Source organism: Bacillus sp. BS3(2021) (genome assembly GCF_021043345.1).
Taxonomy (GTDB): domain Bacteria; phylum Bacillota; class Bacilli; order Bacillales; family Bacillaceae; genus Bacillus; species Bacillus paralicheniformis.
Window position 1 is genome coordinate 57,672 of record NZ_JAJNDM010000002.1, and the last position, 57,018, is coordinate 114,689.

At 46.7% G+C, this 57,018-nt stretch carries 59 protein-coding genes, 2 pseudogenes and 1 riboswitch (2 of these 62 running past the window's edge); of the genes and pseudogenes, 18 read left to right on the top strand and 43 right to left on the bottom strand.

The window, feature by feature from the left end; translation table 11 throughout:
- A protein-coding gene (locus tag LQ247_RS05635) for an MMPL family transporter (RefSeq protein ID WP_231005696.1) crosses the window boundary here: on the bottom strand, positions 1-1,071 show its 5' portion. It extends 2,049 nt beyond the left edge of the window; the window shows 1,071 of its 3,120 coding nt (coding positions 1-1,071); its start codon is at positions 1,069-1,071; its stop codon lies beyond the left edge, outside the window.
- Positions 1,072-1,211: 140 nt separating this feature from the next.
- Entirely contained in the window at positions 1,212-1,835 is a 624-nt protein-coding gene (locus tag LQ247_RS05640) for a GNAT family N-acetyltransferase (RefSeq protein WP_035337151.1), read from the bottom strand.
- 153 nt (positions 1,836-1,988) lie between these two features.
- Here LQ247_RS05640 and LQ247_RS05645 point away from each other — a divergent pair, with 153 nt between their 5' ends.
- Positions 1,989-2,546 (top strand): TetR/AcrR family transcriptional regulator, encoded by a 558-nt coding sequence (locus LQ247_RS05645; protein WP_020450267.1) that lies wholly within the window; start codon positions 1,989-1,991, stop codon positions 2,544-2,546.
- A gap of 41 nt (positions 2,547-2,587) precedes the next feature.
- On the opposite strand, the gene LQ247_RS05650 is transcribed toward LQ247_RS05645, so the two are convergent.
- From LQ247_RS05650 to LQ247_RS05710, 13 genes are all read right to left on the bottom strand, one after another.
- Positions 2,588-4,750, bottom strand: coding sequence for a Tex family protein (locus LQ247_RS05650; protein WP_231005697.1), 2,163 nt, complete (start codon positions 4,748-4,750; stop codon positions 2,588-2,590).
- A 77-nt stretch (positions 4,751-4,827) separates the two neighbouring features.
- Positions 4,828-5,427: a PP2C family serine/threonine-protein phosphatase gene (locus LQ247_RS05655; RefSeq protein WP_035337155.1), complete on the bottom strand. Its 600-nt coding sequence runs from the start codon at positions 5,425-5,427 to the stop codon at positions 4,828-4,830.
- Positions 5,424-6,215: an RNA polymerase sigma factor SigB gene (gene sigB / locus LQ247_RS05660; RefSeq protein WP_023857858.1), complete on the bottom strand. Its 792-nt coding sequence runs from the start codon at positions 6,213-6,215 to the stop codon at positions 5,424-5,426. Before sigB ends, LQ247_RS05655 begins: the two co-directional genes overlap by 4 nt.
- Positions 6,181-6,663 (bottom strand): anti-sigma B factor RsbW, encoded by a 483-nt coding sequence (gene rsbW / locus LQ247_RS05665; RefSeq protein ID WP_020450263.1) that lies wholly within the window; start codon positions 6,661-6,663, stop codon positions 6,181-6,183. Before rsbW ends, sigB begins: the two co-directional genes overlap by 35 nt.
- Entirely contained in the window at positions 6,663-6,989 is a 327-nt protein-coding gene (locus LQ247_RS05670) for an anti-sigma factor antagonist (protein ID WP_020450262.1), read from the bottom strand. Before LQ247_RS05670 ends, rsbW begins: the two co-directional genes overlap by 1 nt.
- A gap of 58 nt (positions 6,990-7,047) precedes the next feature.
- Complete coding sequence (locus tag LQ247_RS05675; RefSeq protein ID WP_020450261.1) at positions 7,048-8,055, bottom strand: PP2C family protein-serine/threonine phosphatase; 1,008 nt, start codon at positions 8,053-8,055, stop codon at positions 7,048-7,050.
- Positions 8,056-8,065: 10 nt separating this feature from the next.
- A complete protein-coding gene (locus LQ247_RS05680) occupies positions 8,066-8,467 on the bottom strand; it encodes an anti-sigma regulatory factor (protein ID WP_023857861.1) in 402 nt (133 codons plus the stop codon).
- Positions 8,468-8,469: 2 nt separating this feature from the next.
- Positions 8,470-8,835, bottom strand: coding sequence for an STAS domain-containing protein (locus LQ247_RS05685; RefSeq protein WP_031305225.1), 366 nt, complete (start codon positions 8,833-8,835; stop codon positions 8,470-8,472).
- Between the two features lie 3 nt (positions 8,836-8,838).
- Positions 8,839-9,666 (bottom strand): RsbT co-antagonist protein RsbRA, encoded by an 828-nt coding sequence (locus tag LQ247_RS05690; protein ID WP_231005698.1) that lies wholly within the window; start codon positions 9,664-9,666, stop codon positions 8,839-8,841.
- Positions 9,667-9,783: 117 nt separating this feature from the next.
- Positions 9,784-10,134: a type II toxin-antitoxin system endoribonuclease NdoA gene (gene ndoA / locus LQ247_RS05695; RefSeq protein ID WP_003179128.1), complete on the bottom strand. Its 351-nt coding sequence runs from the start codon at positions 10,132-10,134 to the stop codon at positions 9,784-9,786.
- Between the two features lie 4 nt (positions 10,135-10,138).
- Entirely contained in the window at positions 10,139-10,420 is a 282-nt protein-coding gene (locus tag LQ247_RS05700; protein WP_006638778.1) for a CopG family ribbon-helix-helix protein, read from the bottom strand.
- A 111-nt stretch (positions 10,421-10,531) separates the two neighbouring features.
- On the bottom strand, positions 10,532-11,701 hold the full coding sequence (gene alr / locus LQ247_RS05705) for an alanine racemase (protein WP_023857864.1): 1,170 nt from the start codon (positions 11,699-11,701) through the stop codon (positions 10,532-10,534).
- 224 nt (positions 11,702-11,925) lie between these two features.
- Positions 11,926-12,885 (bottom strand): LolA family protein, encoded by a 960-nt coding sequence (locus tag LQ247_RS05710; protein WP_165973180.1) that lies wholly within the window; start codon positions 12,883-12,885, stop codon positions 11,926-11,928.
- Between the two features lie 343 nt (positions 12,886-13,228).
- Here LQ247_RS05710 and LQ247_RS05715 point away from each other — a divergent pair, with 343 nt between their 5' ends.
- Entirely contained in the window at positions 13,229-13,828 is a 600-nt protein-coding gene (locus tag LQ247_RS05715; RefSeq protein WP_023857867.1) for a rhomboid family intramembrane serine protease, read from the top strand.
- Here the strand turns inward: LQ247_RS05715 and LQ247_RS05720 are convergent.
- The 6 genes from LQ247_RS05720 to LQ247_RS05745 all read right to left on the bottom strand — a co-directional run bounded on the left by LQ247_RS05720 (position 13,825) and on the right by LQ247_RS05745 (position 21,038).
- On the bottom strand, positions 13,825-15,309 hold the full coding sequence (locus LQ247_RS05720) for a PH domain-containing protein (protein ID WP_103750290.1): 1,485 nt from the start codon (positions 15,307-15,309) through the stop codon (positions 13,825-13,827). The two genes, LQ247_RS05715 and LQ247_RS05720, sit on opposite strands and share 4 nt — an antisense overlap.
- Positions 15,299-15,778, bottom strand: a complete 480-nt coding sequence (locus LQ247_RS05725; RefSeq protein WP_035337159.1) for a PH domain-containing protein — start codon at positions 15,776-15,778, stop codon at positions 15,299-15,301. Before LQ247_RS05725 ends, LQ247_RS05720 begins: the two co-directional genes overlap by 11 nt.
- A gap of 112 nt (positions 15,779-15,890) precedes the next feature.
- Positions 15,891-17,354: a degradosome RNA helicase CshA gene (gene cshA, locus LQ247_RS05730; protein ID WP_023857870.1), complete on the bottom strand. Its 1,464-nt coding sequence runs from the start codon at positions 17,352-17,354 to the stop codon at positions 15,891-15,893.
- A 335-nt stretch (positions 17,355-17,689) separates the two neighbouring features.
- Positions 17,690-18,400: an alpha/beta hydrolase gene (locus tag LQ247_RS05735; RefSeq protein WP_231005699.1), complete on the bottom strand. Its 711-nt coding sequence runs from the start codon at positions 18,398-18,400 to the stop codon at positions 17,690-17,692.
- Between the two features lie 65 nt (positions 18,401-18,465).
- Positions 18,466-19,836 carry a UDP-N-acetylmuramoyl-tripeptide--D-alanyl-D-alanine ligase gene (locus LQ247_RS05740; protein ID WP_035337161.1) on the bottom strand — a complete coding sequence of 457 codons (1,371 nt, stop codon included), beginning with the start codon at positions 19,834-19,836 and terminating at the stop codon, positions 18,466-18,468.
- Positions 19,837-19,952: 116 nt separating this feature from the next.
- Positions 19,953-21,038: a D-alanine--D-alanine ligase gene (locus tag LQ247_RS05745; RefSeq protein WP_043054078.1), complete on the bottom strand. Its 1,086-nt coding sequence runs from the start codon at positions 21,036-21,038 to the stop codon at positions 19,953-19,955.
- Positions 21,039-21,198: 160 nt separating this feature from the next.
- On the opposite strand from LQ247_RS05745, the gene LQ247_RS05750 reads away from it, so the two are divergent.
- The 3 genes from LQ247_RS05750 to fbpB all read left to right on the top strand — a co-directional run bounded on the left by LQ247_RS05750 (position 21,199) and on the right by fbpB (position 22,249).
- Positions 21,199-21,519 carry a thioredoxin family protein gene (locus tag LQ247_RS05750; RefSeq protein ID WP_003179104.1) on the top strand — a complete coding sequence of 107 codons (321 nt, stop codon included), beginning with the start codon at positions 21,199-21,201 and terminating at the stop codon, positions 21,517-21,519.
- 413 nt (positions 21,520-21,932) lie between these two features.
- Positions 21,933-22,091, top strand: coding sequence for a Fur-regulated basic protein FbpA (fbpA, locus tag LQ247_RS05755; RefSeq protein WP_023857875.1), 159 nt, complete (start codon positions 21,933-21,935; stop codon positions 22,089-22,091).
- Positions 22,092-22,093: 2 nt separating this feature from the next.
- Positions 22,094-22,249, top strand: a complete 156-nt coding sequence (gene fbpB / locus LQ247_RS05760) for a Fur-regulated basic protein FbpB (RefSeq protein ID WP_023857876.1) — start codon at positions 22,094-22,096, stop codon at positions 22,247-22,249.
- A gap of 36 nt (positions 22,250-22,285) precedes the next feature.
- Here fbpB and LQ247_RS05765 read toward each other — a convergent pair whose 3' ends face one another.
- The 9 genes and pseudogenes from LQ247_RS05765 to LQ247_RS22180 form a co-directional block, all read right to left on the bottom strand.
- Positions 22,286-23,434: an acyl-CoA dehydrogenase family protein gene (locus LQ247_RS05765; protein ID WP_023857877.1), complete on the bottom strand. Its 1,149-nt coding sequence runs from the start codon at positions 23,432-23,434 to the stop codon at positions 22,286-22,288.
- A 124-nt stretch (positions 23,435-23,558) separates the two neighbouring features.
- Positions 23,559-23,897 carry a hypothetical protein gene (locus LQ247_RS05770; RefSeq protein ID WP_023857878.1) on the bottom strand — a complete coding sequence of 113 codons (339 nt, stop codon included), beginning with the start codon at positions 23,895-23,897 and terminating at the stop codon, positions 23,559-23,561.
- A gap of 121 nt (positions 23,898-24,018) precedes the next feature.
- A complete protein-coding gene (locus LQ247_RS05775; protein WP_023857879.1) occupies positions 24,019-24,786 on the bottom strand; it encodes an ABC transporter permease in 768 nt (255 codons plus the stop codon).
- Complete coding sequence (locus LQ247_RS05780) at positions 24,779-25,705, bottom strand: ABC transporter ATP-binding protein (RefSeq protein ID WP_231005700.1); 927 nt, start codon at positions 25,703-25,705, stop codon at positions 24,779-24,781. The genes LQ247_RS05775 and LQ247_RS05780 overlap by 8 nt, the downstream gene beginning before the upstream one ends.
- 69 nt (positions 25,706-25,774) lie before the next feature.
- Positions 25,775-27,019 (bottom strand): dicarboxylate/amino acid:cation symporter, encoded by a 1,245-nt coding sequence (locus LQ247_RS05785; protein ID WP_101561691.1) that lies wholly within the window; start codon positions 27,017-27,019, stop codon positions 25,775-25,777.
- Between the two features lie 74 nt (positions 27,020-27,093).
- Positions 27,094-27,235: riboswitch (cyclic di-AMP (ydaO/yuaA leader) on the bottom strand.
- 71 nt (positions 27,236-27,306) lie between these two features.
- Positions 27,307-28,347 carry an AI-2E family transporter gene (locus LQ247_RS05790; protein ID WP_023857882.1) on the bottom strand — a complete coding sequence of 347 codons (1,041 nt, stop codon included), beginning with the start codon at positions 28,345-28,347 and terminating at the stop codon, positions 27,307-27,309.
- A 423-nt stretch (positions 28,348-28,770) separates the two neighbouring features.
- Positions 28,771-29,211, bottom strand: coding sequence for a glucose starvation-inducible protein GsiB (gsiB, locus tag LQ247_RS05795; protein ID WP_023857883.1), 441 nt, complete (start codon positions 29,209-29,211; stop codon positions 28,771-28,773).
- 101 nt (positions 29,212-29,312) lie between these two features.
- Complete coding sequence (locus LQ247_RS22175; RefSeq protein ID WP_306419670.1) at positions 29,313-29,666, bottom strand: YdbC family protein; 354 nt, start codon at positions 29,664-29,666, stop codon at positions 29,313-29,315.
- Positions 29,667-29,672: 6 nt separating this feature from the next.
- Positions 29,673-30,002 (bottom strand): annotated as a pseudogene (locus LQ247_RS22180) (cupin domain-containing protein); the annotation flags it as partial.
- A 128-nt stretch (positions 30,003-30,130) separates the two neighbouring features.
- Here LQ247_RS22180 and LQ247_RS05805 point away from each other — a divergent pair.
- A complete protein-coding gene (locus tag LQ247_RS05805; protein WP_128823357.1) occupies positions 30,131-31,420 on the top strand; it encodes a Na+/H+ antiporter NhaC family protein in 1,290 nt (429 codons plus the stop codon).
- Between the two features lie 43 nt (positions 31,421-31,463).
- On the opposite strand, the gene LQ247_RS05810 is transcribed toward LQ247_RS05805, so the two are convergent.
- Complete coding sequence (locus LQ247_RS05810; RefSeq protein WP_023857886.1) at positions 31,464-32,285, bottom strand: EcsC family protein; 822 nt, start codon at positions 32,283-32,285, stop codon at positions 31,464-31,466.
- Positions 32,286-32,403: 118 nt separating this feature from the next.
- Here LQ247_RS05810 and LQ247_RS05815 point away from each other — a divergent pair, with 118 nt between their 5' ends.
- Positions 32,404-32,850 (top strand): DUF2188 domain-containing protein, encoded by a 447-nt coding sequence (locus LQ247_RS05815; RefSeq protein ID WP_020450238.1) that lies wholly within the window; start codon positions 32,404-32,406, stop codon positions 32,848-32,850.
- Here LQ247_RS05815 and LQ247_RS05820 read toward each other — a convergent pair.
- The gene (locus LQ247_RS05820) at positions 32,847-34,061 is read right to left on the bottom strand and encodes a macrolide family glycosyltransferase (RefSeq protein ID WP_231005701.1); all 1,215 of its coding nucleotides are present in this window, start codon (positions 34,059-34,061) and stop codon (positions 32,847-32,849) included. The two genes, LQ247_RS05815 and LQ247_RS05820, sit on opposite strands and share 4 nt — an antisense overlap.
- A 306-nt stretch (positions 34,062-34,367) precedes the next feature.
- Between LQ247_RS05820 and aspA the strand changes: the two genes are divergently transcribed.
- The 5 genes from aspA (at position 34,368) to LQ247_RS05845 (ending at position 38,535) form a co-directional block, all read left to right on the top strand.
- On the top strand, positions 34,368-35,789 hold the full coding sequence (gene aspA, locus LQ247_RS05825; RefSeq protein ID WP_043054070.1) for an aspartate ammonia-lyase: 1,422 nt from the start codon (positions 34,368-34,370) through the stop codon (positions 35,787-35,789).
- Positions 35,790-35,883: 94 nt separating this feature from the next.
- Entirely contained in the window at positions 35,884-36,144 is a 261-nt protein-coding gene (locus LQ247_RS05830) for a GlsB/YeaQ/YmgE family stress response membrane protein (RefSeq protein WP_020450235.1), read from the top strand.
- A 182-nt stretch (positions 36,145-36,326) separates the two neighbouring features.
- Positions 36,327-37,607, top strand: coding sequence for an Nramp family divalent metal transporter (locus LQ247_RS05835; RefSeq protein WP_020450234.1), 1,281 nt, complete (start codon positions 36,327-36,329; stop codon positions 37,605-37,607).
- Between the two features lie 53 nt (positions 37,608-37,660).
- The gene (locus tag LQ247_RS05840; RefSeq protein ID WP_020450233.1) at positions 37,661-38,212 is read left to right on the top strand and encodes a GNAT family N-acetyltransferase; all 552 of its coding nucleotides are present in this window, start codon (positions 37,661-37,663) and stop codon (positions 38,210-38,212) included.
- Positions 38,213-38,283: 71 nt separating this feature from the next.
- Entirely contained in the window at positions 38,284-38,535 is a 252-nt protein-coding gene (locus LQ247_RS05845) for a hypothetical protein (RefSeq protein ID WP_020450232.1), read from the top strand.
- 119 nt (positions 38,536-38,654) lie between these two features.
- Here LQ247_RS05845 and LQ247_RS05850 read toward each other — a convergent pair.
- Together LQ247_RS05850 and LQ247_RS05855 are read right to left on the bottom strand one after the other, a co-directional pair.
- A pseudogene (locus LQ247_RS05850) lies at positions 38,655-39,260 on the bottom strand (lytic polysaccharide monooxygenase auxiliary activity family 9 protein); the annotation flags it as partial.
- A 138-nt stretch (positions 39,261-39,398) separates the two neighbouring features.
- Complete coding sequence (locus LQ247_RS05855; RefSeq protein WP_020450230.1) at positions 39,399-41,120, bottom strand: pyruvate oxidase; 1,722 nt, start codon at positions 41,118-41,120, stop codon at positions 39,399-39,401.
- A 996-nt stretch (positions 41,121-42,116) separates the two neighbouring features.
- Here LQ247_RS05855 and LQ247_RS05860 point away from each other — a divergent pair.
- From LQ247_RS05860 to LQ247_RS05870, 3 genes are read left to right on the top strand one after another with little or no spacing between them, the layout of a single operon-like run.
- Positions 42,117-42,506: a chorismate mutase family protein gene (locus tag LQ247_RS05860; protein ID WP_025810086.1), complete on the top strand. Its 390-nt coding sequence runs from the start codon at positions 42,117-42,119 to the stop codon at positions 42,504-42,506.
- Entirely contained in the window at positions 42,475-44,571 is a 2,097-nt protein-coding gene (gene pabB, locus LQ247_RS05865; RefSeq protein ID WP_231005702.1) for an aminodeoxychorismate synthase component I, read from the top strand. The genes LQ247_RS05860 and pabB overlap by 32 nt, the downstream gene beginning before the upstream one ends.
- On the top strand, positions 44,568-45,485 hold the full coding sequence (locus tag LQ247_RS05870; protein WP_231005703.1) for a prephenate dehydrogenase dimerization domain-containing protein: 918 nt from the start codon (positions 44,568-44,570) through the stop codon (positions 45,483-45,485). Before pabB ends, LQ247_RS05870 begins: the two co-directional genes overlap by 4 nt.
- 158 nt (positions 45,486-45,643) lie before the next feature.
- Here the strand turns inward: LQ247_RS05870 and LQ247_RS05875 are convergent, their stop codons facing one another.
- Both LQ247_RS05875 and LQ247_RS05880 read right to left on the bottom strand, forming a co-directional pair.
- Positions 45,644-47,827, bottom strand: coding sequence for a DNA topoisomerase III (locus tag LQ247_RS05875; RefSeq protein WP_105980544.1), 2,184 nt, complete (start codon positions 47,825-47,827; stop codon positions 45,644-45,646).
- 70 nt (positions 47,828-47,897) lie between these two features.
- Positions 47,898-48,326, bottom strand: coding sequence for an Lrp/AsnC family transcriptional regulator (locus LQ247_RS05880; protein ID WP_023857895.1), 429 nt, complete (start codon positions 48,324-48,326; stop codon positions 47,898-47,900).
- A gap of 117 nt (positions 48,327-48,443) precedes the next feature.
- Here LQ247_RS05880 and LQ247_RS05885 point away from each other — a divergent pair, with 117 nt between their 5' ends.
- Positions 48,444-48,854: a carboxymuconolactone decarboxylase family protein gene (locus LQ247_RS05885; protein WP_026580575.1), complete on the top strand. Its 411-nt coding sequence runs from the start codon at positions 48,444-48,446 to the stop codon at positions 48,852-48,854.
- Between the two features lie 84 nt (positions 48,855-48,938).
- The gene (locus tag LQ247_RS05890) at positions 48,939-49,232 is read left to right on the top strand and encodes a DUF3817 domain-containing protein (RefSeq protein ID WP_031305229.1); all 294 of its coding nucleotides are present in this window, start codon (positions 48,939-48,941) and stop codon (positions 49,230-49,232) included.
- Positions 49,233-49,263: 31 nt separating this feature from the next.
- On the opposite strand, the gene LQ247_RS05895 is transcribed toward LQ247_RS05890, so the two are convergent.
- From LQ247_RS05895 to LQ247_RS05905, 3 genes are all read right to left on the bottom strand, one after another.
- A complete protein-coding gene (locus LQ247_RS05895) occupies positions 49,264-50,205 on the bottom strand; it encodes an LCP family protein (RefSeq protein ID WP_023857897.1) in 942 nt (313 codons plus the stop codon).
- Between the two features lie 164 nt (positions 50,206-50,369).
- Positions 50,370-51,179 carry a lipid II flippase Amj family protein gene (locus tag LQ247_RS05900; protein WP_023857898.1) on the bottom strand — a complete coding sequence of 270 codons (810 nt, stop codon included), beginning with the start codon at positions 51,177-51,179 and terminating at the stop codon, positions 50,370-50,372.
- A 451-nt stretch (positions 51,180-51,630) separates the two neighbouring features.
- Positions 51,631-52,053 (bottom strand): pyridoxamine 5'-phosphate oxidase family protein, encoded by a 423-nt coding sequence (locus LQ247_RS05905; RefSeq protein ID WP_023857899.1) that lies wholly within the window; start codon positions 52,051-52,053, stop codon positions 51,631-51,633.
- An 83-nt stretch (positions 52,054-52,136) separates the two neighbouring features.
- Between LQ247_RS05905 and LQ247_RS05910 the strand changes: the two genes are divergently transcribed.
- Positions 52,137-52,520 (top strand): DUF2283 domain-containing protein, encoded by a 384-nt coding sequence (locus LQ247_RS05910; protein WP_025810091.1) that lies wholly within the window; start codon positions 52,137-52,139, stop codon positions 52,518-52,520.
- Positions 52,521-52,536: 16 nt separating this feature from the next.
- Here LQ247_RS05910 and LQ247_RS05915 read toward each other — a convergent pair whose 3' ends face one another.
- From LQ247_RS05915 to LQ247_RS05930, 4 genes are all read right to left on the bottom strand, one after another.
- Positions 52,537-53,040, bottom strand: a complete 504-nt coding sequence (locus tag LQ247_RS05915) for a D-lyxose/D-mannose family sugar isomerase (protein ID WP_020450216.1) — start codon at positions 53,038-53,040, stop codon at positions 52,537-52,539.
- 15 nt (positions 53,041-53,055) lie between these two features.
- Positions 53,056-53,925 (bottom strand): SDR family oxidoreductase, encoded by an 870-nt coding sequence (locus tag LQ247_RS05920; protein WP_023857901.1) that lies wholly within the window; start codon positions 53,923-53,925, stop codon positions 53,056-53,058.
- A gap of 110 nt (positions 53,926-54,035) precedes the next feature.
- Positions 54,036-56,114 (bottom strand): BglG family transcription antiterminator, encoded by a 2,079-nt coding sequence (locus LQ247_RS05925; protein WP_023857902.1) that lies wholly within the window; start codon positions 56,112-56,114, stop codon positions 54,036-54,038.
- A gap of 522 nt (positions 56,115-56,636) precedes the next feature.
- On the bottom strand, positions 56,637-57,018 hold the end of the coding sequence (locus LQ247_RS05930; protein ID WP_231005705.1) for a mannitol-1-phosphate 5-dehydrogenase. 758 nt of this gene lie beyond the right edge of the window; only the last 382 of its 1,140 coding nucleotides appear in the window; its start codon lies beyond the right edge, outside the window — the gene reads right to left on this strand; the stop codon is at positions 56,637-56,639.

The window sequence follows — 57,018 nt, forward strand, 5'->3', positions numbered from 1 at the left end:
GAAACGGCCGGCGGTTTCCCATAGTTTTGACTGCGGATGCCCGATATTCCCTCTGACGGGCCAAAACAGCACTTTTCCCAAAACAGCCATAAAAAACGGCACGATCGTCAAAAGCGCCAAAATCAAGACTGCGACACCAACCGCTACTGCGACCGCAGATTTGTAAAGCTGGAATTCGGCGAAGCCGATGCAAGTAAAACCGATCAAAACGGCGAATCCGCTGAACAGAACGGTTTTTCCCGCCGTTTTATACGTTGTCAGGATAGCTTCAATCTTGTCTTTCCCGTGGGCAAGCTCTTCCTTAAAACGGCTTAAAAGAAGAATGCAGTAATCCGTCCCGATTCCGAACATGATCGCCACCATGAAAATTTGCGTAAACGTGGACAGCGGAAAATCAGCGTATTCGACAAGATAGGCGACGACGGACTGGCTCACAAGGTAGGAAAGCGCGACCGCCAAAAGCGGGACAAAAGGCGCAACCGCAGAACGGAAGACGAGAATCAATACGATTAAAATAAAACCGACCGTGATATATTCGGTCTTCTTCAGGCCTTCCTGTGAACTTGTTATAACATCATCATCGATGAGCGGCTGTCCGGTCATCTCGTAGTCAAGCTTTAAAGGTTTGAGCTTTTCATTTACCTTTGCTTTAAAATCGGCCGCACTGATTTTGTTCGCATCAAATGTGACAGGTACAAGCAGCGTCGTTCGATCCTTTGACAACAGCTGCTTTTGAATATCCTCCTCCGCGTCAAAGTATGATGTAATATCTGAAACGTGAAGGGAGGAATCCTTTTCTAAAATGGTGATCGCTTTTTTTAAAGCCGCCTCTCGGTTCGGCAGGAGCTGTTTGTCCTGAAATACGACGACAACCGATTTGTCCGTATCCTCGTCTTTTGACATTTGTTCGAGAAGCTTGTTCGCGTAAGAAGACGGATAGCCTTCAGGGACCGCTATCTGGCCCTTCTCCTTTGTTAATTGCCCCATATCGGGCGCCGTGATGAATAAGACGGCGGCCATTGCAATCCAGAGCGCCGCAATAATCCATCTCGCCTTTATAATCGTTCTCATTGACGTTTTATTCCTCCTCTATGAGCTGTGCGGGTTTTTCATTAAAAAAAGACGGCTGGTTGCTGCCGTCAGACAAAACATTCGTGTTTTGCTGATCAACATGAAAGCCGTCGTACTTTTTATATCGGCTTTCTAATACATTAGTAAATTGTTCTTTTGAAACTCCAATTTCCTATTTCACGGCCGAATCGCTTAAGGGGAAATGCACTAAATTCATCGAATCCGTTCTTTTTGTAAAACGATCGATTTAAATTCGTGTTGGTGATTAAAGCGAGGATCCCGCCTCCGTTTCTTCGGATGAAAGGGACCAGGCAGTCATTGATCATCTTGCTGCCGAAACTTTTGCCCTGATGGAAGCGGGAGACCCCCAGCGCCTCCAAATACCATTTCTGCTGTTTGATGCCCTTGTACGATCTTTTCGCCTCTTCCGCCACATTCACCATATTCCATACCGCGGAAAGGCCCCCTTTTATAAATAACTTTATTCCTCCGGCTGATATATAATCCATCACTCCAACGTCTGGATCATCCCGATGTTTTAAGAGGGCCGCGGTGACGATTTCACCATTCACAACACCGATAAAGCACCCCCGCCTATTTATATATGCCTGAGTGATGACTTTATGCAGCTCATAAAAGAATTCGGGGTTTTTCTTTTCGGGTCTTACAAGCAAATCCATAAACGGATAGTTGTCAAAAGACTCATGAAACAGTTGTGCCACCTCGTCCAAGTGATCAGTTGAAGCCAGACGATATTGAATCATTGAAAACCTCCTCGAAAATATGAACAGCTATTGATTAATAAACACATGTTCATTATAATTTGAAGCAAAAGCGATGTTCAATCGGCAATCGTGATTGAGCTGTTCACTAATGAACAACACATGAAAATTTGTCTATAAACGGAGGGCAAAACGATGGAGGACAGAAGATCAATCAAGACGAAAAGAGCGATAAAAGAGGCTTTTTTAAAACTGCTCCATGAGAAAGAAATCAATAAAATCACCGTTTCTGATTTATCGAGGCGCGCGGATTTAGGACGCGGAACCTTTTATCTTCATTATAAAGATATTTTTGACTTGTATGAACAAATAGAAAATGAATTGTTTGATCAGCTGGGGAGATTTTACGATGATTATTTTCCGAGCGAAGATCCGCACAATTTGCTCACCTTCATCGAAAAAACGACCGAATATATTTATCAAAACGCTGCGATTTTCACTTTATTGACGAAACCGAAAGGAAACATTTTGACCATCAATAAATTTAAAGACTTTTTCCAGAGGAAAATTTTTGAAGAATTGAGCATGATAGAGCAATCGGAAAACGAGGTTACATGTGATGAAATGGAAATATCATTTGTCGTCTCGGGAGTGGTCGGCGTTTTGGAGGAATGGATCAATGAAGGGATGGTTCAGACGCCGGCTCATGTGGCTGGCGTCATCCACCGCATTCTGTTAAAAATCGGAGTGTAAAAGATCAGCCCGCCGGAGAAACAAAGCTCCGGCAAGCTGGACTATCGATCCCTCACCATTGATAAGGATACCCTTCCTTTTGCGGCATCGACATCTTCCACCCATACGGTAACAATGTCTCCGACCGATACCACGTCAAGCGGATGCTTGACGAAGGAATGGCTGAGCTTGGAAATGTGGACGAGCCCGTCCTGTTTCACGCCGATGTCGACAAATGCCCCGAAGTCAACGACGTTCCGCACTGTCCCCTGCAGTTCCATCCCTTCTTTTAAGTCCTCCAATTGAAGCACATCGGTTTTTAAGAGCGGTTTAGGGACTTCATCCCTCGGATCGCGCTCAGGCCTTGTCAGCTGGGCGCAAATGTCTTTCAGAGTGATTTCCCCGATTCCAAGCTGTTCAGCTGCTTCGGAAATATTCAGTTCGTTGATTTTGTCCTGAAGCTCTCTTGTACCGATGTCGGCTGTTGATAGGCCGAGCTTTTTCAGAAGCTCTCTCGTCTCCTTATAGCTCTCAGGGTGGATGCCTGTGCGGTCGAGCGGTTCACCGCCGTCAGGCACCCTTAAAAAGCCGATGCATTGCTCATACGTTTTCGCGCCCAGGCGTGGAATGTCTTTCAGCTCTTTCCTGCTCGTGAATTTTCCGATTTCATCCCGCTTTTTGACGATGTTGGCCGCGACTGTTTTCGATAGTCCGGCTACATATTGCAAGAGCGCGGCTGACGCCGTATTCACGTTGACGCCGACTTGGTTGACGACGGTTTCCACCACGAAGCGGAGCGAGTCGTTTAGTTTTTTCTGGCTGACATCGTGCTGGTACTGGCCGACACCGACCGACTTGGGATCGATTTTGACGAGTTCGGCGAGCGGGTCCTGGAGTCTGCGTGCGATCGACACGGCGCTCCGTTCTTCAACCTGCAGATCCGGGAATTCTTCCCTCGCAAGCTCTGATGCCGAGTAGACGCTGGCTCCCGCTTCATTGACGATCAGATAGTACACCTTTCTGTCAATGTCCTTCAAAAGATCGGCGATAAATTGTTCCGTCTCTCTTGATGCCGTCCCGTTCCCGATGGCGATGACCTCAATTTGAAAATCTTCGATGATGCGTTTCACTTTTTCAATGGCCGCGCTTTTTTTATTGACGGGAGGGTGCGGATATATGACATCGATTTTGAGCATCTTTCCCGTCTCATCGACAACTGCAAGCTTGCAGCCCGTGCGGAATGCCGGATCGACGCCGAGAACGAGCTTTCCTTTCATCGGCGGCTGCAGCAGCAGCTTGCGCAGATTCTCGGCAAAAATGTGAATCGCTTGATCTTCCGCCTTTTCCGTCAATTCTTTTCTGATTTCTCTTTCGATGGACGGCTGAATGAGGCGCTTATAGCCGTCTTCGATTGCGCTTTTCAGCACATCTTGAGCACTTGTTTGCTTGTGTTGTAAAATTCGTTTTTCCAAGTAAGCTTGAATGCGGTCTGCCGGCGGCTCGACCGACACTCTCAAAATCTCCTCTTTTTCGCCGCGGTTAACCGCAAGCACGCGATGAGGAACGATTTTTTGAATCGGCTCTTCATATTCATAATACATTTCATAGATTTTCTTCTCATCAGCTTCGGCGTCTCTCACCGCGGATTTCAGCGTTCCTCTTTTAAAAGTCTCCTGCCGGATCCACTTTCTGTATTCCGGTTCGTCTGAGATCCGTTCAGCCAGTATGTTTTTTGCTCCTTCAAGCGCTTCTTCGGCGCTCATGACTTCCTTTTCTTCATTTATGTACTTGCGTGCTTCGGCTATTACGTCTTCGTTGCGCGGGAGCGAGATGATGAAATCAGCCAAAGGTTCAAGGCCTTTGCTTTTGGCGATCGTCGCCTTCGTTTTTCGTTTTTGTTTAAATGGTCTGTATAAGTCTTCAACTTCCTGGAGCTTGTCCGCTTTTTCGATATCGAGCTTCAGCTGTCCGGTCAGCTTACCCTGTTCGTCGATCAGCCGGATGACTTCGTCTTTCCGCTGATTTAAATGCTGGATGTATCCCCAGCGTTCGGAGATTGTTTGAATTTGGACTTCATCCATGGAGCCCGTTTGTTCTTTGCGGTATCTCGCGATAAAGGGAACGGTGTTTCCGTCCTCTAACAATTGAATGACACTCTCGACATGCTTTGACGCAAGCCCTGTTTCTTTTGCGATTTGTTTGACGATTAACGCTAAAGTATCCATTGTAGCCTCCAAAAGAATGTTGTCTTCTTAGTGTACCAAAACAAACAGAAAAACACCTATATCAAAGGGCAGCTTCTTTAAAAAAGCTGTCCGATGATATAGGTGAGATCGTCTTTTCCCATTAGTGTGTATGATTCTAGCTGATTCGATATATCTCCAGGTGTGTGGTGCTGTTTTAAATAAGACCGGAGAGCGGGTACTTCCAATCCGTCTGAATACATGATGAATCTTGACCCTTTTTCATACGTGTAGGTGAATGTTTTGTATGTTTGCGGCTTTCCCGACATGTATCCCGTCACAGGGAGAGGGTGGATATATTTGTCCGAAGGAGCGTACAAGATAAAGCGGATATTGCCTACAGAGCTGTAAGCAATCGTTCTTGTTCGAAAATCGGCTTTTAAAATCGCCACAGTTGCGCCGCGCTTATGTTTCAGCTCTTGATTGCACCGTTCCATCAAGCTTGCGACTTCTTCATGACCGTGCTCTTCGACAACTTCGCTGATAACCGCGGAGGATTCTTGTGCCATCGCACCGCTGCCAAGCCCGTCGGCCAGCGCGCACACCATAGTTTCGTCAGTCGCATGGAAATAAAAACTGTCTCCGCAGACGGCTTTTCCTTCTTTAGGAAGCTGATAAACAAGCGCTTGCATATGTTCATTCGACTCAGTCCAAATCATGGTTTAAGCTCCATAAACGGATCTTCAGCCAACGCTTCCCGCAGCTTTTTGACAGCTTTGCGCTGCAGACGTGAGACGTGCATTTGCGATATGCCCAGCATGTCACCGGTTTCTTTTTGGCTTTTGTTTTGAATGTAAGTCAGCTCAATGATTTGCTTTTCGCGGTCGGACAGTACGTGCAATACGCTTTCAAGCATCAGCTTTTGGTTCACCTTTTCATAGCCTTCCTCCTGCGAGCCGACGATGTCGAGGATCGTCACCGTGCTGCCGTCTGCATCCGCTTCAATGCTGTGGTCGACGGAAAGCGCCTGATAGCTTTTGCCCATCTCCATTGTTTCCAGCACTTCTTCTTCTGTGACGTCAAGAAACTCGGCAATCTCATCGACTTTTGGGGACCTTTGCGTTTCATTCGTTAAATGATCCACCGCCATTTTAATTCTCGGCCCGAGCTCCTTGATCCTTCTCGGAACGTGGACGCTCCAGGTTTTATCACGGAGAAACCGTTTGATTTCTCCGATAATGGTCGGAATCGCAAACGCTTCAAACGATTTTCCCACATCGGGATCATAGCGTTTGATGGCTCCAAGCAATCCGAGCATCCCAACCTGGCATAAATCTTCATGAAAGCTTTTTCCTTTTGAGTATTTTTTGGCGAGTGTTTCCACCAGATTTTTATATGTCTGAACAAGGGTCAGCTGAGCGTCTTCATCCTGGCTATCCTGATATTTTTTGATCAGCGTGTCGACTTCGGTTTTAGTTAGTTTCGTAGTTTTGGACGGTTGTGCCATCATCAACTCGCTCCCTGTTTAAGAACTTTGTCATCGAGACGGTTACGCCTGAGTCAATCTGGACACGCACTTCATCCATGAGCGTCTCCATTAAATATAAACCGAGCCCTCCTTCTGACAATTGATCTACCGTATGTTCAGGGGAATATGGCCCCAGCCCTTTCTGTTTATCGTGAATGTCAAAACTGTCTCCCTGATCTGCGACGATGATTTCGAGGCGGTCTTCAAACACGCCGAATCTGACGGAGACCTCTCCAGTTTTGTCTGCTTTATAAGCATGCTGCACAGCGTTTGTGCACGCTTCGCTGACCGCAATTTTCAAATCTTCGATGTCATCATAAGAATACCCCATCTTGCTTGCAATCCCCGACAGGGTTAAACGAATGATTCCTACGTATTCAGGTTTGGCAGGTGACTTCATTTCAATGTAATCAGCTGCTCTCTTCATTATAATCCACCCTCTGACTTTCCAGAAATATCAATGATGTCCTTTAAGCCTGTAATATCAAACAAACGGATCAAACGCTCTGACAGATTTTCAAGCACTAAAGAACCCCCAGTTCTGTTTACCGCTTTGTAAATGCCGACAAATACACCCAGCCCTGTACTGTCCATATATGAAACGTCTTTCAGAGAAACTTTGAGATCTTTTCCTTCTTCCGCGAGCGGCATCAGCTCATCCCGCAATGCCGGAGCCGTATGCACATCAATTTCGCCCGCCACTTTTACTTCTATCACATGATCATTTTTTTTCGTATCAACTGCCAAATTCACAATATCACCTCTGGTTCTCTTAATGAGCTACTGGTTTATTACCCAGCGAAGAGAAACTTTAAACCTTTCTTTTGAAAACAATGAGAGTAAAATCGTCATGAAGCTGAAAATCCTGAAGCTTGAGCAGATGTTCGTATATACAGTCAACCATTTGCTGAGCCGGTTTCTCCATATGTACAGTGATCAGGTTCTGCAAGTCAGACCGCTCCAAAAATCCGCTGTCTGTCCGGCATTCGGTTACACCATCTGAAAAAAGAACGATCATATCGCCAATATCCAGTTTTTGCTCGTACTGCTCATAGTCGTATTGTGATGAAATGCCAAGAACGAGGCCTTTTGCGTTTAAATCGTAAAATTTATTTTCCCTGCAAGAATAATAAAAGCCAGGTTCATGACCGGCAGATGAAAACGTAAATAGGTGTTTTTGAAGATGATAATTACCGTAAAACATTGTAATAAACATGCTAGGGTCCACATTTTGTTCGACGACCCTGTTCAGGTTTTTCAGCACCTGTGAAGGAGATGTGCCCGAATCCGGAAGAGAGTCCATCGCATATTTGATCATCGACATGCATAACGCGGCCGGTATTCCTTTTCCGATCACATCTGCAATGGCGATGTTAATCGATTCCTTGTCCCGTACAAAATGATAATAATCACCGCTCATTTGCTTAGCCGGAACGCTGACCGCCCCGATTTCGAGCGCTTCAACTTTCGGGATCTTCGTCTCGAGCAGCGTTTGCTGGACATTTGCGGCAATTTCGATTTCCGATTTAATTTCCTGCTGAATTCCTCTTAATGTCTGATGTTCTTGATAGGCCAAACCGTATCCAATCATCACTTCAATTAAAAAATCGAGAGAATGGAACACATGGTCCGGAAGATCCGGATATAATTCAGACAGAACTTTTCGGTGTATGCTGATAATCTCTTCCGGCGGCACTTGATGTTCAATCGTTTTTCTGCTGAATTTCTGCCCCTGATAAAGGGATGTCTCTGTTAATTCAGATATATAACGGCTAAGCAGCTGTCGATAGCGCTGCTCAATCACTTCCCTGAAATCCATTCCTTCCCTCCTACCGCAGCCACTTTATGGCTTGTATATCCGTTCCATTTTCCGCGTCCGAATGCAATTCAAATTGGTCCATCAGACGCTTTACCCCCGGCAGGCCCGCTCCGAGGCCGCCTGAGGTTGAAAAACCGTCTTCCATCACTTTTTTGATGTCAGCGATTCCCGGCCCCTCATCCTCCGCTATGACTTTCAACCCCTTTTTACCTTCTTCCTGAACCTGTTCGATGCAGATTCGGCCTTTTCCGGCATACAAATAAATATTACGCGCCAGCTCTGAGATGGCTGTTGTGATTCTGGCCTGGTCCACTGTGCCGAACCCCAGTTCTTTGGCGACATTTCGCCCGAGCTGTCTGGCGGCCACTATGTCCCATTCTGTCAAAATCTTCACACAGGATTGGTCTGCCATATTTATTCCCCCAATTCCCGCTGCAATGTCTCGAGCCCCTTTTCGAGATCGAGCGCCGTCTCGATCTCGTCCAAAGAAATCCCGAGTTCAATCAATGTCACCGCAACAGCCGGCTGGATGCCAGTCAGAACGACTTTGGCGCCCATCAGTTTTGACATTGTAATAACATCGCCAAGTACTTTGGCGATGAATGAATCGATGATGTCCACCGAAGTCAGATCGATCACCACTCCGTTCGAACCGGTTTCATATATTTTGTTCAGCAGGTCCTCTTGAAATTTCAGAGCGGTTTGGTCATCGAGCTCCACTTGAATGGATACCAATAAACAGTTATATAGCTTCAAAATTGGAATGTTAGGTATCCTCAAAACTTATTCCCCCAATGAAACAATTTTTCGGTCTGTCATTTCTAATGCGGTTTGAATTCCTTTTTGCAGGGTATTTTTTGTAATAACCTGAGTTAAATCGATTCCCAAATTCACAATCGTCTGCGCGATTTCCGGGCGGATTCCAACGAGCAGGCATTTTGCGCCGACCAGTCTGACAGCTTCGGAAGCCTGCATGATGTGGTGTGCGACCATCGTATCGACGACAGGCACGCCCGTAATGTCAATGAGGACGACTTCGGACCGGTGTTTGACGACGCCGCTCAACAGGTTTTCCATAATCTTTTTGGCCCGCTCCGTGTCGATCGTGCCGACGAGAGGCATCACCGTAATATTTTCAAAAACCGGGATCAGCGGCGCCGAGAGCTCCTGTAATGCGACCTTTTGAAGAGCGACGGTTTTCTCCCAGGAGATCGCATACTGATTCAAGATTTCGCTGTTGATCGGTTCGATAAATTTATCGATTTCCCATATCAGATCATAGCATTGCTGATCTTCCGGGACGTCCTTGTTCATTTCATAGTACAGGTGCTTCCAAAAAGCTGATAATCCCGACGACAGAAGCTTCAGCGGAACGCCGAGCTGTACGGCTTTTGAAGAAAACTGGTAGATGGTGTCGATCGATTTTTCATTCCCGTCCCCGGACTCATTCATAAGGATATGAATGTATTCATTGCTGATCGTCTCATACATGTGTTCAGTCAGCTTCACGTTTGTCATGTTGCTGTTTAGGTCTTTCAGAATATCCGCCAAATTCACGGCGAGTACATTTTGGTTCTCCGAGATAAATTTTAACACTGCTTGATTCGACATGTTCATCCCCCTAACTACATCTGATAACATTTTTTGGACTAACAGTTCCATTATATCGTTTGTTATTTTTGAACACAAAAAAAGTTGCTCTTTCGCCTCGAGCAACTTTCATCAATATTAAAAATCAATGAGTGCCAAACTGATTTGTAAGGCTTCGTTGACCTTTTCCATCATTTCATCATCGAGATGGGTGATTTTGTCCGTTAATCTTTGCTTGTCAATCGTCCGAATTTGTTCGAGCAATATAACGGAATCTCTTTCAAAACCGTAGCGTTTCGCATCAATTTCGACGTGGGTAGGTAATTTTGCTTTCTGTATTTGGGCTGTTATGGCTGCAACAATAGCAGTTGGGCTGAAGCGATTGCCGATGTTGTTTTGAATCACTAAAACCGGGCGCACCCCGCCTTGTTCTGAGCCAACAACAGGAGATAGGTCAGCAAAATAAACATCGCCGCGTTTAACAATCAAATGATTATCCTCCGCTTACTAAGCGCTCTACTGTGTTTTCAGCCTCATACTCTGCAAATTGAGCCTCAGAAGAGATGTTCAAATTAATCTTGGCCATCTCCATATAACCGCGTCTCATCGATTCCCGAATTTGTCGATTTTTGCGCTCGCGCAAATACATTTTTGTGGCTTGGTAAATCAGTTCATTTCTGCTCCCGTTATCTTGCATGACGACACCATCCAGTTCTGATACTAAAGCTTCTGGCAAGCGAATCAATATTTCAGTTGTTGCGCTGGATTCAGACAAAAACATACACCTCCACCAAACTTACGGATACAACACTCTATCCATTCCATCCATAATGATATCATTATTCTTTTCGCAAGCAAAGTTGTTTTTCCGCTAATTCATCAATTTTCAGGATTGATCAGGCAAGATCGGATTCCTTATTTCCATTATACTCCCATTTTCCAAAAACATACGGGGCACCCTTGAACTTATCATACAGGTAATTTCATAATTGATCGTCTGCAAATGTTGGGCGATTTCGTCGACTGAAATCCATTCGTCTTTTTGCTTCCCGATCAAGGTAACCTTTGTGCCGACAGGGTATTCTTCGGCGAGGGAAATCATGAACTGGTCCATGCAGATTCTCCCTGCTATTTTTTGGCGTTTTCCGTCGATCAGCACTTCCGTCCCGGCTAGGCGCCTCAGCCATCCATCAGCATACCCGACGGGAACTGTCCCGATCCATTCGTCGCGTTTGGCCGTATATGTCGCCCCGTAGCTGACGCTCTCGCCTTTTTTAATTTTTTTCACATGGGTGAGTTCGGTATGAAGCGAAAACACTTCCCGCAGACGAAACGGCAGCTCGTCTTTTATTTCGGTTGACGGCGCCAAACCGTACATGCCGATGCCGAAGCGGACGGCATTAAAGAGCTGTTCCCTGAAGCGCAGACCCGCGGCGCTGTTTGACGAATGCACCATTAAACGGTCAAGCGGGAGAGGGCTGATCAATTCTTTAAAGCGGTCAAGCTGCATGTCGAAATAATCGGTGTCCTTTTCGTCCGCCGTCGCGAAATGAGTGAACACGCCCGTACAATTGAGTTTATCGCTCGATTCGGTCATCTCCATCATTTCTTTGATCTCTTCTTCCGTTTTGCAGCCAAGGCGGCCCATACCCGTGTCGATCTTCAAATGATATTCAAGAGGAGCTTCGGTCTCACCGAGAAAACCGAGCACGTCTTTCAGCCAGCCGGCTGAGTAGCCCGTCACGGTAATGCGCTTTTCCGCGGCAATGCCGGCATATTCGGGCGGCACTGCGCCGAGGACAAGAATCGGTTCTTCAATCCCCTGCGCTCTCAGCGAAAGCGCTTCATCCAGTAAAGCCACAGCAAGAATGGACGCCCCTTCTGCAAGAGCCGCCTTCGCTACCTGTGCATCCCCGTGTCCGTAGGCATTCGCTTTAACGACGGCCATCAAGTGGACATGCTCGCCGATGTGCCGCTTCATATTGCGCACGTTTTCTTTTAAAGCCGTTAAATCGATTTCGGCCCATGTCTTTCTATAGAATGGTTTTAAGCTCATCATGACACTTCCTGTTCCTTGTTTCAATCGTCCTTCCCATCATACTAAAAAGTTCGGAGAAAGGGAAATTTTGTACGGGAACAACTGCCCAGAACAAGAGAAAAATTGCTGGCACGCTATACATTTTACGGAAAAACTGTCGAAAACATACGCTTGCCCCGGAAATATAAAAACAGCCTGCTTTCCGCTTCCGGGCGGAAAACAGGCTGCTGGATAGGCACAGTCTATTTTGAAGACTGGCCTTGCATGCTTTTGGCAACCATCAGAAGTTCATCTTGAGAAAGGTCTTCTGATGAGATGAAATAGTCGACTCCGTCATAAGTCCATGACAACGATTTATCCGTCAGTGCGCCGACCGTGAAGCCGAGGTCAACCGGCTCTCCGTTCATGGACACAGAAGTGGATGTTTTGGCGACGCGGGCTTTTTCCTGAATCAATGTAAAGGACTTTTCACCGCCGTATGTGATGACGATTCGTTTGCCGTCTTCAGTCGCCATTTCTTTCTCCTCAAGCTTTTTCACGCCCTGAGGCACATCGAGCGGCGTTTTGACGGCGAAAGAGTCTGACACGTCCGCGCTTGTCGCTACGTCAATTTGAGACAGCGTCATATTTTTCTTTTCATCAAATGCGTCTTTATCGAGCGGCTTATCGAATTCAAAGCTTGTAAACTCAACCTTTACCATCGGTTTGCGGTCCGTGTCCATCACCTTAACCGATGAAGGAGCCATGCTTTTTTTATGGAAAACGATTTCCTGGGTCGGCAGCATCTGATTATGCTGATAATTCGTTTTCGTTTCAAAAATGTATTTTGAATCCTTTGCGGAAAAAGAAGCTTCCCCATCATTTTTGACATCTTTTACGAGCGATTCGAATAAGTATACTTGGCTGCTGTTATTAGGCCAGTCGCTGTGGAAGCGGAAGCTTTTATTCAGCGACGGAGTCAAAACAAACACGCCGTTTTCATTGCGCAAGATCACCTGGCTCTGGTCTTTTTTCGGGTTTTCCAAATAGACCCGGTAAAGAGAAGGTTTTTTATGCCAGATTTCCACATTGTACTCCTGCGGTTCATTTCCCGTTTCAATCGTCATTTTCGCTTTTGCCTTATAGGACGTGTATTCTTTTGCCTTCTTGTCGAGCCCCGTCACAACATCTTCTTGCGATTTTTGGCCGCAGGCAGAAAGCATAAGGATTACAAGCAGCCCCGTTAAAAGCAAAACAAAGCTTTTTCTCACCTTTTTTCAACCCCTTTTTAATCATTGATGTAAAAAGGAAGAAACCGCTTGTTCGACTTTAACGGTACGCCATAAGAACAGGGCCGGCTGTATCGGCGTGCGTACCATAAAAGCCTGCAACGACTCGTCTCCCTTATTGCACTACCCAATATATGAGCGTGTCTCAGACAATATGCAGACTAGCATGACAACCTTTCAAAATCATTTTTCTCCTCCGTACTAATCGCCGCTGCCTGTTCATAAACGTGTTACTATATATGTACGAGATCATTGTAAAGGGGCTTAAATCATAAGCATGTTTATCAGAACAGAAAATTTTCAGACGTTTATCAGGCTCTACCCGGTCACATCCGCCATACTGGCCCTGCAGCTTGCCATCTGGATTCTTTTTTTACTTCCGTTGACGGCCGTACAGATGTGGTCTGATTTATTGATTGGATTTAACTGGGGGATAGCGAATGGAGAATGGTGGAGGTTTGTGACACCGATCTTTATTCACGCCGGGTTCGGCCATCTGCTCTTTAATTCGATGTCGATCTTTTTATTTGCCCCCGGGCTGGAACGAATGCTCGGGAAACTCAAGTTTCTCATCGTTTATATTGGGACAGGAGTGATCGGCAATATCGGCACGTATTTCATCGAACCGCTGGAGTATATGCATGTCGGTGCTTCAGGAGCGATATTCGGATTGTTCGGTGTGTACCTGTACATCGTGCTGTTTAGAAAAGAGCTGATGGGAAGCGCCAATTCCCAAATCATCGTCACCATCCTCGCCATTTCGGTTTTGATGACGTTTGTCAACCAAAATATCAATATCATGGCGCACATCTTCGGACTGCTGGGCGGACTCGCTCTGGCTCCCCCGTTGTTAAATAAAAGAGTGAACGGCTTTTAACCGTTCACTCTTTTTTCATAAGAATACCATGCAAAAATATCGTCCGAATCTTTCTCCTCGACATCAGCCACCGAAAACTTCTCCATTAAAGCAGATGATTTTGTTGATGTATGGATCGAAACAAGCTGTCTTCTGCGCTGGAAATATGAGCGGCTGACTTCGAACACCTGCATGCGCCTACGCTGAATGACAGCGGTTGTTCTGCCGATGAAGCGCGATGACATGATGATTTTGCTGCCGCTGATCTTCCAGCCGGCATCGCGGTATGATAAGTAGCCGATGATCCAGTAAAAAGGAATCAATACAGCGGACAAATAGCCCCACGGCGGAAACAGAATGGAAAGCGGAACGACGGCGAGGACCGGCCAGGATGCGCGCAGGATATAACGGCGCAGTGCGCGTTTCGGCAAGCGGTTCAAATCGTCTTCCGGCGCATAATCCGGAATGAATTCTCCGAGGCGCTGTTTGATCACTTTTTTGCTGATAATCGGAAATAGGACGGCTGATTTATCTTCTTCCAAAACGTTTCCGCCTGCGCTGACGATCGTGACGGCTGCAAGTCCAAAAGGCTGCCTGATCAGACTCTCCTTGATTTTAATCGCTTGAATCCGCTGCAGCGGAATCGTGATTTGATGCTTTTCAATCAGCCCTCTGGAAATGACGATTTCTTTCTCTTTACGCACGACTGTAAAATTCGCGTATTTCAAAAGCATCCCGACAATGCTGAGAAGCCATGCAATGAAAAGGGCAACAAAAGCAGCTAAGGCGATGACAGTCGCTCCAGCGCTATTCAAAAAAGCAAAACGGTCATACAGCCAGTCCAAATCAAAGAAGTCGTCGACTTGAGTGAAAAAAGCGAATACCCCTGAAATAATGACGCCGATCCCGCTTGATGTTGACGCTGCAGTTAAAAGCTCCTGCCCGGTCATTTTGTACATCATTTGCGGTTCTTCCGCTGTTTCCTCCGCCTCTGCAGCAGTCTCTTCCTGCGGATCCGTGACATCGGCTCCAGTGCCTTCCACCGCTTTTTTCCTTTCGAAAAGCGCTTGCTGAATACGTTCGGCTTCTGCCTGGGTAATGGCGACCAAGGAAACTTCCGCTTCCGTTCCTCCGCTTGCCGTTTCGACTTGAAGCTTCACCAGCTTGAATATTTGCTGAATGAGGCCAGCGCTCGTGTTGATCGTTTGAATCCGTTCGATCGGAATATACCTTTTTTTCTTATTAATCAGGCCTTCCTCTATTCGCAATTCATCCTCTTCGATACGGTATGTAAATTTGCTCCACTTGATGATGCTCGTCACGACCAAAGCAATGAAAAACAGCACGGCCGCGGCGATCGCCAGCATTTTGACTGTGTGCGACTGATTTAAAAAAAGCACTACGCCAAATGGAATGATAAAGTTTTTAACGGTCTCAACAAGGCCTTTGATAAAGTTGAGAATGACGGCGGCGGGGTGCATGCGTCTCGGTTCAGACATCATCTTCAGTCACCCTTGCCAGCCTGGAAATGGAGTCCCTGAGCTGATCCGCCTCTTCAACATCCAGAGCGGGAATGGAATGGGTCGTCGCGGCTGTTGAAATTTGCACGGAGGCGAGATTATATTTTCTGAGGATGGGGCCCTGCGATGTATCAACATGCTGGACTCTGACCATCGGAACGATCACGCGGGTCACCACAAAGATGCCGTGCTGAATATCGATTTCGTTCTCATGGACTTCGTAGCGCCATATTCTGTGGCGGATATTCGGAATAATAATAATGATGACAAATGAAATCACCAGCCAAACGGCTGCTGACAAAATGCCGATCCATACCGGCCATTTAAATATCAACCCTGCGGCAACAAGGCCTGCTGCAGCCAGCATTAAAACGAATGATGTGATACAAGCTGTAATTCTCCAGACTTTTACGCCATCGCGGCTTATTTGATTTTTCGGCTCGCTTCTCAAAACTCGATTCCCCCAATCTAGTTCTATTTACGGTCTTAGGCTGAAAATGTTTCGGATAAAGACTTTCGTTTTTAAAAAAAGGCGAATCCGTAAAAAAGGATCCGCCTTTTGATTATGAATTATATGATTTTTTTTGGCGTCTGTCATTCGAAGAACGCTTTTTATCATAAGATGAACGATTGTTCTTTCCTCTGTAGCCGCCGCCGTCTCTGCGTTTTGATGAACGGGGGTGGTGACTTTTATTTCGCTTCGTTCTGAGCGGAGCCTCTTCCGTCAAACGGACAGGCGTGTTGTCCGGCTCTTTGGTCATCATTTTAATGGCAGCCGCAACAACTGTCACAGAATCATGGTCTTCCAATAATTCCGCTGCAGCCGTCATATAGAAGTTCAGGTTATTTTCCTCGATGATCGTCCGGAGGCGGTCAACCGTCACCTGCTGCTGTCCTTCAATCGCCTCATCTAGAGTCGGTGCTTTCATGCGGTCCATTTTGCGTTTTGTCGTCTGCTCGATGGCGCGGAGCATGTCTTTTTCGCGCGGTGTAATGAAGGTCATCGCCATTCCTGTTTTGCCTGCGCGTCCCGTTCTTCCGATGCGGTGAACATAGCTTTCAGGATCTTGCGGCACATCGAAGTTGTAGACGTGCGTTACCCCTGAAATATCAAGGCCACGCGCCGCAACGTCTGTCGCAACGAGCACTTCAATTGCGCCTTGCTTAAATTTCCGGAGTGCCACCATCCGCTTCGCCTGAGTCAAATCGCCGTGGATTCCTTCAGCTGTATAACCGCGCAGATTAAGCGCTTCTGTCAGTTCATCGACGCGGCGCTTTGTCCGGCCGAATACAATCGCCAGTTCAGGAGACTGGATGTCAAGAAGACGTGTCAGCGTATCAAACTTTTTGCGTTCATGTACTTCAAGGTAGAACTGCTGAATGTTTGATACTGTCATTTCCTTCGCTTTCACTTTCACGTGCTCCGGGTTGGTCATGAAACGTTCTGCAATCCGTTTAATTGGAGCAGGCATTGTTGCAGAAAACAGCAATGTTTGATGCTCAGCGGGCACATTGGAAAGGATGGATTCGATATCTTCGATGAATCCCATGTTCAGCATTTCATCCGCTTCATCAAGCACAACGGTGTTCACTGTTTGAAGACGCATTGTGCGGCGGTTGATATGGTCAAGCAAACGGCCAGGTGTTCCGACGATAATATGAGGATTTTTCTTAAGCGCGCGAATCTGGCGTCCGATATCCTGTCCACCGTAAATCGGCAGCACGCGAGCGCGTTTATCCTGTCCAATTTTATATAGCTCTTCAGAAACTTGAATGGCTAATTCACGAGTAGGTGCGATAACAATGGCTTGAATGTTAGGAGACTCGGGGTTGATTTTCTCAACAAGGGGGATGCCAAATGCAGCCGTTTTTCCTGTTCCCGTTTGCGCTTGTCCGATCACATCTTTATTTGCAAGGCCGAGCGGAATCGTTTGTGCCTGAATCGGTGTTGCCTCTTCAAATCCCATACGCTTGATCGCTTTTGTGAGATCAGAACTTAATTGAAAATCTTGAAACGTTATTGTCAATGTATTCAAACTCCTTCTGCTTACTGTTTCAGTAATCGTGTTTTATCAATAAAAACTGCCCTTTGTGCAAAGGACAGGTCCATACTTATGCAAAGCCCGAATTACTTTACATGTTATATTACCATTCCGTTATACGTTTTTCAACAAGATGAAAATGAGCAGTGTGCTCTCTCGCCGGTTCGGCAGCCATCTATAGACCCGTCCGCGAAACGTCAAGCCCGCCTGGTGACGTCTTTTACACATTGTAACACAGGCTTGTGCGGCTTTCGACAGCATACACTCATTTTTCCCTGCCCGCATCCCCGATTATTTTTTGCAGATTGCCGTTCAATTATTTATTTTTTTATGGATTCAATCGGCGTTTTTTTGAGAAACGCCTCAACGGTTTGAAAGAGGACAGCGGAGTTTTCTTCAAGGCAGACATGGTGCTTGGATTCCGGCAAGAGGCACAGCTCTTTCTCTTCGGAAGGTATGGTTTCATAAAGATAATACGCGCTTGACAGCGGCACGATTGAATCGCATTCCCCCTGAACAATGAGCACAGGGATCCGGAGGTTTTTCAAAGCAGGCTTTGTCATCTTGACGAGCTTGCGAAACTGAAATGCTGAAGACACCGGGGTGCTTGTCAGCTTTTGTTTGTACCTTTTGTAAAGCAGATTATCCTCAAGCTTGCCTCGCAAAGAATCTTTGATCACATTCTTCAAATCCTGGATCAGCTGTCCCGGGCTGATGTACTGGGCAGCCGCGCTCAACAGGACAAGGCGGCTGACCGGATATTTTCCGGCTAAATAGGCGGCAATCATCCCGCCCATTGAAAATCCGATTAAAAATACCGTATCACACGTTTTCAACAAACGGACAAGCTCCACTTCCGCGCAAGCGATCCATTCCTGAAAACAGACGCCTTTTAAAACCGGCATCTCCCCGTGCCCGGGCAGCGTGATCATTTCGACTCGCCAATCGGCCGTTTGTTTTAAATGAGAAGCCAGCGGTTCCAATTCATACGGTGCTCCGGTAAATCCGTGAATGCATAAACATCCTATCATGACCATTCACCCGTTTTCTTTTACTGATGATCACATAAAAAACGACTTTATGATTCAATGTTCCCTTACAAATCTTTTATAACATCCTCAAGACGCATGCCTCTGGACGCTTTGACAAGGATCAGATCCCCTGTATTCGCTTTTTCTTTCAATGTCTTTTTCAAACCGTCTTTGTTTTCCGGGTTGAAATGAAGGACGCGGTGTTCGGGAAAATGTTTAAGCGCCCCTTTTGCAATATATGCACCGAGATCCCCGTACGTAAATAAAAAGTCGATTGAGTCCGGATTGACTGCCTGCCCGATGTCTTCATGAAACGCTTTCTCTCCTTCGCCGAGCTCCAGCATATCGCCGAGAACGAGCATTTTCTTGCCGTATCCCTTCATCTGGTCGACAAGCTCGATCGCCGCTTTCATGGATGTCGGACTTGCATTATAGGCGTCATTAATGATCGCAACGCCGGCCCGTGTCTTTACAAGCTCAAGCCGCATACCGGTCACTTTCAGTTTCGTCAGCCCTTCTGCAATATGAGTCCTGCTGACATTCAGAAGGTCTCCGGCCGCAATCGCAGCTAAAGCGTTTTTCACATTATGCTTTCCGAGCACCGGGATGAAGAACCGGTTTTCGATCCCTCTGACGCGGAATGCCGTGCCCTCTTCCGTCTGCGTCATATCCTCAAGCTGATAGTCGAAAGCCGGATCCTCTCCAAACGTCTTTGTCTCGTAAAGCGGCTGGTTCAGCCTTTCGGCGAGCAGCGGTTCATCTCCGATATAAATGAGTGTGCCCTCTTTTGAAAGCCCATTGACAATTTCGAGCTTTGCCTCTGCAATTCCTTCTCTTGATCCGAGTTCAAGGAGGTGCGATTCGCCGATGTTTGTGATGACGGCGATATCAGGACGCGCCAGACGTGTCAGAAAATCAATTTCCCCTTTGGCGCTCATCCCCATCTCCAAAATGGCGATTTCCGTATCTTCCGGCATCGCCAGAATCGTCAGGGGCAGGCCGATGTGGTTATTATAGTTTCCTTCTGTCTTATGCACTTTATACTCGGTGCCCAACACAGCATGAATCATGTCTTTTGTCGTCGTTTTCCCATTTGAACCGGTCACGCCGACGATTTTCACGTCCAGCTGATGCCTGTATGCCTTCGCAAGCTTCTGCAGCGCTTCCAGCGTATCGTCAACTAAAATGACCGGCTTCCCTTCCGGAGGATTCGGTTCGCTCCGGTTCCACAGCACGGCTGCGACGCCTTCCTGAAAAGCCTGCTCTGCAAAAACGTGACCATTGAACCGCTCGCCTGCAAGCGGAATAAACAGTTGGTCTTTCGCCAGTTTTCTCGAATCGGTTGAGACGCCTTTGACGAGACGCCCTTCAAAAGCTTCATTCGTCAAAACGCCTTCCGACATTTCAGCAATTTCTTTTACCGTTCTCGTTATCATGTATGTCCCTCTCTTTCTCCAGCAAGGAAAAGAGACACTACCACAAATAAGGATAGTGTCTGCAGCTGTATATAAGGGCGAACCGCTTTCCCCCGGATTCGGTCCGCTCCATCCCGTTAAAATGTATGTTTGATCTGCTGTTTTTCTTCGTGCCGATCGATTGCCAAAGCGACAAGTTTTTCAATCAGTTCAGCATACTCAACCCCTGATTGCTTCCAGAGAAGCGGGAACATGCTGAACGGTGTGAATCCCGGCATCGTATTGACTTCATTGATCAGGACCCTGCCTTCGTTTGTAAGGAAAAAGTCCGCTCTCACAAGGCCTGAGCCGTCAATCGCCTGAAACGCTTTGACCGCCATGCTGCGCATTGTTTCGTATTCGTCCTCTGTCAGGGAAGCCGGAATAATCAAATCAGTGTCGCCGTCTTCATATTTTGCTTTATAGTCATAAAAATCTTTCTTCGGAGCGATTTCCCCCGCGACTGAGCAGACAGGTTCATCATTCCCCAGAACGCCGAGTTCTATTTCGCGTCCGATGACGCCCTCTTCAACGACAATTTTCCGGTCATATTGAAATGCAAGCCCAAAGGCTTGGTCAAGCTCTTCACGGTTTCTGCATTTGCTGATCCCGACGCTTGATCCAAGGTTAGCCGGTTTTACGAAGCACGGATAACCAAGCTCAGCTTCCACTTGATCATAGCTTTCTTCTTTGGAGTGACTCCATGTTTTTTTCACAAATGAAACGTATTTCGCCTGGTCAAGCCCTGCCTGTGCAAACAGATGCTTCATGACCACTTTATCCATGCCCGCAGAGGAAGCTAAGACTCCGTTGCCCACATATGGCACATTCAATAGTTCAAGCATGCCTTGAATGGTGCCGTCTTCCCCATTCGGTCCGTGCAAAAGCGGGAAAACAACATCAATCGAGTCTTCTTTTACATCAGCTTCGCCCGGAAACATATCGCGGTTCAGCAATGCCGGAGAAAATGTCTGGCCCGTCTGTTCAAACTGAAGCATTTTCACATTTGAAACCGGTTCTGTCAGTTGCGGCCCTCTCACCCACTCGCCTTTTTCTGTTATATAAATCGGGTGTATATCAAATTTTTCAGTATCTAATGCTTTCGTGACGGCCAGCGCGGTTTGCAGAGAAACGTTATGCTCCGCTGATTTTCCGCCGTATACCAATCCTAATCTTGTCTTCAATTCGTACTCCCCCCACTGGATTCATCTTTACTATCTTATCACTTTCCCGGGAAAATGATCTAATTATTTTAATACGGTCTAAAAACAGCATATAAAAAGCATTTGTATGTAAATCCTTTTCATTTTATATTAAAATGGCATTGAAAAGGAGAGGTTGCAATTGAAAAAAATCACAACAGAAGCACAATTTAATGAACTGATCCAATCCGATAAAGAAATCATCGTCAAATTTTATGCTGACTGGTGCCCGGACTGCACACGCATGAACATGTTCATCGGAGACATTCTTGAGGCTTATCAGGAAAATGACTGGTATGAGCTGAATAAAGACGATCTTCCTGAACTTGCCGATAAGTATCAGGTCATGGGCATTCCAAGCCTGTTGATTTTCAAAAACGGCGAAAAAACGGGTCACCTTCACAGCGCAAATGCCAAAACACCTGAAGAAGTGAACGAGTTCCTGGCTGAACATATTAGCTAATTCGTTTAAAGTTCTGATTTTTTGTCTGAACCGCAGGACATGGGAGCGCCCATGTCCTTTTTATACAAGACGGGACAGCAGCAATATTTGTTTCATAAAAGTGAGCTTTCATTAATAATTCGACACGAGTATTTCCCGGGAAACGAAAATGTCGAAATTTCGCAAAAAGTTCTTGATTCGTTTTTTATATTCAGGTAGAATGTTTTTTGTTCCTATTTTGCAATTATTTTTTCTAGTTGTGAAGCCCTTGTCGGCTTCTTTTTTTATATACGTTTTTGGATAATAATTCATATTTTTCAATTTTTTTCAATATTATTTTAAGGATGTCTCTTTACATTCGGTGATACTATTTAGTATAATACCCTTAATTGATAATGATTATCAATATCACTAAAGGTTGACGAGGTGATCACATGGCCCCTCAATTAAAGAAAGCGGTGGAAATGAGAAAGAAACAACTCATTCAGCGGCTTATCCAGCTTGGCATATATAAAAAAGAAGAGCGCCACCTTTACGAATTGTCTTTAAGCGAACTTGAAAGCGAATACCAATCCAACAAGAAAGGCGGATAATCATGTCAAAACGGAAGATTAAAACCTTTCATCAGCTTGTCGAAGAATATAAGAAAGAAATCGCCAAGAACCCGAAAGAAATGGAAGTCATTTATGACAAGATCGACCGCAGACACGAGAACCGCCTTTTGGCAATGTCTAAAGCAAAACAAACTTAAAAAAGAAGCCGCTCATTTTGAACGGCTTCTTTTTTACTATTCACTGAATGCAATGCCAGCAAGCTTGCCGATTGTCGCATCATCCATCGGCGGATTGTGGAGGCCCGCCCGGACATCGCGATAGAATCTTTGGAGCGGGTTCGTTCTCGCCAGACTCTTCGCTCCGACGACTCTCATCGCCCTGTCTACGACAGCAATGGCCGTATTCGTTACTGTATGTTTAACCGCTCCAAGCTCACCTGTTAAAAAGGCGCGGCGCTCCGGGTCATCATAAAGCTCTGCGACATGATACATAAAGTGGCGGGCTTTCATGAGTTCCAAATCGATTTCGCCGATATGGCGCTGAACAGCAGGCACTTCTTTAATCGGACCTTTCAAACTGTTCGGCTGATAGTCTTTTGCAAATTGGACGGCATAATCTCTCGCTGCTTGTGCGATACCTAGATAAACAGCCGGTATATGAAGCAGCCAGCCGTTGACTTTATCCGTTCTTTTACCCGCCAACAGCTCGACAAGCATGGATTCGTCGAGACGGACATCGGTCAGCACCAGATCGTGGCTTCCCGTACCCCTCATCGCCGCCATATCCCACGTTTCTTCTATTGCCAAGCCTTCCGCATCTTTATGGATCAAGAAAACGCCAATCGTTTGCTTCTCTTCAATCCAAGCGGTGACAAGAAAGTAGTCGAGAACCGGAGACATCGTTGTAAATGTTTTACGTCCGTTTACAATCCATCCGCCATTCTTTTTAACCGCATGGGTTCCGGGGCGTCCTCCTCTTGTCGGGCTGCCCGTCTGCGCTTCACTTGCAGCTCTGTTGATCAGCGCGCCCTTTAATGCTTCCTGTGAAATCGATGAAAACACATGCCGGTCCCAGCTGTTTCCTTCCGCCAGTTCTCCCATCACGCTCAAGTGCCAGCCGATGCTGAGAGCTGTCGGTCCGTCTCCTTTGGCAAGCCGTTCCTGAAACAAAAGCATATCGTAGAGTGAAATGCCTTCTCCCCCGTATTCTTTTCCGACCGTCAGCGCTGTGTAGCCTGAATCCCGCAGCTTTTGAATATGTTCTGCGGGAAATTGGGCATGTTCGTCATAATACGCTGCTGTTTTCTCAAATTCATCCGCCAGTTTCCCGATTTTACCGAGCCATTCCTGCTGCCTTTCCGTTTTCACAAATATTGAACACACACCGGCATCCTCCTGACCAAATTCCGATAGATTTAATAAGTATTATAGTTCGTTCACGGCTTGTTGTGCAAATGATACCCTTGGCAAAACAAAAAAGCGCACCTTCAGCGAGGTGCGCTTTTGACTAAACGGCTTGACCGCCGCGACGGTCAACCTTCATACCGAGATAAATCAGCATGTAGGTTAAGTAGCCCATCGTGATCGTGAGACCGCCGAAGAAGAAATCGGAAAAAAGCGGTTCTTCATATGCGGCGATTCCGGCCAGCACGACCCAGCTTCCATAAAGATACGCCATAAAGAAGCGGACGCCGTTTTTCAATTTATATAACAGAAACAAACCTGCGAGCGAAAAGAGCCCGAGCGCAAGTCTAAAATAGACAAGATGATCGAAATTAAAGGCAAAAGAAACAAATGAAAATGACAACAGCAATACAATCGGCAATGCCGTAATAAATTTTTTCATGGATGACTCATCCCCCATTCCCTTATCCTAAAATTATAATTTAGGATAGGAAATTCACACGGTAATTACGACATATTTCACAAAAATGTCATTCCTTTTGTCACACTTTAGACAAAATATTTTATACTTTCATATCGCGTTTACAAAAGGCCCACCACGCCGTTCCGAGAAAAAACACGAGATGGAGAAAGACGATGACGAGTGAAAACAAAGGCGTCATCCCGCTAAAAAGCGGCTTGGCCTCTCCGGCGTATTGCGTTAAATCAGTATTAGCGAACAACAAAAATTTACCGAGCGGTTTTTCCAAATACGACATGATCGTCACAAGCATTTTGGCGCCGTACAGCACGACGATCGACACCATGATGCTGAGCGCGCTGCTTTTAAACAATGCAGAGCATAAAAACGCAAAGGAAACCATCATCCATACTTCAAACCACTGCGTACCGATCATTGTCACCGTATTGATAAAGAGCGGCTCCGCTTTTTCGTCGAGCTTCACGCCGAAAAAGAGCAGACCGAATAATAAAGAAAATCCGTAGTAAATGATAAAGAGCCAAATGCTTGCGAGCACGCTCGTCACGTATTTTGAAACAAGAATTTTTTCTCTTCTGACAGGGCGGATCAGCAAAAATTTGATCGTCTTTTTATCATATTCAAAAGATATAATTGAAGCCGCCACCACAATCGAAAGCCCCTGCAAAAGGATATTCAGGTTTGGGGTGAATGAAAAATAGCCGATAAAATGATCCTCTGTCCCGGCGCTCATCAGGATTCTTTTCGTTATGAGCGCGAGGAGAAATTGAAAGACTGCGATCAGCGCCAGCGATACAAATGTTACTTTTCGCTTCAGCAATTTAACATGCTCGTTTTGAATCAGTTTAAACATCAGTATTCCTCTCTTCCGTTCCATTCGTCCGCGCCATATATTCATCCTCAAGAGACTGCTTAAACGGAGCGATCGAATAGACGTCAATCTCATTGGCGACAAGCTGTTGATTTAAAGCAGGAATTTGCGCTTTCGCCACCTTTACGGCGAGGAGACCTTTTTCGGCGTGGGCTTCGTATCCCTGGTCTTTCAGCCACTGAAGCGCTTTGTCATAGGGCTGTACCTCCAGCATCGCCTTTTCCTGCTTTTCATCCGCATCATTGAGGACGACGGTTGATTTGATTTTCCCTTGTTGAAGGATGACGACCCGATCGCACAAATCTTCCACTTCCTTCAGCAAGTGGGTCGCAAACAGGATCGCCGTTCCTTCTTCTTCGGCAAGCTCACGCAAGTGTTCGCGGAAATCTTTCATTCCCGCCGGGTCCAATCCGTTTGTCGGCTCGTCCAAAATCAGCAGCTTCGGCCGGTGAAGAATAGCCTGGGCAATACCGAGGCGCTGTTTCATTCCGAGCGAGTATGTTTTGACCTTGTCTTCTGCGGCATCTTCTAGCCCGACCCTGCTGATCACTTCCGCCAGTCTATCCCGACCGATTCCAGCGTGCATATTTGCATGGTGTTTCAGATTTTCATAGCCTGTCAGATACGGATAAAATTCAGGATTTTCAACGATGGCTCCGACCGACCGGATCGCTTTTTCAAATTGGCGGTCAATCGGAAAGCCGTTTATGACAATTGATCCGCTCTTCATTTTAATTAACCCGGTAATCAATTTGATGAGGGTCGTTTTTCCTGATCCGTTCGGTCCAAGCAGGCCGATGATCTCCCCTTCATCCGCCGTTAAGCGGATATCCTTCAATATTGTTTTGCCGTCTATGATTTTATCAACATTTTCTATATGTAAAACAGGCTGCTTTGTCATAGCCCCCTCCTCTTTCCCAAAAAAATAAACAGTGCCGAAAAGGCACTGTTTGATTATATCATTTTTGAGTTACACGGACACTTCACTATGAGGGGCTTCGATTTTGCCGTGTTTCTTTTCCGTTTCGGTGACGATGACTGCGCATGCTGCATCACCTGTTGTATTGACAGCCGTACGAATCATGTCCAGAAGTCGGTCAATTCCCAATATTAGCGCAATTCCTTCAACTGGAAGGCCAACTGTTTGAAGAACCATGGCGAGCATAATCAGTCCGACACCCGGAACACCCGCTGTTCCAATGCTGGCAAGCACTGCGGTGAGAACAACCATCAACAGCTGTGTCAGTGACAGGTCATTGCCGTACACCTGAGCGATAAAGACCGTCGCTACCCCTTGCATAATCGCCGTGCCATCCATGTTGATCGTAGCTCCAAGCGGCTGAACAAAGCTTGAGATCGGCTCTGGCACTTTCAGCTTTCTTTGAGCGACATCCATCGAAACCGGAAGCGTCGCGTTGCTGCTTGACGTACTGAACGCAACAAGCATAACCTCTGAAAAATCTTTAAAGAATGTGAGCGGGTTCCGCTTTGCCAAAAACGCAATCGCTGAGCCGTATGTGACGATGGTGTGGATGAACAGCGCCAGAATGACGACGATCATATAAAGCCCCATTGCTTTAATGGCGTCCCAGCCTTGACTTCCGATTGCCCCGGCAATCAAGCCGAACGTACCGTACGGTGCGAACTTCATGACGAGATTGACGAGATACATCATTAGATCGTTACCTTGTTCAACCACTTTGAGAAGAGCGTCCGCTTTTTTGCCGAGCATCGTAATTCCGAGACCGACCAAAATGGAGAAAGCAATGATTTGCAGCATATTTCCTTCAGCCATTGCCTGAACCGGGTTTGTCGGAATGATATTCAAAAGCGTTTCGGCAATGCTCGGCGCCTTCTCAGCTGAATATTCCGCTGCGCTTGTATCATACGTTCCGATGGTTCCCGGTTTGATGACCAACGCTAAAATAAGTCCGATAATAATGGCAATTGCCGTTGTAACTAAAAAGAAAGAAATCGTTTTGGCACCGATTCTGCCCAGTTTCTTTGGATCTCCAAGTCCTGCTACCCCTAAAGTGAGAGAAAAGAAAACAATCGGTACAACGAGCATTTTAATTAAGTTGAGGAAGATCGTGCCGAGCGGCCCGAATAAAAATGTATTAAGCTTGCTAAATACATCCGGCGAAGTGACGTTCAGTATAATACCGACGGCTGCACCGAGTAATAGAGCGATAATAATTTTTGTTGCTAACTTCATATAACATATCTCCCCTTTCCAAAAAAAGCCCATGAGAGATCTCCCATGGGCTTTTACCATTAAAATTGGTTCCACATGACTCTCTTCACGTTGATGAGGTTAGCTGACGGGTTCGGACGAAGAGATGTCCGTCTTTCAGTTCGCACGGGAACAGAAAAATTCACCCCAAATGATCGGGTCCCCCACTCCTACTAAAGGATTAAACGTGTGGCGCTATTTCGTTATATAACAGTTATACCTGAAAATTCGAAATATGTAAACCAAATTTTCTGATTTACAAATATATGCTATTTTCGGGTGCCCGCTGTTCGGCTTTTCTCTTGACTTGTGACATCAAGGATATCAAGCAGGAAAACAAATATCGGAATACCGATAATTAAACCCCAAATCCCTATGAAATGTTCAGAAAAAATCAGCACGATAAACGTGAAGAAAATCGGCAGCTCCGTCTTGGCGGACATCAGTTTCGGATTGAGGAAATAGGCCTCTATCGCATGGACGATCATGATGACCAATACCAGTGATACGATATAAGCGATTCCGCCGATACTGTAGGCGATAATGCTTAACGGAATAAGGGAGAGCACAACGCCTGCGACCGGAACCAGCCCGAGGAAAAACACCATGACGGCAAGGCCGAATAGCTGAGGAAAACCCATAATCGCGAGGGCAATGGTCGTCAATGCGCAATTGATGGAGGCGATAATAAACTGAGCCTCAAGCACCTTTCCGAACGTTCTCGTGAATTTTTTACCAAAGTAAGCAATTTCCTCGTAGAAAATAGCTATTTTGCTCGTCTTAAATTTATCCATTAAGCTCAAGACCTTGTCTTTTTCGATCAATAAGAACATGCTGAGAACCAATGACATAACCACCTGCAGGCCAAACGCGCTAATATCTGTGATATATGTATAGATAAAGTTAAGACCTTTTTCCAAATAGGATGTCAAATTGATATCGCCGAACATACCGGTGATCATATCGAGAAAAGGAATGCTGTCAGGGTGAGAAGCAATATACTTTCCTTGTTTGATCAGCTGCTGAATCTGGGTGACGATCACGGGGTAATAGACCACACCGCCGATCGAAAGCGCGATGGCAAGAGCCGCATACAAACAGGAAATAATCAGTCTCTGGCTGACTTTAATAAAGCGGTTTAAAAAACCGCGGATCACATTTTCCAGACGGTTCATCAAAAACGTAAAGATAAATGTGAGCAATATGAGATTCATCATGCTGCGGAACAGATATAAAACTCCCGCCAATACAACAAAAACTGAAAAACGCCTGACCCCAGGATGCTGAAAAAATTTAATCAACGCTGCCATTCGGTACACTCCCACCAGTACTTTAGTCCTTAACTTTTAGCATTCAAACTTTTATAATTACAATTTGATGCATCATCTGTAAATTATATAACAAAACAGACCGGAAATCTCTTCAGAAGATCAATAATTAATAATATTTTAATATGAGCGCTCGTGCGGCAGCGGCAGGCATCTTCCATAAAAAAGGAGGGGCTGATGTTCAGCCCCTCCAGATTATTGACAAAATCCTAAAACGATTTTTAGTTTTAGGATTTTGTCATCCTTTCAGCGTGACCCTCAACCCTTGCAGTCTAGGAAGGCCGAGCATTGGAGCGGAGCGAATGTTGCAATTCGTGAGCACCGACGCGCAGGCCTGACAACGAATGCGAGGGTTTGTCGACACGCTGAGAGGGACTGTTTGTCAGCCCCTCTCTTCACCGTACATTAACCGCTTCTTCTTTGGCGTCCGCCTTTTTCACCGTTTTCTTGATAGAACTCCTTGTCATGGTTTCGGCTTGTGGCTTCTCCGCCTTTTTGACCGATCTCCTGGTAGAATTCTTTGTCATGGTTTTTGCTTGTGGCTTCTCCGCCCTTTTCACCGATTTCCTGGTAGAATTCTTTATCATGGTTTCGGCTTGTGGCTTCTCCGCCTTTTTCACCGATTTCCTGGTAGAATTCTTTGTCATGATTACGGCTTGTGGCTTCCCCGCCTTTTTCGCCGATTTCCTGGTAGAATTCTTTGTCATGATTTTTGCTTGTTGCTTCTCCGCCTTTTTGACCGATCTCTTGGTAGAATTCTTTATCATGGTTTTGGCTTGTTTTTTCTCCGCCTTTTCTGCCTGCTTCTTCCCTGCTCATTTTGTTGTTGTCATTATTGTTTGCCATTTTCGATTCCTCCTTTTGAAGTGTTATGGTTTTTACATTCCACATTTCAAAAAGAGTAAACACAAATAGCACATTCACGAAAGAGTCCGGGAATCATGCAATCATCCGCTGCCTTTTACCGTCCATTCCGGTACCGGAGCCGGCGTATTGTTCTGCAGCGTCTTAGATATCTCGGCAGGCTCTTCAAACAGGGTAATGTTGATGGATTCGAACGTACCTTTCTGATTCGTTCTTTCATATATTGCATCATGATGATCGGCCATAAAGTTCAAATAATCGCGCTTTGATTTCCAAAGCACGAGGACAAGGGCTTCCGGCCCGTTTTCTGTTTCCATCCATCCGCCCCACTGTCTGATGAATCCGCTGACGTTTTGCAGCGGAGCCCATTTGGCCTGCGCCTCGCTGAATGCATGAAGCTGTTGTCCGGCTGGTTTGCACCGTATCAGCTTCAGCACATTCCCTTCCGCGAACGGGACGGTTTCCGCATTAGTTTTTTCTATACAAAGGTTAACCGACCTTACATCAGCGCGCGTCCGGTGAATGACGCCTTTCGGAATCAGCAGGGAATCGTTCGCTTTCAGGACTTCTGCGGGACGGTCCTGAAAGTCGATCAACAGCTCTCCTTCCAAAACAATAAACAGCTCATCTGAGCCGGGATGGAAATGCCATACGTATTCGCCCTCCAAAACAGCAATTCGCATACAATGGTCGTTCACTTCCGAAACGGAAAAATTGGCGTGCTTTTCTGTGACTTTCTTTGTCAATTCAAGAAGACTCGTTTTGCGATCCATCAGCTTCACTCCTCTTTCATTTGATTTTCTCCCGAACTTATTTTACCATTTGACTTTTGAGCGTTCGCCTTTTAAAGTGTTGGATATTGGTGAAAAAACGGTTTGAACCTATAGAAGAGGTGTACATCATGCAAAATCAAAACGGAAAAGCTTCAGGGCTTTTGCCGCTGTTTTTATTTGTTTGTTTATTCGTTGGATCAGGCTTGATCACAGGCGATTTTTACAGCCTGCCAATCGTGGCCGCGGCGCTTGCGGCATCGGTTGTCTCACTGGCGATGAACCGTAAGGAGAAGCTCAGCCAAAAGACGGAGTGGTTTGCGAAAGGCGCCGGACACCCCGATATTATGATCATGGTGATGATCTTTATTTTGGCCGGCGCGTTTTCATCAGCCGCAAAGGCGATGGGGGCCGTTGAATCAACCGTTAATCTTGCGCTTTCGTTTGTACCGGGGCAGTTTATGGTTGCCGGTTTATTTATCATCGCTGCGTTTATCTCTGTGTCGATGGGCACGTCAACCGGAACGATTGCTGCGCTCGCTCCGATCTCAGCAGGGATCAGCGCCGAAATCGGCGTTCCGGCGGCCTATTCGGTTGCTGCGGTTGTAGGGGGCGCGATGTTCGGTGATAACTTATCATTTATTTCCGATACGACCATTGCCGCTGTCCGCACACAAAAGACGAAAATGTCGGACAAGTTTAAAACGAATTTCCTGATCGTCCTGCCTGCCGCGGTTGCCACGGTCATCCTGCTGATGGTGTTTTCAGCCGGAGGGCATCCTGCCGCACAAGCCGGGACTTACAGCTGGGTGAAGGTGCTGCCGTATCTCGGGGTTCTGATATTCGCCCTTCTCGGATTTAATGTTATGGCCGTTATTTTCGGCGGCATCGTGTTAGCCGGAGTAATCGGTATTTCCGACGGCAGCCTGACGCTTCATACGTATTTAACCGCGATCACCGAAGGCATCGGCGGGATGTCCGAACTGATCATTTTATCGCTTCTGATTGGCGGAATGGCGGAAATGATGAAGCGAAACGGCGGGATCGCATTTCTCCTTCAATTTGTATCGCGGAGAATCCGTTCAAAAAAAGGAGCGGAAGCGGGCATTGCCGGCCTTGTCAGTGCGGCAAACCTGGCGACGGCCAACAATACGATTGCCATTATTACAGCGGGGCCGCTGGCAAAAGATTTATCCGACCGGTACGGAATCGACAATAGGAAATCGGCGAGCATCCTCGATATCTTTTCCTGTGTGGTACAAGGATTGATTCCTTACGGCGCGCAAATGCTGTCAGCTGCACAAATCGCGAAAATATCGCCTGTCAGCATTCTTCCTTATTCTTTTTATCCGATTTTGATCGGCGTCTGCGGCATATGCGCGATTATCTTCAGACTGCCTCGCTTTACGGAAAAAGCGTAACTCCATGAAAAAGGCTGCCGTTATCGAAACGGCAGCCTTTTTATCACTCTGTTTCTGCGGCGTCCAGCTCCGCAAGCCTTTCCATGATCCTCCGTTTTTTATACATCATCATTCCTGTTTCGGCAACGCCGTTCACCATTGAACGGTTTGAGATTGCGCCAAAGAGGATGCCTGCGACGGGCACCATTTGAAACAGCTTTTTCCATCCGAAAGAATCGCGGTATGTATAAACAACCTCCCGCCAGCCTTGAATTTGCGAAATCATATTTTCCCGTGAGCCTGACTGTAGATGGTATCGGCTGAGTTCCTGAATGATCGCCCTTTTCCCGACAATATCAGCGGCGCTGAGCTGCAGGCATTTAATAATGAACATCCGCTCCGTTTTTTCTTTAGGATCGTAGCCGTAAGACACCGCGATGTCCTGTAATGTCTTCAATGAAAGGCCGAGGATGGCGGGAATATCGACGGCAAGCGTGAATAAGCCGCCGACACCTGTTGTCGCTCCTTGGACAGCCGCGGTATTCGCCCTGTTTTTTCCGAGGTTTTCACACATTTGATCCATCACTTCCAAAGGAGCCCTTTGAATATCTTCGACCGTTTCGATCGTTTCATCCGGGAGCTTTTTTTGAAACTGGCGGATCAGATGTTTTTCGGACGTCAAATATTGGCCGCCGTTTTGAATAAAGCCGCCGATTTCGTCGAGCAAGAGACCGATTTTATCTTGAATGAATGCCGGTGTAAGCTTGTCCAGAACCTTGAACGGCAGCCGCCCGATCCTTTCCCAAAACCACGCTTTCTGCTGCTCTTTTTCCCATTTTTCAATTTTTTTCAGTTCGTTTTCCAAATCTGTTTTATCGTTGCGCACAGAAGGTTCGCCCTCTCAATCGTGTTTTTTTATAGTATACAATGATTCACTTTATGAATCCGTGTTTTTTGATCGGCAGCCGGAGGGTAAACCTTTATGTAAAAGGAGGAATGATCAAATGCCATGGTCAATGGAAGACTATCCCGCTTCATTGAAACATTTGGACAAACCGGTAAAAAAGAAAGCCATTGAAATTGCGAATGCAATGGTAGACGAAGGATACGACGAAAGCCGGGCGATTCCGATCGCGACGAGTCAGGCGAAGGAATGGGCGGATAACAGGAGCAAAAGCGAACTCAAATCCTATGCGGAGGAAGCTGATGAAACGGTACGCGGTGACAGCGGTTCGAGCAGCAGGCCGGAGCTTGCGGAAAAGTGCGAGCATGTCATTAAACACGAAAAAGGCTGGGCAGTCAAAGCCGAAGACGCCAAGCGGGCCAGCGAAGTAAAGGATACAAAAGCAGAAGCCGTCGAACGGGCGAAAGAAATCGCCGAAAACAAAGGCACTGCCGTCATCGTCCATAAAAAAGACGGCAGTGTGGAGCGGAAGATCAGGATGAATTAACGGGGCGCTCCGTTTTTGGAGCGTCTTACTTTTTTCCCCGCCAACTCCAATACAGCATCAGCTGCTTTTTGATAGCCGCCGGCATCGCGGAGCGAGCGGCCGATTTTGGCGGCGCCGTCTTTATAGGAGCGGTTTTCAAGCATATCTTCAATCGTTTTTTGTAAAACAGCCGGAGAAAGTTCATTTTTATCAAGCTTGATCCCGGCCCCTGTCCGTTCCACCTGAGCTGCGACGAAAAACTGGTCAGCACCCATCGGAATGACGATGAGCGGCGTATCAAAATACAGGCCTTCATTTGTACTGTTCATGCCGCCGTGGGTGACAAATACATCGGCTTTTTTCAAAACCTCCAATTGCGGGATATACGGCCTCACGATAAAATGATCCGGTATGGTGCCGAGATCCGCGGGATCCGTTGATTTCCCAACAGCCATAACCACCTTGCCGTCAAAGTCTTTCAACGCTTCGATACACATATGATACAGCTCTTTTTGCTGATTAAAGATCGTGCCCATCGAGATCACGATGACGGTTTCCCCCTCCAGCTCAGCGAACGGGAAGCTGCCTGGATCCTGTCTGCTCGTAATCGACGGCCCGACAAACAAATAGTCATTTCCAAATCGCTCGGCATGAGGCTGAAACTCCCTGGAGGTAAAGACAATCGTAATGTCCCCCGGACAGGAGAATACGTCAAACGGCTTGTCGAGACTGACGGGGTACCGCTCACTTAATTCGCCAAGGGATTGCTTCAATTTTTCAAAATACGGCGAGCTTTCAAGGTCGCCTTGCAGGGTAAACGTTTTTGCGAACGTCTCGTCCATTGCAAATGTCGTACATAACGAAACGCTCGGCAGCCCAAGCATTTCAGCAATGATTTTCCCCGCCAAAAAGTGATGGTCATATATCACATAATCATAAGACTCGTCCCTGACTTCCTGGCAGATGAGCTGAACGATCTCATCGACTTTACCTGACATATTGTATATCAACTCGGCAAAGTCCATCTTTTCTCTTTCTTTCCCGGGTGATAAAGCCTCTCTGAAATCCGGGTATAAACGGACTTCCGCCCCTGTTTTTTTAATTTTTTCAGCGTATTCCTCAACTGCATAATAGACGATGCTTTCTCCTCGTCTTTGCAGCTCCTTTGTGACGCCAAGAGAGGGATTGATGTGCCCCTCTCCCGGGAAATTGATCATCAGTACATGTCCCATCACAGCTCTTCCTTTCTCATACGAAAATTTATATAAGGAAATTTACTACAAAAAGACAAATGAAGTAAAGAAATTTAATTAAGTTAATAATAAATAAACATAACTATATAACCATTTGTCTGTTTCTGCATATCTTTCCTTTAAATTTTTTTGCCATGCAAATGAGCGTATATTATTAGAGAAAACAGGCTCTTTATTACTTGACAGCCCCAATCAGAAGACGATTTTCCTTTTTTTAAAAGCAAATTAAAACACGGCCGATCGAGGCACAATACATCATAAGAAACAACCTACGGAGGTTTTGCCATGGATACGAAAGCAACCAGGATCGAAAAGGATTTTCTAGGCGAAAAAGAAGTTCCGGCTGACGCCTATTACGGCGTACAAACCATGAGGGCCGTGGAGAACTTTCCGATTACAGGCTACCGGATTGATGAAGAGCTGATTAAAGCTTTGGCAATGGTCAAAAAAGCGGCGGCTCTCGCCAATATGGATATTAAACGTTTATATAAAGAGCTCGGCGAAGTCATTGTAAAAGCGGCCGGCGAAATAGCGGAAGGGCTCTGGCACGATCATTTTATTGTCGACCCCATTCAAGGCGGCGCCGGCACTTCAATGAATATGAATACAAATGAAGTTATCGCAAACAGAGGTTTGGAGCTTTTAGGAAAAGAAAAAGGTGATTACTTCCATTTAAGCCCGAACACACATGTCAATATGGCCCAATCAACGAATGATGTGTTTCCGACAGCCATTCATCTGGCCACATTGAATCACTTAAGACAGCTTATATCGACGATGGAACATATGCTGGATGCCTTCCGCCAAAAAGCGGAGGAGTTCGATTCCGTTATCAAAATGGGCCGCACTCATCTTCAGGATGCTGTTCCGATCAGGCTCGGTCAGGAATTCGAAGCCTATTCCCGGGTCATCGAACGCGATATTCAGCGGATCAAGCAGTCTCAGCATCACCTCTATGAAGTCAATATGGGAGCAACCGCAGTCGGCACAGGTTTAAACGCTGATCCGAGATATATTCAAAGCGTTGTCGAACACCTATCAGATATCAGCGGCTATCAGCTGAAAGGCGCTGACCATCTTGTCGATGCCACACAAAACACGGATGCCTACACAGAAGTATCGGCTGCATTGAAAGTCGGCATGATGAACATGTCCAAAATTGCCAACGATTTGCGTTTAATGGCGTCAGGCCCGAGGGCAGGGCTTGCCGAGATCCGGCTGCCTCCCCGCCAGCCCGGCTCCTCCATCATGCCCGGCAAGGTGAATCCGGTGATGCCTGAACTGATGAACCAGATCGCATTTCAGGTGATCGGCAACGATCATACCATCTGCCTTGCATCAGAGGCGGGGCAGCTTGAGTTAAACGTGATGGAGCCCGTACTCGTCTTTAATTTGCTGCAGTCGATTAAAATCATGAACAACGGATTTCGCGTATTTACCGATTACTGCATCACCGGGATTGAAGCGAATGAGATTAGGCTGAAGGAATTCGTTGAAAAAAGCGTAGGAACGATTACGGCCGTCAATCCGCACCTCGGCTATGAGGCTGCCGCACGAATTGCAAAAGAAGCGATCGCCACAGGACGGTCAGTGCGCGAGCTGTGTTTGCTCCATGATGTTTTGACAGAGGAAGAATTGGATCTCATTCTGGATCCGTATGAAATGACGCATCCGGGCATCGCAGGCGCTTCGCTTCTCGAGGAATAGCCAGCCGTCTTTCTCAATATGCTTTCAAGCGTTTATAGACGCCCGAGACGGGCTATACATTTAATATAAATCAATTGAAAGAGGTGGAAAGACAATGTTAGGATTTCTCGTTTCTTTAATCGTAGCGATTGTCATCGGTTTAATAGGAGGCGCAATCGGAGGCCACGGTGCACCAGGAGGTATTATCGGCTCCATGGTTGTCGGCTTTATCGGAGCCTGGATCGGCCACGGGCTGCTTGGAACGTGGGGGCCTGATATTGCGGGATTCGCCATCTTTCCGGCAATAATCGGAGCCGCAATTCTCGTCTTCATTTTAAACCTAATCTTCCGCGGGAGAATGGGTTCTCAGGCATAATATCCGGCCAGCATCGCCCAAAAGCGGTGCTGGTTTTTTGTTTGGGCGAAACCGTTCGCGCATATACTATAACATCTTATGGTTGACAATTGATCATCGCGGGCATATGATGATGATATAATTTTTGCACTAAGGAAACTTTTATGCACAAGGAAAAATAACTGAGAATCTAGGTGAATCAAATGGTCAGTCACGATTTGTCCAAACACTCGCAAATATCAAAAGAAGCTCAAGATGCACTGGACGGAAAAAGCAAAGGCTTCAAAAGGCTGCTCCCTTTTTTGGGTCCGGCGTTTATCGCGGCTATAGCTTATATTGATCCCGGCAATTTCGCCACAAATATCGCGGCTGGTTCGAAATACGGCTACTTGCTTTTATGGGTGATTCTTTTTTCAAATATTATGGCTTTGCTGATTCAGTCGCTGTCTGCCAAGCTCGGAATTGCAACGGGTAAAAATCTGCCCGAAGTCGCCCGGGAAGAATTCCCTAAACCGGTCTCCATCGGCTTGTGGATTCAGGGAGAGCTTGTCGTGATCGCGACCGACTTGGCTGAATTTATCGGAGCTGCTCTCGGTCTCTACTTGCTGTTCGGCATACCGATGCTTGAAGCATCGATTATTGCAGCCGCCGGATCTTTCGCGATTTTGGAACTGCAAAGGCGCGGCGTCAGGCCGCTAGAAGCGGCGATAACAGGAATGCTGTTCATCGTCGTGATCGCTTTTGCCTTTCAAACCTTTTTTGCAAAACCTGATATCGGTTCGGTTTTGGAGGGCATGTTTGTTCCCCGCTTCGATGGTGCAGACAGCATCCTGCTGGCGGCGGGAATCTTGGGAGCGACCGTGATGCCGCACGCCATCTATCTCCATTCCGCTCTCACCCAGCGGAGAGTGATCGGAAAAACGGAAGCGGAAAAGAAGAAGATATTCCGGTTTGAGTTCATCGACATTTTAATCGCCATGCTGATTGCCGGAGCAATCAATGCGAGCATGCTGATCGTCGCCGCTGCACTGTTTTATAAGAACGGCATTTTTGTCGAAGACCTTGATGTGGCCTTCAGCCACTTCAGCAGCATGGTCAGTCCGCTTTCCGCCGTACTGTTCGGCGTCGGCCTGTTAATCGCCGGTTTATCAAGTTCGTCTGTCGGAACGCTTTCAGGAGATATTATCATGCAGGGCTTCATTAATTTCAGGATTCCGCTTTATTTAAGACGGTTCATTACGATGTTGCCGCCTATCGCTATTATTGCTTCAGGGGTAAATCCGACAACCGCTCTTGTCTTGAGCCAGGTCGTCCTGTCATTCGGGATCGCCTTTGCCCTTATCCCGCTTATCTTATTTACGAGCAATAAACGCATTATGGGGAGCCTGAAAAATGCGAAGTGGATAACAGCCGTCTCCTGGCTGATCGCCGCCTTAATCGTCGCCCTTAATATTTTCTTGATTTACGATACATTTTCTGGTTAAAGCCGACCTTGGTCGGCTTTTTTATATTATACTGAAGAAAAGGGGGATTCTGGATGTTTAAATTAATGGTGCGTGATGATCTTTATTTAAAAATGCTCGAACCAAAAGATGCCAAAGCAGTTTATATGCAGATCCAGCAGTCTAAAGATGTGTTGCGGAAATGGCTGTTTTGGGTGGACGGCACAAAGCAGCTGGAGGATACCGAAGCTTTTATCGAAGAATGCATGAAACAGGCCGCTGCGAACAACGGGTTTCAAGCGGGAATATGGCATCAAGGCCATTTTGCCGGAATCATCGGACTCCATTATATCAATTGGATCAACCGTACGACTTCGATCGGCTATTGGCTGGGGGAGCCTTTTCAAGGAAAAGGGCTGATGACTGATGCCTGCCGGGCGCTGATCGACACGCTTTTCAGCGAATACGATTTAAACAGAATTGAAATTAGAGCCGCTGTTCAAAACGTAAAAAGCCAGGCTATTCCGGAAAGGCTCGGCTTCACGAAAGAAGGCTGCCTCAGGCAATGCGAGTGGCTCCACGACCACTTCGCCGACCATTTCGTATACGGGCTCCTGAAGGAGGAATACCTCGCCCGCAGCAAATGAGTCCGGGATTTGTCACACGCATTTTACACTGCAATCTGGTATGATAGATAAAAAAATATGGAGTTTTGATTATGAAAGTATTTATACTGTTTTACCTATGGATTGTCCCGCTCGTCATCGGGCTGATATTTTTCCGGGTGACCCAGCGGACAAGCTTTAAAAAAAGGTTTTATCCAGGCTATATCATGATCGGTCTTGCTGCGGCTGTATTTGCCGTCTGTTACCTGATCGGACAGCCTTACCTCGGGAATTTCTTCGGCGGCACAATGCTGTTCGGCACCCTGCTGCCGTTCATGGCTGCCGCCATGAAGAAAAAGAAATAACGAATACCAAAAACCCCGGCTTTCCCAAAACATGCCGGGGTTTTTGATTACTTATTTTCTCTGTTTGCACCAAAACCCGCTGATTCACAAATCGGTTTTCAGACGACTGGGCTTTATTTGTTCACTAGATCAACGTCGATCACCTGATAGAAAGCGTTTTCAGTATCAGCCACATCCCAAACGGCCAATATCACATGATACCCGGAGCGGTCTTCTGGAATGTAAATTTGGTGAGATAAATGGCGGGATGCAGGGGAACCATCATGCGGAACGGTTCCAATCCGTTCGAAATCTGCACGCTTTAGCGGTTTGTCAGGATCCCAGCCTTTTTTGGTGATATAGTAGTGCCATTGGCTGGTGTTGTGGGGGGCGGTATATGTCCAGGTAAAGGTGTGTTCTCCGCCGGTCATGATATGTTTAAACCAGCGATTTTCCGACTGCTGATCAAGAATCCCGCCGAACAGTCCGCCCGCGGATGCTATTTGTCCGTCTGCCGGGCCGTCATGCGGAAACCCTTTTTTCGCTTCCAGGCTTTGCGGCTCATACATCACGCTTCCGCAGTTCAGATTGAGAAGTCCGTAAGCCTCACTGCACAGAGCCGCTCTGCTCCCTGGTTTTTCGACAAAACCATGAGCGAAGGCGTGCTGAGGAATGATTGACATCAACAGCAATCCGGCTGATAGTATGAAAGCTGTACTGAAGGTACTTTTCTTAAAATAATCCACGTTTCAATCCCCTCTCTTTTTATTGTGTTGAGACGGGTTTTGATGCAAAAAGAAAAAACGCGGATATCCCAATACTATCCATCAAATTTTAACATCTGAACATGATAAAGCCAAGGGACGATCTCCCTTGGCATCATACTAAAAAATCCTTTTTAAACTTTTTTTCAGCGGCGGCAAGTCGAGCTCTTTTTTCTCAACCAGTTTTTTGATCATATATTTGCTGTAGTTGACAGCTTGTGTATAAGATATTTTTCCCGGAAGCGGCGGTTCATCTGCTATGGCCACATCGATAATCGACGGCTTTTGTGATTGAAAGGCATTTTTCAAAGCCGGAATGAGCTCTTCGTGCTTTGTCACGCTGAAGCCCTTCCCGCCGCAGGCCTCGGCAAACTTGGCATAATCGACATTTTCGAGCGCTGTTGCATAATTAACATGCCCTTTTTCCTGCTGTTCATATTGAATCATTCCCAAGTTCTGATTATTTAAAATCACGACAACAATGGGGAGGTCATATTTGACAGCAGTCGGAAAATCGTGCATGGACATGCTGAAGCCGCCGTCTCCGCACACGGCTACAGCTTGGCGCTCCGGATTGGAAAGCTTTGCGGAAATCGCGCCTGGAAGACCGCATCCCATCGTGCCAAGCCAGCTTGAAATCAGAAAATCCTGATTGGTCATATTAAAATGGCGTGCCGTCCAAACCGTCACATTTCCGACGTCAACAGACAGGACCGCATCATCGGCGACTGCGTCCTCAAGCCTTGCAATCACCTGCTGAGGCTTGAGCGGTTCTGTCGCCACCTGTTCGTCTTTTTCAATTTCATAGCGCCACTTCCTCATATGTTGTATACAGCTTTCCAAAAATGCGCGGTTCGATTTCCGTTCAATGGTTTTCGTCAGTTCCATAAGCCCTTTTTTCGCATCGCAGACAAGGCCGGCGGTGACAGGATACCGTTTGCCGATTTTCGCCGGGTTGTTATCAAGCTGAATAGCCGGCGCATCTTCCGGAAGATAATCGCGGTACGGAAAAGAAGTCCCCAGCATGATCAACAGATCGCTTTCCTCCATCGCTTCATATGCGGGTTTTGTACCGATGTGTCCGAGATTCCCGAGCATGTGCGGGTGCCGATCGGGTACGACTCCTTTCCCGGGGAGCGTAACGATGATCGGTGCGGCCGCTTTATCGGCAAACTCGAGCAGCTCATCTCTTGCCGATTTCATTCCCTTTCCGGCTAAAATCACCGGCTTTTTCGCATGATTAATCAATTGTGCACACTGCATCAGCTGGCTTTGCTTCGGTTGAAGATCGCCTTCAATATAAAGCGCAGACGTATAAACCGGCTTCCGCTTAATCTTTTCCGCAAACAGATCATCGGATACGCTCAGTACGGCGACCCCTTTTTGGCTGTAGGCGGTACGGATCGCCTGATTTAAAAGGTCAGGCAGGGCTTCGGCCGAATGAACCTGCTGATTAAAGACAGCCACATCCTCAAACATTCGTTCAAGACCGATCTCCTGAAAGTAATCTCTTCCGATTTCATTCGAAGACACCTGCCCTGTAATCGCCAGCACAGGCGCCCCGTCAGCTTTCGCGTCATACAATCCGTTCAGCAGATGAACGGCACCCGGGCCCGCTATCGAAAGGCAGACGCCGATTTTACCTGTCAGCTTCGCATCAGCTGCGGCAGCGAGAGCAGCGGTTTCTTCATGGCGCACTTGAATGAAGCGGAGGCTGTTTTCTTCATGCCGCAATTCATCGATAAATTCGTTGACGCTGTCCCCCGGCATGCCGTAAACATGATCAATATTCCATTCCTTCAGCAGTTCTGCAGCTACTTTTCCTGCGGTTTTGTTTGCCATATCACGTCCTCCTTTGTTTCTTCCATACCACTTTTTCGCTGCCGGGAAACGTGATCCGGCATGCTGACGAAAGTGAAGGAAACCACGACAGCGGCTGTTTCATGCTTTGTGTTCCCAGCCGTACTCATCTCGCATAAAGATCTCTCCGCCACACTGCTGAACTTGAAGCCATGCCCGGTAAATCCGGCGGCACCTATCCTAAGCACCACTCCATGTATACATGATCAAATCTACTAAAAGGCTGCCACTCATTTTGATATGCCCCAGCGAAGTTAGACAATAAAATGTCATGAAGCGGTTAGACTGGCATGAGTCCGGAATTGTATGGCACTCATGCCTTTTCATTTGGTCTTCATCCTTTAGAGCAATTGCGGCGCAGTTCATTCACACAAGTGTTGAAACTTTTTTTAATATTTAAATTGTTATAATTTAGGTTCGGAGTTATAATTTAACAGAAATAAACCGAATTTGCATAGCATCGATGAAAGTTAAGATTGTTAAATCCTTCGTCAAACACAGGGGTGGTCGTGGCGGCAACTATTATAATCTGCTTTTATAAAATTTTTAGCATTTGATACTGGATTGTTTATCCAATCATCCTGATCTGTTGGGTCAGCAGCGCTCGTACGTATGTGAATCCACCTGTCATGCGGCATTGTATCAAGGTTACTCCATTTTAGAAGGACAAGCTGGTCTATTCTATTAATGCAGATACCACGACAATTTCAATCCGCTTGTTAAGTCTCCTCGGCACGTTAGATATTCATAATGCTGCAGATTATCAGTTTCAAGTGCTGTGGAAGCCATCTGTCTTCGAGATTCGGTTGTTGCGATCTGAAGGTAATTTCACTGAAACTATAGTCGAAACACTCAAATCTTCTTATCTTATTAACCGTATACTTCATAGTCTAAGTTTCGGGTGAAAAGGAGAGACGCGGATCGTCAAGGTAAAGTCCCTCTCTTTTATCAAAAGAATTTAGAATTGGAGGCATTTACATGTTATCAGAAATAGAAAAGGGGCTTGAGGGCCTGCGTGTAAAACTTGATCGTATTGATGAACAACTGTTGGATACATTGAAAGAACGTTTAGAATGCTGCATTAAGATTGGATTATACAAACGCGAGTATAATATTCCGATGATGCAGCCGCACCGAATTAACTTTGTCCAGGAACGGGCAGCTCGATACGCTGACGAGAATGGTTTAAGTCAAGAGTTTTTGCGTAACCTTTATGAGCTCATTATTTCTGAAACGTGCAGGGTTGAGGATATCGTAATTGACCATTCAGAAAATCGGAGACAGGACATTTCTTCAAGCCTGGCCGGCCAAAAAAGAAAAAGGGAGGAATTGTTTAATGGGGGCAGGGATACAAACACTTCTAATTGACAACTATGATTCATTTACTTACAACCTGTATCAATTGATCGGCGAAGTAAATGGCCGACCGCCAATAGTTGTCCGTAATGATATGGACTGGTCACAAGTGCCGATTGATGAGATTGACAACATCGTGATCTCCCCAGGCCCCGGTCGACCGGAACGGGTTGAGGACTTTGGTATTAATGCAACTATTATTCAAGAAGCTAAGCTGCCAGTCCTCGGAGTCTGTCTTGGACATCAAGGCATAGCTCATTTGTTTGGCGGGAAGGTGAACCATGCTTCTGAGCCTATGCATGGACGAACATCAGTCATTCACCATTCAGGGGTTGATATCTTTGACGGGCTTCCTCCTGAGTTCTCTGTCGTACGCTATCACTCCCTTGTCGTTACTGATCTGGGTGATGATGTGGAAGCAATTGCGTGGACAAAAGATGAGTTGATTATGGGGCTTCGACACCGCAATCTGCCGATTTGGGGTGTGCAATTCCACCCCGAGTCAATCTGCAGTCATTATGGGCGCGAGTTGCTTGCCAACTTTAGAGACCTGACTCCGAAGCGCACTGAACGATCAAGACCGTCTCCCAAATTAAAGGAGCCTTCCCATTCTAAAAGCGATTTCTACCGGATCCATTTTCGAAAATTATCGGGATTTCCTGACGCTCAGTTAAGTTACCAGACACTATTTGCTGATGCACCTCATGGATTCTGGCTTGACAGCAGCAGTGTCATCGAAGGCTTGTCACGATTTTCCTATCTTGGCGATGGTGCGGGAGAGAATGCTGAATATTTGACCTATAGAGTAGCAGAGGGTGTTGTAAAAGTACAACGTTCGGGTCAAGAGACGGAGTTCATTCAACAGTCATTTTATGATTATCTTGATGAGCAAATCCGCCGTCGGGCAACATCTACTCCGGAAGGCCTTCCCTTTGACTTCAATCTCGGCTATGTGGGCTACATTGGCTATGAGCTAAAAGCTGAAACTTGCGGGAGCAGCCGGTATCAATCTGAGATTCCTGATGCAGCCCTGCTTTTCGTTGACCGCATGCTTGTTTTTGATCATCTTGAACAGGAAGCCTATCTGTTGTGTCTTTCGACTGGGGATGAGGATAAGCAAGCACTCAACTGGCTAAATACGGCAGAGCGAATCTTGAATGACATTCCTGCTGCAGCAAACGATTCGGACAAGGATTCAGTCCTTACATCCGTGCCAGACCACAATATCCCAATCGAGTTTCGGCATAACCGGCCTTCTTATCTTCAACTGATCAACAATTGCTTAGAAGAAATCCGCAATGGTGAATCCTATGAGATATGTTTGACTAATTCCGCAACTGTTTATACCCCTATAGATCCTTGGATTACGTATACGCATCTGAGAAGAATCAGTCCGGTTCCCTATGGGGCATTTTTAAACTTTGCGGATGCAGCAGTACTAAGTGCCTCTCCGGAACGGTTCCTCTCAATCGGTGCTGATCGTATCGTTGAGTCCAAACCGATCAAGGGTACCCGGATGAGAGGCAGGACTTCTGCTGAAGATCACCAATTACGAAATGAGTTGCTAAGTGATGAAAAAGATCTCGCAGAGAACTTAATGATCGTTGACTTAGTCAGAAATGACCTTAACACTGTTTGTGAAATAGGATCTGTTCATGTACCTAAGCTTTTCGATGTAGAAACATATGCACCAGTTCACCAGTTGATCTCGACGATTCGCGGCACTATACGTCCGGACAAATCAACGGTTGATTGCGTCCGCGCTGCTTTTCCAGGCGGTTCGATGACCGGTGCTCCGAAAATTCGGACGATGGAAATCATAGACCGACTCGAGAAGGGCCCCCGCGGTGTCTACTCGGGCAGCCTCGGCTGGTTTGGACTGAGTGGAGCTGCGGATCTTAGTATTGTTATCCGCACAGTTGTTGTGACCGATGACAAGGCGACTTTTGGTGTCGGAGGAGCGATCGTAGCATTGTCAGATCCAGAAGAGGAATTCAAAGAAACTCAGGTTAAAGCGCGAGCTATGGTCTCAGCTATCGCAGCAGCGGAAGTCTCTGCAGTGGGAGGTTCAAGATGAGTCAGGAAATAAGGCAGTGTGTGATTGCGGGAGGAGCCGGCGGCGTTGGCGGGATGTTTGCAGACCTTCTTGAAGAATCGGGTGTTGAAGTATGTATTATCGATATGAATCCTCCTTCCGTTCGTCGACAATTCATGAAATGTGACATCACTGTTCCGACTCCACAGGCCAAAGATAAGATCCAAAAGGCCGACATGGTGATGCTCGCTTTACCAGAGACCGCGGCTCTTCAAGCAGTAAAAGTTGTCGGGGCGTTAATGAAGCCTGATTCTCTCTTGACGCACACTCTTTCTGTACAATCACCCATATTTAACAAAATACACGCTTTGGGTTTGCCTTTCGAAAGCATAGGTCTTAACCCTATGTTTGCTCCCAGCCTTAGTATCGTGGGTAGACCAGTAGCTGTCATCGTTCAAAACGATGGGCCTAAAGGAAGTCATTTGATTCAGATGATTTTAGATTGGAAAGGTCGTCCGGTGCTATTAGAAGCTGAGGAGCATGATCAATTGGCCGCGGCTTTGCAGGCACTCACTCATGCAGCGATACTCACCTTTGGATTGGCGCTCGCAGAATTAGATGTTGACATTGCAAAACTTGGTTCTCTTGCACCCCCTCCGCATGCAACTATGCTTGCGCTACTGGCACGGATTAGTTCTGGAACACCGGATGTGTATTGGGACGTCCAATCCGTGAACCACCAAGCAATGACGGCTCGTGCTGCACTGGCTGAAGCAGTTGCATCGTTGAATGAATCGGTGAGGGATCAGTCCGTATTCACCGAACTGATGCGTAAATCCAGAGAGGTATTTGGATCTGAAATAGCCCATTACCAAGATCTCTGTACTAGTATCTTTGAAGGGCCAATCGCACCAAAGGAGGGAAAGCACAGCCAAACCAATTCCCCGGTTAATTGAATTTTATAAACAACTGATTCCTTTGAACAGCTTTCCGGGACAAATAGAAGTATGAAAATGTCATGTAGATTCGCGACTTTTCCACTGACAAGTTCGCTAGTTTTGTGATATTTGGTCACATTAAAACAGCCTGCCGTTTCCGGCAGGCTGTTTGATGATTATTGATCAAGCTTCAGCTTCTTCAGCTGTTCGGCGAGCGCGTTGTTGATTGGCTCATCTTTGTTTTGCTTTTTCATGTAGGAGTGTACATCGCGTTTTGATGCTTTTGAATTTTTGTCTTTTGCCCTGCGCTTTTCGAAAACGGAGAGTTTTTCTCTGTGGCCGCAGACGCAGGCGAATGTCTGGCCTTCTCCGTGTCCTCGCAGTTCCATGCGCTTATGGCAGTTCGGGCAGCGGGCGTTCGTCTGTTTGGCGACTGTTTTGCGGTGGCCGCACTCCCTGTCCTGGCAGACGAGCATTGTGCCGCGTTTGCCGTTTACTTTCAGCATCAGTTTTCCGCAGTCAGGGCAATGGGTCCCTGTGATATTGTCATGCTTAAACGTTTGATTGCTGCTTTTGATTTCTCTGATCGTCTGCTTTGCGTACTCCTTCATTTCTTTGATAAAGGCGGAGGATTTAAGTTTTCCTTTCGCAATGCCTGACAGCTTCTGCTCCCATTCAGCGGTGAGGGCAGGAGATTTTAAATCTGACGGAACAAGCTCAAGGAGCTGTTTTCCTTTTGAGGTGATATAGATATCTTTTCCTTTTTTCTCGATCAGGAACGTGTTGAACAGCTTTTCGATAATGTCGGCGCGTGTTGCCACCGTCCCGAGTCCGCCCGTCTCTCCGAGAGTTTTCACAAGGTTTTTTTCTTCTCCCTGCATAAATGCGGCCGGATTTTCCATCGCAGACAGTAATGTTCCTTCATTAAACCGCGCCGGCGGTTTTGTTTCACTCTTCGTCTCTGTCAAAGACCGGACGGACAGCGTGTCGCCTTTTGCGAGTTTAGGAAGGGTTTGATCCTTTTCTTCCTCGTCATCATCTTCGTCTGCGAAATCGTACACCGCTTTCCAGCCTTGCGACTGAACGGTTTTCCCTTTTGCCGTAAAGGTTTCTCCGCCGATTTCGGCAAACACTTTAGTTTCTTCATATTCAAACGGCGGCATTAAAACGGCGAGAAAGCGCTTCGCGATCAAATCGTAAAGCTTTCTTTCCTTTTCGCTTAACGCGCCGAGCGCAAGCGGCTCTTCCGTCGGAATTATCGCGTGGTGATCGGATACTTTCGCATCGTTAACAAAGCTTTTATTGGCTTTAACGCCATGCTTTAAGATCCGGGTCACATGCTGAGCATAAGGCTTCACCTGCATGCCTTCCAAACGGTCTTTCAGCGTAGGGACGATGTCATTAGAAAGAAATCTTGAGTCCGTCCGCGGATAGGTGACGAGCTTATGCTGCTCATAGAGCTTCTGCAAAACGGACAGCGTTTCTTTTGCGGAAAATCCGTAGCGTTTATGGGCGTCCCTCTGCAGCTCGGTCAGATCATAAAGTCCGGGGGCAAAGCTTTTTTTCGCCGTTTTTTTCAAGTCGACGATAGCGGCCGGTTTGCCTTGCAGCGCTCCTGCAAGCTGTGACGTCACAGACGCGTTGAAAGTGCGGGTCTGCTTCGTTTTCTTGTCCTGCCACGTCAGCGTCATACCGTCAACCGCTGCACGCAAGCCGAAATAAGGGACGGGTTTAAAGTTCTTGATATCTTCCTCTCTTTTCGCGATCATCGCCAATGTCGGCGTCTGTACGCGTCCGCAGGAAAGCTGGGCGTTGAATTTCGTTGTCAGCGCCCTCGTCGCGTTGATGCCGACGATCCAATCGGCTTCAGCTCGAGCCACGGCTGAATGGTAAAGGTTTTCAAAGTCTTTGCCGTTCTTTAAGTTTTTAAATCCGTCTTTAATCGCTTTGTCTGTGACCGATGAAATCCACAGGCGCTTCAATGGCTTCGTAATCTTTGCTTTTTCGATGATCCAGCGGGCGACAAGCTCGCCTTCCCGGCCGGCATCGGTTGCTATGACGATGTCTTTGACGTCTTTTCTGATCAGCTGCGATTTAACCGCCTGAAACTGCTTTCCGGTCTTTTTAATGACGACGAGCTTTAAAGGCTCGGGGATGATTGGCAGATCTTCAAGCCGCCAAGACTGGAATTCCTTTCCGTATCCTTCAGGGTCCGCCAATGTGACCAGATGGCCGAGCGCCCATGTCACGATATAGCGGTCGCCTTCAAGATATCCGTTTCCTTTTTTATGACACTTCAGCACGCGGGCCAAGTCACGGCCGACTGAAGGTTTTTCTGCTAAAACGACTGTTTTAGACAAGTCCATCACATCACTTTCTTGTTCATGCATCCTTTTATTATAACAGATGATACAGATGCAGCTCTAATGTTCATGATTCCTTTATTTCAATTTCAGAAAAAATGACGTGTGTCACGGTTTGGGCATATGGTGATGTTTCATTGATAAACGCTTCGATCTGCGCCAGGCTCTCTGCATTGATTTTCAGCATATAGCAGGCGGCTCCCGCGATCCGGTAGCAGAATTCAATATTCGGGAGGCGTTCGATATATGCTTTAAACCTTTCGTATTCCCCGTTTTTCACCGTTGCTTCAATGATGCAGGATACGGGAAGGCCGACCTTTTGGTAATCGATGTCCAGCGTATATTTTTTAATGACGCCGAACGATTCGAGCCGCCTGACCCTTTCGGTCACAGACGGCGCGGAAAGGCTGATCTTCCTGCCCAGCTCCCGCATCGATAAACGGCTGTCTTTCTTTAATTCGGCTATGATTTTAAAATCGAGGTCATCAATTTTCATATGTAACTTTATTCCCTTCATTCTATTTCATCATTTTAATATTATCATGAAAATTCTTTCGTTCGAAATTCATTTTTCACTTCTGCTTATATATGATTATGAAGAGGTGATCATCATATGACAAGAATCAATTTTTCAGACAGAGGAGAGACGCCGTTTCAGCGGCTGCTCGGACACTCCGAAAGCCTGATGTCAAACTGGACGGCTTTAGCTGAGGAGCTGTCAGGAGACGGCTTTTTATCAAAGGAACTGAAGGAGCAGGTGCGCCGCGTGCTGGCTCAGGGAAACGGATGCGAATATTGCAAGGCAAAGGGGAAACCCGAGATCCCGAATCAGCAGAAAACGAGCTTTGCAATGGGGTTTGCAGAGGTCTTTTTGGCGCAGAGGGAGCACGTTTCAGACAGGCAGTTTGATGTTTTAAAAGAAGTGTTTTCAGAAGAAGAAATAACGGAATTGACCGCATTTATTTGTTTTACGACTGCCCAGCAATATTTCGGCGCTTTAATGAAGCTTCCGGCAGACGCATAAATCCAACGGAGAAAAAACCTGTCATATTTGTCCCCTTTTGGTTTATAGTATAAAGGTAGACTATCACTCCACAGGAGGTATACTATGCTGCAAACGCCGATTGGCCGCCTTCGGTTGATGGGTTTTATTGAAGGCATTTCGCTTTTAATCCTGCTGTTTATCGCCATGCCGCTTAAATATTGGGCGGATTATCCGATGGCCGTTACGATTGTCGGATCGCTTCACGGCGGATTGTTTATTTTGTATTTGTTTGTTCTGTTGTATGCGACTTTTGTGCTGAGGTGGTCTGTGAAATGGCCGGCTGCCGGTCTTGTGGCCGCATTTGTTCCGTTCGGCAATTTCCTTTATGACCGGGGACTAAAAAAATATGATCAGTAAAAACCGCCGGGAAACCCGGCGGTTTTTTTGATCACTCATTTAAAAAGCGTTTCAGCTCTTCCTTGTTTTGTTCAAGGTCTAAATCGAGGACCGCCCCGTATGTTGGATCGTCTTTGTTCGTGAATGATCCGTCAACCGGGAGCCTGAAGCTTTTGGTTTCTTTTACGCTTCCGAGCAAAAAGTCTTTGCCGAGGGAGAAGATGACGCCGTTCGGAATGTTTGTTTCAATATACGGATCGACGAGCCCCCACAGCTTCGGAAGCTGGGCGATATTTCCGATGCTCATCGCTTCTTTTTGAAGCTCTGAAAAGATTTCCTGCTGTCTTCTGACCCGTCCAAAATCGCTTTCTCTGTCATGCCTGAACCGGACATAGCCCAGCAGCCTATCACCGTGAAGAATTTGTTTTCCCGGCTGCAGTGTCATGCCGATTCCGTACGACATTTTTTTCGGAACGTCGACTTCGATGCCGTCAGGCGCCACCGCATCAACGATTTTGGCAAAACCTTTAAAATCGATGATGGCATAATAGTTAATGTCCAAATCAAAGGATTCTTTTAATGTTTTTCTGACGAGTTCCGGGCCTCCGTATGCATAAGCCGCATTGACTTTTTGCTTGTCATATCCCGGTATGTCGACATAGCTGTCCCTCATAATCGAAATCAATTTAGGCTGTTTCTGCTTTTTATTATAATGGATCACCATCATCGAGTCAGACCTTGAATGGTCTTCCCCTCTTGAATCGATCCCTAGAACGAGGATGTTCACTTCATCAAGATCAGAGCCTTCCCCGTTAAATTCAAACTGACCGTCTTCTTTAAAATCCCCGTCAGATTCGGATAAGCCTTTTTTGTATTCAAAGTAGGTATAACCCGCTGCTGCTATGATAACCAGCAACATTAAGGTAAACAGGCGCTTTATGATTTTTCGCCTTTTTCTTTTCGGTTTTCTTACTCTTACTCTAACCCTCTCCACTTTTATCACCGCCACACATAAGACTATCACAGGATCAAACAGCGGGCAATTAATAAAAGAAAGATCAAGCCGTCTAATCGTGTCGAAAAAGATAATCTTTTGTTTTCATTTGTTTCATTTCGAAAGAAAAATGATCGAATTTTGATCTTTTCGTCAAAAATCGACTACATCCACTTCGTCATCCATGCGATATAGTAAGAAGCCGGGATAAACAGAACTTGGGCAAAAATCGTCCCGGCCACCCTCGATGTTGCCATCGTGATCGAAGCCCATTTCAAATAGGTGTAGCTCCGCCTCCCTTTTGCTACGTCATCTGCAAGTACCGAAACCTTCGGATCGACAAACAGCGCCAGCAGCATCGTCGCCACCCCGTTGACAAGGCCGGAAGCCATCACCGCGGTCGTATGCCTTTCGGGCACGAGGACGCCCGCATAAAGAGCGGCAAGAACGCCGATTGTATAAATCGCCGTGATGGCCATGTTCAAGACAAACAGCCGCTTCGGTATGTAGCAGAACCGAAAGTCTTTCACATATTCCAGACTCGGTCTTCTCGCATAATGCTTGGCATGCTTGAAGATATTTTTTGAGAACGCCTTGCGAAACACTTGCAAAACGGAGCCGTTTTCCCCTGCCAAATGAACAATCGCTCTCGAAAATACGGCGACAAACGTCGGCAGAAGCAGCATTCCGAAAATTGTACCGACGGTTGAACCAAAGATTAAAAACCGAAATTGGCTGCCGACGAGGGAAAGTGCGTCCGCACCCGCAACATCGACAAGCTTCCCCGTCACAGGCTGCTGAACCATATTTGACATTCTTGAGACGATGACCATCACATTAAATAATGACAGCGCCGATGCGATAAATCCGACTCTCGCGCCTGACAGACGAGCGGCGTATGCGAGCGTTTCGATGGAATGGATCAGCAACAGAAAACAAAAAATCAATAGTACCTTAGATGTTAAAAAGTCCATTTCTCTTCCTCCAGTCTATAGGTAAGACTGTTTTCAAAACGCAAACGTTTCGGCAAATCAAAAACCGCCCCGGCAAAAGCCGAAGCGGTCTCAATTATCATATTTATTCGAGCAAATAATTTATCCGCTGCCAAAGGCGGTCATTTGAATTTCGTAAAAGATCAGCATCTATCGTTCCGAGTTGAAAGTAAACACCATGGAATTTCTGATACAAGACAACGAAAGCCCTACCTCTCATTCGTCCTTGCGGCTCCGAAGCCGCGCCAGTGTGAATTGTGAAACAAAAAGTCTTTTTTCCCTCTATCCTGTTAGGGGCGGGTCAGAGGAAGAAATCAGTATCTTCTAAGAAAGAAAAAAGAAGTCTACTTTCCATTTATTTGCTCTTTTGCGTGTTCCTGTTTTTTATTATACTACAGTTCGTCCTTGATGACAAACTGTTAAGCACAGCGCGCTACAGATCCAGCGTGACCGGGGTGCTTTCACCTTCATTCATCAGTCTGATTTCCGAAGGCTCAATCTCAAGCACGGTCAAGTTCGGATCGTCCTTTCCGTCAAACCAGCGCTCAAGCTTTTCATCCCAGATTTTGTCCTTTAAATCTTTAGAATGATTGAGCTTTGCCGTACCTGTGATTTCAAGGTATGCATCGCCTAATCCTTCGCCGTTATAACCCAACAGCACGTGGACGTTCGGATTGTTATCAATTTCTTCTGCCTTGTGCGTCTCATCGCTTGTCGGTGTATAAAGCGTCAGCCCGTCGTGGAAAAAGGTCATGTAGCGGGAATGAGGCTTGCCGCTTTCGACCGTTGCAAGCGAACCGATTTTATGATGATCGAGAATGTCGAGCACTTTGTTCTTCAATTGCTGCTGATCCATTTTAAGTTCCCTCCTTTGTATGTCTCCACTGTTACTTTTCCACAATGTCTTGTATATTAAACAATTGAACGGAGGTTTTTGACGTGAATATTTTCATATCGTTTGATGCTGAGGCTGATATGGGCTACATTGCTTTGACGGAAAACCGTGCCGGGTCTGCCGCAGCAACCGATGATATCGGCAATACGGCTTTGGCTGCAGACTTTGACCGCCATCAGCGGATGATCGGTGTCGAATTTCCGGGGAAGGCGGCTCCGGAAATAGCGCGGCTTGGAACGCTGACCGGCAGAAAACACAAACTTGAACCGGCTTTCCTAAACGGCGCCCGCGTTCATCGGTTTCGACCGACGTCACAGGAAGCGGTCAAAACACTTTGTGTGAACGGTGTTCAATTTTATTTTGCCGATCATGACGGACAACGCTTCATCGGCTTTGATGTGTTTGATCGGACGGAAAAAAGCGAATGAGATTGGCTCCCATTCGCTAAATTCTCGGGTCTGTAAACACATCGTGATCATCGGTGCTTGTTGAAGAAAACTCCGTAACCACAGCACCTTCACTCCCCGCTTTGAACCAATGTTTCGTATCCGGCGGAATCGTGTACTGTTCGCCGGGTGTGAGCTGAATTTCGTGCCAAACGGTGAAATGCTCGATATCCTCGTGCGGCGGCAGAACGGCCGGGACTTCCGTTTTTTCTCCTTCTACATACAAATACACTTTTCCGTATCTGCACCTGAATGTCTCTTCTTTCCCTTCCTGCCCGTCTACGGGAGGATGCCGGTGTTCGGGGCATGTTTGTTCAGGGAATAATACAAGCTCTTTGGCACAGTAGCGGTCTGTGTTGACATAGACGAACAGCTGAAGTCCCAGCTTATTCAGCTTATTTAAACCGTAGTCCATGATTTGGATGTTTTCTTTATCATCGTCGCTCAGCGCGATGCCCGCTTTCTCGTAGTATTCGATTACGTCTTCCTTTGTCACCTTCACACGAGCTTCCCCCTTTTATGTCGTGATAAAGTCTCCGCCGTTGACGTGGAGGGTCTGCCCTGTCATATACGAAGAATCGTCAGACGCTAAAAGCACATAGCAGCCCACATGATCCACCGGCTGACCTGGACGGCCCATCGGTGTATTTGTACCGAACTTCGCCACTTCCTCACCTGAAAATGTGGACGGGATCAGCGGCGTCCAAATCGGTCCCGGTGCAACGGCATTGACACGGATGCCGTCTTTGACGAGCGCCTGTGACATCGACCGTGTAAATGCATTGATCGCACCTTTTGTTGCCGTGTAGTCAATCAGCTGCGGATTGCCCCGGTAAGGGTTGATCGATGTTGTATTGATGATCGCGCTGCCCGGCTCCAAATAATCGATCGCTTTTTTTGTAAAGTAGAAATAAGAGAAGAAATTTGTTTTAAATGTTTTCTCAAGCTGTTCACTGGAAATCTCTTTAATGCTGTCTTTTGGATGCTGTTCGGCCGCATTATTGACAAGAATATCAAGACGGCCCAGCTCCTTTACAGTCTGTTCAACCGCGTCATTGCAAAATGCTTCGTCTCTGACGTCTCCGGGAAGCAGCATGCATTTGACGCCTTCTTTTTCAACCCGCGCTTTCGTCTCCTGAGCGTCCTCATGTTCATTTAAGTAGACGATCGAGATGTCCGCGCCTTCTTTAGCATAGGCAACGGCAACTGCCCTGCCGATTCCGCTGTCGCCCCCTGTAATCAGTGCGACCTTTCCTTTCAATTTATCCGTCCCTTTGTAATTTTCATCTTCATAGATCGGACGCGGGTTCATGACGCTTTCGATGCCGGGCTGACGGTCTTGCGTCTGTGCCGGCTGTCCGTTTGTCTGCTGATTGCGCAAATCCATTTGTGATTCCTCCCTTTAGCTGATATTACTAGACTTTTAACCGGAGAAATTTTTGTTTAAACATAACCGTGTGCGCGAAAAATGAAGAAAGCCCCGGGTGACCGGGGCTTTTACCACTCTTTATCCTGTATAAACCGGTGAAACAAAACGTTCAGCCTTCCGTACAGCTGCTCGCGGTCTCCGGTCTGGTACGCTTTTATACTTTCGTCACTTTCAATCATCGAAGAGCTGATCAAGCTCAAAATCTCGGAACCTTCCGGAGACAGATCGGCCGGCGCCAGCATGATAAGCATCCGCGTCATCTTCATGACGCTTCCGTCCATCCCTTTGATCTCGAACGGTTTGGATAGATCATAAGCTTTAAAGAGGGGAATCGCGGCCGCTTCGCTTTTTAAATGGAACAGTGCGAAGGTGGTTCCGGGAATGCCGAGGCCCCCCTGTGCTTCTCTTGTCATCAGCCCGCCGGCCATCTGCCCTGCATCCGTAACCAGACCTTGATCTTCAAGGGTGCTGCAAAGGCGTTTGACCGTATGTTCCAGGCTTGATTCAGCTTCCAGCGTTTCAACTGTAAAATGGCTCAGTAAATGTTGAATGCCGGCTGCGTAATGGCCGATTTTCCGCGCAATCTGAAGCATATCAGGAAACGGCTCCGGTTTTTTGGGAGCCATCCGCTTTTTCCGAAGGATGAGCGGGATTTTCCGGGTGAGCTGGTGTTTGATCTGTTTCACATCTTCTGTGTCAAGGAGCGGACTGACGGTGACGCAGTCAATGTTTTCATATGGGATCGGCACGGTTGAAACGATGATGTCATAGGCACCGGTATTTTTCGATTTCAGCTCCATCAGCGAGGATATCTCAAAGGAAGCGATTTCAGGAAGCTCTTTTTTCAGCCGCGAGGCCAGCATCTTTGATGAACCGATTCCGCTCGAACAAATCACGAGCGCGCTGATGTCTACTTTTTGTTTGCTCATCTCAAGCGCCGATCCAAAGTGAAGGACGATAAAAGCAATTTCTTCATCTGGAAACCGGATTTCCGGAAAAAATGTTTCGACGCCTTCCTCTATGGCCATATATAAGAGAAAATAATCTTTTTTGACCTGTTCTGTTAACGGATTATGCACCGACATCTTTTCTTTGATCCGGATGATCGCCGGTTCAAGGTGGGCGATTAATCCTTCATAAAGCGAATGGTTGCCTGTTAAATTCGTGCCCGTTTTTTGCGAGATGAAATCGATCAGCTTTTTCGTCCTGAGCGCGGTATCCAGCTCGATATCTTCCGCTCTGTAGTCGATTTTGAAGCTTTTGTTGGCACTTCTTAAATGCATCGTTATATAACCCGCCTCAGCTTCGGGGATCTTCACGTGAAACGCATTTTCAAGCTCCTTTGCAAGCGCAAGCGCCAGTTCAAACTCTTTCGTACGCTTCAAGTCCGTCAATTCTTCTTCATTCATATTAATCATTTCACCGAGCTGTATCCGCTCGATCGCAAACGTCAAGTGGACGACGAGAGCGATGTATGCACTGTCGGAAAGGGAAAGCCCATACTTTTCTTTCATCTGAAACAGCACTTTTTCCGCTTTCAGCAATTTCCCCCTGCTGACGACACCGAATATTTTCTCCGGCGCTTCGTTCTTGCCTTTAATATTCATTTCGATTGTTTCCAGAAACTGCTGAACATCGAGCTTGTCGGCCATCAAGTTTCCGACGATTTTTCGCTTGGCATCCTCCGGCCCCCTCAGCTCTATGCCGTAGCCTCTTTTTCTGATCAGCGACAGGCCGAACGGAGCGATCCACTTCTCCAGCTCGTCAAGATCGTTGCTGATCGTTGCCGTCGTCACCTGCAAGTCATTGGCGATTGTATAAAGCTTGATCGGTTCTCCCGCTTCAAGCATCGCGCATAAAATCAAAAGCTTTCGTTCATCGGCACTGTATTCGACATGGCTGTCCCGGGACAGATCTTCAAGAAGCCGCTGTTTGTCTCTGTAGACACCGACCAGTTTCAAGCCTTTTCCCGGCTGCTTATCAAGTTGAAGACTGTACTTGTCCAGAACGGATTTAACCGCTTTGAGCTCGCGGTGGACCGTTCTTGTGCTGACTTCAATATAGTCGGCAATTTCATTGACTTTGACATAGCGGTTTTGATGCAAAAGGTATTTCATCAATTTTTGTTCCCTTGCTGTCATATACATAAAACGCCGCCTCCGGTGTTGTCGTTTTTGCGGGAGTGAAAGGGGGTCCGGCGGTTGAAACGGTATCCCTATCATAAAACGCTGTTAAGAAATCTTCAATTCGAACTAATTAATTTTTTATTAAAATCTTCAAGAAGTGAAGAAACATCAGCCCACAGCTGATGTTTCTAGGTTGTTGACAAAATCCCAAAACGACTTTTTGTTTTGGGATTTTGTCATCCTTTCAGCGTGATTGAAAACCCTTGCAGTCTAGGAAGGCCGAGCATCGGAAGCTGACTTTCACAGGATGTGATGACGGCGGCGTTCAGGCAGGACGCCTGAGCGGTTAGCCGCCGATCCTTCTCCTATTCGTGAGCACCGACGCGCAGGCCTGACAACGAATGCGAGGGTTTCTCGACACGCTGGAAACATCAGCCCACAGCTGATGTTTCCAGGTTAGGTTGCATCTGCGCCGCCCTGTTCATACATTCTGTTTCGGCAGCCCCCGCCCGGCTGCCGAACTTTTCCCGATTCTATCTGAAACTATGCTTTCAAATGGCTGATCACCAGTTTGAATAAAGAATGATCCTCTTTTAGTCCGCATACATCTCGAAGCACGCCTTCATAGCCTTTTTCAGCGGTCATGCTTTGAAGCTGAACGGCTTCCGGATCATCGGCACAATCAAACTGCAGCGCCAAGGCAATACCTTCTGCAAGGCGGACAGGTTCAAAGCCGAGGTCGCAAAGCTTTCTGGCCGGGCCGACAAGACGGTCATCCCTGCCAAGCTTGCGAAGCGGCGACCTGGCCACACGGGTGACGTCGTCTGATAGGCATTCATTTTCAAAGCGCCCGATAATTTTTGTCATATATGCCCGGTGCTCTTCCTGTGTAAAATCGTATGTCTGAACAAGGTACCGGCCTGTT

Bases quoted from the DNA above. Each gene is read 5' to 3' on its own strand.
- LQ247_RS05640 (WP_035337151.1), bottom strand. From the start codon at position 1,835: ATGATTCAATATCGTCTGGCTTCAACTGATCACTTGGACGAGGTGGCA.
- LQ247_RS05645 (WP_020450267.1), top strand. From the start codon at position 1,989: ATGGAGGACAGAAGATCAATCAAGACGAAAAGAGCGATAAAAGAGGCT.
- LQ247_RS05650 (WP_231005697.1), bottom strand. From the start codon at position 4,750: ATGGATACTTTAGCGTTAATCGTCAAACAAATCGCAAAAGAAACAGGG.
- LQ247_RS05655 (WP_035337155.1), bottom strand. From the start codon at position 5,427: ATGATTTGGACTGAGTCGAATGAACATATGCAAGCGCTTGTTTATCAG.
- sigB (WP_023857858.1), bottom strand. From the start codon at position 6,215: ATGGCACAACCGTCCAAAACTACGAAACTAACTAAAACCGAAGTCGAC.
- rsbW (WP_020450263.1), bottom strand. From the start codon at position 6,663: ATGAAGAGAGCAGCTGATTACATTGAAATGAAGTCACCTGCCAAACCT.
- LQ247_RS05675 (WP_020450261.1), bottom strand. From the start codon at position 8,055: ATGGATTTCAGGGAAGTGATTGAGCAGCGCTATCGACAGCTGCTTAGC.
- LQ247_RS05680 (WP_023857861.1), bottom strand. From the start codon at position 8,467: ATGGCAGACCAATCCTGTGTGAAGATTTTGACAGAATGGGACATAGTG.
- LQ247_RS05690 (WP_231005698.1), bottom strand. From the start codon at position 9,666: ATGTCGAATCAAGCAGTGTTAAAATTTATCTCGGAGAACCAAAATGTA.
- alr (WP_023857864.1), bottom strand. From the start codon at position 11,701: ATGAGCTTAAAACCATTCTATAGAAAGACATGGGCCGAAATCGATTTA.
- LQ247_RS05710 (WP_165973180.1), bottom strand. From the start codon at position 12,885: ATGCTTTCTGCCTGCGGCCAAAAATCGCAAGAAGATGTTGTGACGGGG.
- LQ247_RS05715 (WP_023857867.1), top strand. From the start codon at position 13,229: ATGTTTATCAGAACAGAAAATTTTCAGACGTTTATCAGGCTCTACCCG.
- LQ247_RS05720 (WP_103750290.1), bottom strand. From the start codon at position 15,309: ATGATGTCTGAACCGAGACGCATGCACCCCGCCGCCGTCATTCTCAAC.
- LQ247_RS05735 (WP_231005699.1), bottom strand. From the start codon at position 18,400: ATGATAGGATGTTTATGCATTCACGGATTTACCGGAGCACCGTATGAA.
- LQ247_RS05740 (WP_035337161.1), bottom strand. From the start codon at position 19,836: ATGATAACGAGAACGGTAAAAGAAATTGCTGAAATGTCGGAAGGCGTT.
- fbpA (WP_023857875.1), top strand. From the start codon at position 21,933: ATGGCCCCTCAATTAAAGAAAGCGGTGGAAATGAGAAAGAAACAACTC.
- fbpB (WP_023857876.1), top strand. From the start codon at position 22,094: ATGTCAAAACGGAAGATTAAAACCTTTCATCAGCTTGTCGAAGAATAT.
- LQ247_RS05770 (WP_023857878.1), bottom strand. From the start codon at position 23,897: ATGAAAAAATTTATTACGGCATTGCCGATTGTATTGCTGTTGTCATTT.
- LQ247_RS05775 (WP_023857879.1), bottom strand. From the start codon at position 24,786: ATGTTTAAACTGATTCAAAACGAGCATGTTAAATTGCTGAAGCGAAAA.
- LQ247_RS05780 (WP_231005700.1), bottom strand. From the start codon at position 25,705: ATGACAAAGCAGCCTGTTTTACATATAGAAAATGTTGATAAAATCATA.
- LQ247_RS05785 (WP_101561691.1), bottom strand. From the start codon at position 27,019: ATGAAGTTAGCAACAAAAATTATTATCGCTCTATTACTCGGTGCAGCC.
- LQ247_RS05790 (WP_023857882.1), bottom strand. From the start codon at position 28,347: ATGGCAGCGTTGATTAAATTTTTTCAGCATCCTGGGGTCAGGCGTTTT.
- gsiB (WP_023857883.1), bottom strand. From the start codon at position 29,211: ATGGCAAACAATAATGACAACAACAAAATGAGCAGGGAAGAAGCAGGC.
- LQ247_RS05805 (WP_128823357.1), top strand. From the start codon at position 30,131: ATGCAAAATCAAAACGGAAAAGCTTCAGGGCTTTTGCCGCTGTTTTTA.
- LQ247_RS05815 (WP_020450238.1), top strand. From the start codon at position 32,404: ATGCCATGGTCAATGGAAGACTATCCCGCTTCATTGAAACATTTGGAC.
- LQ247_RS05820 (WP_231005701.1), bottom strand. From the start codon at position 34,061: ATGGGACATGTACTGATGATCAATTTCCCGGGAGAGGGGCACATCAAT.
- aspA (WP_043054070.1), top strand. From the start codon at position 34,368: ATGGATACGAAAGCAACCAGGATCGAAAAGGATTTTCTAGGCGAAAAA.
- LQ247_RS05830 (WP_020450235.1), top strand. From the start codon at position 35,884: ATGTTAGGATTTCTCGTTTCTTTAATCGTAGCGATTGTCATCGGTTTA.
- LQ247_RS05835 (WP_020450234.1), top strand. From the start codon at position 36,327: ATGGTCAGTCACGATTTGTCCAAACACTCGCAAATATCAAAAGAAGCT.
- LQ247_RS05840 (WP_020450233.1), top strand. From the start codon at position 37,661: ATGTTTAAATTAATGGTGCGTGATGATCTTTATTTAAAAATGCTCGAA.
- LQ247_RS05845 (WP_020450232.1), top strand. From the start codon at position 38,284: ATGAAAGTATTTATACTGTTTTACCTATGGATTGTCCCGCTCGTCATC.
- LQ247_RS05855 (WP_020450230.1), bottom strand. From the start codon at position 41,120: ATGGCAAACAAAACCGCAGGAAAAGTAGCTGCAGAACTGCTGAAGGAA.
- LQ247_RS05860 (WP_025810086.1), top strand. From the start codon at position 42,117: ATGTTATCAGAAATAGAAAAGGGGCTTGAGGGCCTGCGTGTAAAACTT.
- pabB (WP_231005702.1), top strand. From the start codon at position 42,475: ATGGGGGCAGGGATACAAACACTTCTAATTGACAACTATGATTCATTT.
- LQ247_RS05870 (WP_231005703.1), top strand. From the start codon at position 44,568: ATGAGTCAGGAAATAAGGCAGTGTGTGATTGCGGGAGGAGCCGGCGGC.
- LQ247_RS05880 (WP_023857895.1), bottom strand. From the start codon at position 48,326: ATGAAAATTGATGACCTCGATTTTAAAATCATAGCCGAATTAAAGAAA.
- LQ247_RS05885 (WP_026580575.1), top strand. From the start codon at position 48,444: ATGACAAGAATCAATTTTTCAGACAGAGGAGAGACGCCGTTTCAGCGG.
- LQ247_RS05890 (WP_031305229.1), top strand. From the start codon at position 48,939: ATGCTGCAAACGCCGATTGGCCGCCTTCGGTTGATGGGTTTTATTGAA.
- LQ247_RS05900 (WP_023857898.1), bottom strand. From the start codon at position 51,179: ATGGACTTTTTAACATCTAAGGTACTATTGATTTTTTGTTTTCTGTTG.
- LQ247_RS05905 (WP_023857899.1), bottom strand. From the start codon at position 52,053: ATGGATCAGCAGCAATTGAAGAACAAAGTGCTCGACATTCTCGATCAT.
- LQ247_RS05920 (WP_023857901.1), bottom strand. From the start codon at position 53,925: ATGGATTTGCGCAATCAGCAGACAAACGGACAGCCGGCACAGACGCAA.
- LQ247_RS05925 (WP_023857902.1), bottom strand. From the start codon at position 56,114: ATGTATATGACAGCAAGGGAACAAAAATTGATGAAATACCTTTTGCAT.